Below are 57,671 nucleotides of genomic sequence, written 5' to 3'. Positions count from 1 at the left end.
AAGGCCCGTCTGATGGCTGTTCCTACTGCTACCAAGTGCGTAAACTGTAAGGAAGAGACCAAGAAGAAGGAAAAGGAAGATAGCCGTCTTGAAATGGCTCGCCTGTTGGCTGAAGAACAGCGCCGCGAGATGATGAAGCGCAATGCCAGCAAGTAATTGCCTTTAGTGCGGTCTTTCTCTAGAGATTGAAAAAAGCCCCGTAGGTCCGGTAGGACTTGCGGGGCTTTTGCTGTACCTATGGAGGTTGTCTGCGGCTTGTGGGGCGGCTAGCCGATGTCTTCGAAGAAGGCGTCGGCCAGGGCGGCACGGAAAGCGTGGATGCGGTCTGCGTTGGCTTCGCGATGGGGATAGGTGAAGTTGCTGAGGAGGACCACGGCAGCACCCTTGTGGGGGTCGGCGACGATGCTTGCTCCTGTAAAGCCCGTCTTTCCGAAGGTGCGTGGAGAGCATTTCGTTCCCATGAACTTGGGAGAGCACAGTTCCCAGCCTAGGGCGGTACAGGCGTTGACAGGACCTGCGCTTGTGTGGTGGCCTTCTGCGTCGAAGGCGTTGGTGCTGACCAGTTCCAGCAGGCCTGCCGGGGCGATCCGCTCGCCGCTGACGGGGTCGGTGCCGTCGTTAAGAACCATCTGGACGAACTTCAGCAGGTCCGGTACGCAGCTGAACATGCCGGCGCTCCCTACAGGGAAGAGCTGTCGCAATACCCAGGCGCTTTCATCGTGGATTTCTCCCTGGATTTCGCGGTTCCTGAATGCGCAGATTTCTGTAGGGGCGATTTCTTCCTTGGGAATTCTGTTGAAGTCCCTTGTAAGCGGATCCCAGCCACTGCGGTTCATTTTTAACGGATCAAAAAAGGTTAGACGTCCCTGTTGCTGTAAATCCATACCTGTAAGGCGGCTCAGGATAATGCCCAGAAGGACGCTTGCCGGATTGCCGTAGTTGAAGTCTGCGCCCGGTGGAGCCTGGAACTGGTAATTGTAGAGGGCTTCCAGGATTTTTTCGGCCGGAAGTTCCCGCAAGGTTTTCATGGGGACCCTGTAATCCAGGCTGTGGGTCAAGAGGTGGAATATCCGGATTTCTTCACGATAGTTTGTTCTTAATTCCGGAATATAGTCGATGACCTTGGTCTCGGGGGATAGCCGCCCTTCGAGAATGTGGCAAAGCGCTAGCGTTGAAGTGGGGCATACCTTGGTCAGGCTTGCAATGTCGAAAACGGTGTCTTCCGGAGTGCCCAAGTGAAGGATTTTTCTTGTCCCGTCTGGGAGGATGAACCCGGCGACGGCCTTGTTGAATATGCTCTGGGCCTTTGCTTCGTCTAAAAGGTTGCTCAACTTGTTTTCATTAAAATTCATAGCCCAAAAATATAATTCATAAATCTTATATTTTGCTTGTATGGATGTTTGAGGTTAAGGAAGACTGTAGAAGGAGCCGATATGGAAGGGCGAGGGAAAAAAATCCTGGTTGTAGACGACGATCATCTATCCATGAAGATGACTGAACAGATCCTGAAAGGATTTTCCTTTGAGGTCTTGACAGCCAATTCAGGGGAATCTTGCCTCGATGTATTGCGTCGGTCTCAGGTGGACCTTGTTCTCCTTGATGTTGAAATGCCGGGACTGAATGGCCTGGATACGTTGAGGCTTATTAGGGCCGAAGAAAAGATTAGAAGTACAAAGGTCGTTTTTCTTACGGGTACCATCGATGGTGAACGAAAGAGGATTGTACAGTCGTTGGGTGCCCTGGATTTTATACAGAAGCCCATTTTGCCTGTTAGCCTGGTAGAACAGATTTCCAAGGTTTTCCGCGAAACTTCTAGGCAGTGCATTCTTGTGGTTGATGATGACAACATGAACCTTCGTTTTGCTCAGCGTATGCTGGGGAGCTATTACGATGTGTCTTGCGTGTCTTCGGGTAAGGCTGCCCTTGAGTATCTGAAGACTTCTACTCCTGCCCTGGCCCTGCTGGATTTGCATATGCCGGAAATGAACGGTTTCCAGTTGCTGGAGCAGATCCGTTTGCTGCCGGACGGTGACAAACTTCCGGTTGTCTTTTTGACTGCGGACAACGATCGTGAAACCGAAATTCAGGTGTTCAAGGCTGGCGCCCTGGACTACATCCAGAAACCTTTCGTGGCGGACGTGCTGTTGCACCGACTGAACCGAATTCTCGATTTGAAGCGCTTGCAGGATTCCCTTCAGGAAGAAGTGGAAAAGCGTACTGCGGAATTGAGCGATAGTCGTCGCAAGGTGGCCAACTTGTCATTGCAGGTGGTTACGACTCTTGCCAGTACCATTGACGCCAAGGATAAGTATACCAATGGTCATTCAAGACGCGTGGCCAAGTATTCCCGTGAACTTGGGAGACGTATGGGCAAAACTCCTTCTGAACTGGAAGAGATTTACTTTATTGCCATGCTTCATGATATCGGCAAGATCGGCATCCCCGATGCCATTATCAACAAGACCAGTCGGTTGACTGATTCTGAGTATGGAGTCATCAAGGCCCATCCTTCCATTGGTGCGGAAATCCTGAAGAATATTTCTGAAATGCCCAATATGGAAATTGGCGCCCACTGGCATCATGAACGTTATGATGGCACGGGGTATCCCGACGGATTGAAGGATGATGCTATTCCTGAAATTGCAAGAATCATTGCTGTCGCAGATGCCTATGATGCCATGACTTCCCGTCGTAGCTATCGTAGTGCGCTTCCTCAGGCGGTGGTCCGTGCTGAAATCGAGAGGGGACGCGGCCTACAATTCGATCCGCAGATTGCAGACTTGATGCTGGAAATGATTTGGGAAGACGCTGATTACGAAATGCGCGATGAGGGTTTTTATGGAGAATTCTAAGTCTCGGTTGCAACAGTTCAGGCAGATTTTTTTCGATGAAAAAATCGAGATTCAGACTCGTCTTCTGAATCTGATCCTCTGGGCTGTTCTGGTGGGTGGCTTTGTCATTTCGATGTTCGTGCTTTTTTTCGAAAGGGATAAGTACGGGCTTATTATTCTTGCTCTTCTTGCGGTTGTTTGCGTTGGACTTGTGCTGTCGGTAAAGAAGCATCCTCAGCTTGCGGGTGTTGTGGTGACTGGTGGCGCAAACGTTATTTTCTTTCCGTTGATTTATCAGAATTTGGGTGGTCTTGAGAGCGGTACGATTCTGTGGTTCGTGCTGGGACTTATTTTTGCCTTCCTTACGTTGCGTGGTGCGCTCAGCTATATCGTGTATGTGGTGGGGCTGGTGTCGCTCAGTGCCTGTATCTTTTACTTTGACGTACATCCTGGTCTGCTTGCAGAAATGCCTGCCGATTTTAGAATCAGGAATATGGTCATCTCGCTGGCCATTGTGTCTGCAATTTTCGGAACCATCTTTAAGTACCAGGATTACGCCTACAGAAAGCAGAACCGTTTGCTACTAGACCAGGAAAAGAAACTTCGCGAAACCATGGAAGACTTGAAGGTGGCGAGCCGCGCCAAGTCTGAATTCCTGGCGAACATGAGTCACGAAATTCGCACTCCTATCAACGGTATTCTGGGCATGAACACCATGCTGTTGAAGGAATGTAATGATGATAATTTAAAGGAGTATGCGCTGAACATTCAGAGTGCAAGCCATACTCTGCTTTCGATTATCAACTCTATCCTTGATATTTCAAAGATTGAATCCGGAAAAATGGAAATTCTGCTGAACAACTATGAGTTGTTCTCGGTTTTGAATGACTGCTATAACATGGTTGTGACGAAGGCCGAAGACAAGAACTTGAACTTCCGTCTGGATGTGGATGAAAATCTCCCGGTCGGACTTTTGGGTGATGAAGTTAGAATTCGTCAGATTATAAACAACCTGCTTTCTAACGCAGTGAAATACACCGAACAGGGATTTGTAAAGCTTACGGTTGGTTTTGAACCGTTGGATTGTGATACCTTGGAAGTTGGTTCCAAGATCCTGTTGAAAATCGCGGTAAGCGATTCGGGTAAGGGAATCAAGTGTGAAGACCAGAGCAAACTCTTCCAGATGTTCCAGCGCATTGACGAAATGAAGAATCGCAATGTGGAAGGTACCGGGCTCGGTTTGAATCTTTCTCGCAAGCTTGTTGATATGATGGATGGCGAAATTCACGTCATCAGTGAGTATGGCTCGGGCTCCACGTTCTTTGTCAGCATTCCTCAGGTTGTAAAGAATCCTGATAAGATGGGTAACTTCTCCGAGAAGTATCGTTCTCTGGCATCAAAGCAGGAACTGCCCAAGGTTCATCTGGAAGCGGCCGGCAAGCGCATTCTTGTGGTTGATGATGTCAAGATGAACCTGAAGGTTGTGGAGGGCTTGCTTAAGGATACTGGCATGCAGGTGGATGCCGTCTTGAGTGGTCGTCAGGCCCTGGAGATGGTCCAAAAGAATAATTACGACATGATTTTCCTGGATCACATGATGCCGGAAATGGATGGCGTGGAAACCATGCGTCTGATGCGGAGTCTTCCGGGAAATAAGAATGAAAAAGTCCCGGTAGTGATGCTTACCGCCAATGCGATTATCGGTGCCAGGGAATATTACCTTAAGGAAGGGTTTAGCGACTATCTGTCAAAGCCCGTTCGTGAGCAGGAACTGCTATTCCTGATTAGGAAATACCTGAATCATTCTGATGGAAACGAAAAAAGAGTAGATGGTGATTCCTCTGCTGAAAGCTCCAGCGCTTCCGACTTAAAGGAAAAGAAGTCTACTTACGAAAAGATTTGTACTCTTCGCGAACTTGATGCCCAGTCCGGCCTTGAACTGTGTATGAACGACGAAAGTTTCTACATCGAAATGCTGCAGGAATATCTTGCCGGAAACAAGAGCGAAGAACTGGAAAAGTTTTTCGTTGCGGCAGACTGGAAGAATTACAGGATTGTTGTGCACGCCCTGAAGAGCACTTCTCTTACCATCGGTGCAAAGAAATTGTCGGAAGAGGCCAAGGCTCTGGAAATGGCTTGCTCTTCTGGAGATGTTGCCTTCGTGAAATGTAATCACGGCTCGATGATGAAGAACTATCAGGTGGTGATAAAGAAGATCAATGAGGCTCTTGGTTTATGACATCTAGAAACGGTGCAAGAGAAGGGCGTTATGTTGCATACTACATCATTGTGATGATGTTGTTTTTGGGCTGCGTCGCCCTATGTGCAATGTTCGTTTCGAAAAATTTTTTGAGACAGAATGAGCGGGATGCCGTTCTTCTTGCTGATTTCAAGCACCGTCAGAATGCCGAGGCCTTGAATGACTTTCTGTATAGGGCAAGTTTTGCGCTAGAGTCGGCCGCGATGATTGTTGATCATCTGATTGCCTCCGGCGAACCTGTCGAAAAAATCCAGGAATTTATGGCCCTGGAAATGAAAAGGGCTTCTAAGCAGACGGATTCCCTATCAGGCAATGTGTTTGGAGTTGTGAATGGAGAGTTTGTTCACGATGGAGACTGGCTTCCTGGCGATGAGTATATGCCGTTGCGTAGACCCTGGTATAAGGATGCTGTGCGTACTCATGGTCGTGTTGTCGTTGGAAAACCGTTTACCAGCACTAATTCCGCAAAGCCTGTAATCTCCTTTAGTAAGAGCTTGTTGGACGAAAAAAATGTGGTCGCATTTACTTTGCCCTTGGCGAGCTTGTCCCGTTTCATCGCCTCCAGAAAAGAAAAGGTTGGCGATATCTGGATGGTTATGGATAGGGATGGCCTTGTTATAGCCAGTTCCGGTGAAATTCGCCAGGGCTTTGATTGTCTTTCTTCTGAAGCATGGGGAATGGATGAAGAAAAGCTTGCTCGTGAAATTTTGCTGGCCGGTGAAAAGCCCTTTGAATTTGTGTACCATAAAGACAAATATATGGTTTTCTCCATGGCTGTCCAAAATGGCTGGAACATGGTCTCCCTTGTTAAAAAGAGCCAGGTCTTTGGCCATTCCCGTGTAATTCTGGTGCAGGTGCTGGTTGTCTTTGGTTCGATCTTTATTGTAATCGTAGTGCTTTGTACAATCACCTTGATCAATCGAATCCGTGTTGTCAGATCGGTACGTAGAAAGTCTGACTTCCTGGATTCCGTAGCCAAGGAACTTAGGACGCCTCTGAACGGAATTCTGGGGATGACTCGAATTCTCCTTCGTGATGCCCGTGATGAAAGTGTTCATGACTATGTTAAAAACGTGCAGGTCGCCTCTATAGGACTTTTGTCTGTCGTTCATGAAGTTCAGGAAATCGCGAAAATAGAAAGTGGCGAATTTGTATTGAATCCTGTGCAGTATGAATTGTATTCGGTGCTGAAGGATTGCTTTGATACGGTTTCGCCAAGGGCTACCGCCAAAAATTTGCACTTCTCCCTGGAATGTGATCCTGATATTCCGTCTAGCCTGTGGGGTGATGAAGACCGAATCCGTCAGATTATTGTGAACCTTCTGACCAATGCCATCTTGTATACGGAATTAGGTGAAGTTCGTCTGATTATCAGTTATGATGTGATTCCCAATCAGGGTGAACAACGTCTGGATGAATGCATCAATCTGAAAATTACGGTAAAGGATTCGGGCGTGGGAATCCGCGACGAAAATACGGATTCCATTCTCGGATTGTTCCAGATGACGAATGAACCGAAACCTGCCGGAACTCGATTTAGTCTTAGCCTGACAAAAAAACTGATTTCCATGTGTGGTGGCGAAATTATCGTGAAGAGCCGTTTTGGTGAGGGCGCTACATATATGGTTTCGATTCCGCAGCTCGTGTTGAATGTTGAACCTATGGGCGATTTTGCGACTCGCTATAAGAACGGTTCTGAAAAGGAATCGCTGGGCTCAGAAATGTTGTTTGCTCCTGCTGCCCGCATATTGGCGGTCGACGATGCAGAATTGAATCTGAAGGTGATTCGTGGTTTGCTGAAGGAAACCCGCGTTCAAATCGATACGGCATTAAATGGGTCTCAGTGTCTGGATATGGTCCAGGTAAGACATTATGATCTGATTTTGCTTGACAATATGATGCCTATGATGGACGGCCGAGAAACCTTTGAAAGGATGAAGCGCCTCTCTGTCAACTTGTGCAAGGACACTCCTGTGGTCATTATGATTGCAGGCCCTGTTCCTGTAGATAAGGAATCCTATTTGAGTGTGGGCATTGCCGATTATATTCCTAAGCCGCTTATGGAAGAAGATTTGCTTCGTGCCTTGAAGTGGTATTTGCCCAAGCATTTGGTTCTTACCCGAGAAGACTTGAATATGTCTCCCTATGAAGAGATGTCCGCTAAGAACCTGGAAGAAGAAACGTCGGCTCTACTGGCTACTTATGACAAAGTGAACGGATTCTATCAGGTGGCTTCTAGCGAATCTGAAAAGAAGAAAAAGCGTGAACTTGTTGGCGACCTGGAATTGGATATGGTTACTCCTCAAAGTCCCAATGAGCGCCTGTCTGTTTTTGAAGATGTCCTGGATGTTAAACTTGGACTGGAAAACTGCATTAATGACGAGGAATTCTTTAGGGAAATGCTTTCTGAATTCCTGCTGGATGACAAGCGGAAGGAATTGGAACGTGCATACGATTCTGGTGAATGGATGAATTATCAGATTCTGGTTCATGCCCTTAGAGGTACTGCCCGCACAATTGGTGCCGAGGAATTGTCACGAGATGCCAAGTCGATCGAGATGGCTTGCAAGGAAGGTAAGATTGACTATGTGCGTAAGAGGCATGTTGAACTGATTGCTTCATATGCCAATGTTCTTCGAAAGATTCGTGAAGGATTGAACGCAAAATGAGAATGGTAGGCTTTGTATTTGGAAGTATCCTGATGATCATTGCCATCGGCATTTTGATGATGCAGGATAAGAAAGTTGAGACCAATGTGACTCTCCATCGTACGAAGGTGGCCGTAATCATGAACGGCCCGCGAAATGATCACAGCTGGAGCGAATCTCATTATGAGGCCATGGAGAAAGTTGCTGACAGGCTTAATCTGGAAGTGCTCTATTATGAGAATGTGTCCGAGGATTCCCTGACGGAACGCATTATGGAATCTGCCATAAAAAAAGGAGCTCGTATTGTTGTGGCCAATTCCTTCGGGTTTGGAAAAACTGTAGTGCGGATGGCCGAGAAATATCCTGAAGTCAAATTTATACATGCGTCAGGTATCGATTATAAATCTAACGTATCTACTTTCTTTGGACGAATTTACCAGATGCGTTATTTGTCGGGAATCGTGGCAGGTCTTACTACGAAGACGAACGAAATTGGTTATGTGGCTGCATTTGATATTTCTGAAGTGAATCGTGGAATAAACGCCTTTGCGCTGGGAGTCGCCAAAGTGAACCCCGAAGCGAAGGTTTTTGTGGGTTGGAGCCATTCCTGGGAAGACTCTGCCTTGGCTGCGGATGCGACTAATGACTTGATTAATAAGCATAATATAGACGTGTTGACGGTCCATGTGGATGCCCTGAGCCCTTACGATATTGCAGAACATCGGAATATTCGGATGATTGGGTATAACCTGGATAATGGAAACCGTTTCCCGAGAACGTTTATGACAGCCCCGGTATGGCGCTGGGAGAATTATTACTCTCCCAAGATCATGGCTATCTTGCAGGACAAGTTTGTTGGCGATCATGCCTGGCTTGGTGTTGATAGCGATATTATTGGCCTGGCTCCAATGACGGCTCTTGTTCCGGATTCCGCAAGGAAAATCGTTGACGTAGAATTCGAACGTTTGAAATCTGGCGCCTACGATGTCTTTTATGGCCCCATTGAAGATAACCATGGAGATGTTCGCGTAAATGATGGTGAAAGCATGACCGATGTGGATATGCTTGAACATTTTGACTGGTATGTGAAAGGGGTGGTGAATGAATAAATTGTTATGGACAATTCCCCTTGTCTGCATCATCCTGACAACGGTCATTATTTCGTCGATTTTGTCTTTTGGTAGCGAAAAGGAGACTCCTGAATCAGTGATAGGAGTCATTATGCCCGGCCGCGTGAATGAATTGGGCTGGAACGGCATTCATTACAAGGGTATTGCGGAAGCCGCCGAAAATTTGGGCGTAAAAGTTTTGCTGGTTGAAAATGCTCGTGAGAACTCGGGACTTTGTGCAGCTGCAATTGATAGCCTTGTTGAGGCTGGCGCAAAGATGGTTATTCTTGGCAGCTACAATTATCCGCAGGAAGTCCTGTCAACTATACGTAAATATCCCAAGGTGATGTTCTTCTCTTACCTGTCCATGTCGGATGAAGAAAATTACAAGGTTTATTTTGCGAGAGTTTATCAGGCCAGGTTCCTTTCCGGAATTGTTGCCGGCCTGTCTACGAAGAACAACAAGATTGGCTATGTGGCAGCCATGAATAATAATGAAGTGAATCGTGGAATAAATGCCTTTGCGCTGGGCGTTGCCAAGGTAAATCCCGAAGCAAAGATTTTTGTTTCGTGGACAGGTGCCTGGGATGATGAGGATATTGAAAAGGATAATGTGAATCGTCTGGTGAATGGTGCAGGCGTTGACCTGGTGGCATATCATCAAAATCAGGATTGGGTTCTGAAGGAAGCCGAAGTGATGGGCGTGATGTCCATCGGTTATAATTTGGACTCTTCTTCCTATTCGCCTAATGTGCTGACATCTGTCTCGACGAATTGGGAAATTGTCTACAAGTCCATCATCCAGGATTACTTTCAGAAAAAGCAAAGTCTGTCTAATTATTGGATTGGCATAGAAACTGATGCAGTAGGGTTGTCTTTTTATTCTTCTCTCGTAAGTGATTCTGTCAAGAACGTCTTGAACGAGACTGTTCTCCAGATGAAAAGTGGGATGGATGTTTTTTCCGGTCCGATTTATGACAATAAGAAGAAAAGGCGTTGTGCCAAGGATGAAATTGTCAGCGATCAAATTTTACGTGATAGTATGGATTGGTTTGTGAAGGGGGTGGTCATTTATGAAGACTAGTATTCGATTGAGGATGATCCTTTGGATGGTGGCGTTTGCCTCTGTCCTGTGTCTTGTGGCCGGTTTGCTGCGTTTTAGACTGGATAGCCTTTTTTATGGATATGTTTCAAGCCAGGTATCAAAGCAGGCTGCCATCATGGCTGAACTCGTGGATGAACGGGTGAGCGTCCAGCTTGAATTCCTGTCGGGAATTTCTAGGGAAATGGAAAAGGATAGTTCAAGAATGTCCGTAATCCTGGAAAGCTACCGAAAGGAAAATGGGATTTCCTATGGAGTGTTGAATCTAAAGGGAAAGCTTATTGTGGGTGATACGTCAGTAACGGTTTCGCCTGCCGATTTTTCAAGCATCGCCCAGTCATTTCGAGGGAATGAGGCTGTCAGCTATAGCGAGGGCAAGGGCTTCCTTTTTAGCGTTCCCATATACCATGGTAGAAACGTTCGTTATGTCCTTTATAAAATCTATAGCGAGTCTGAAGTTCTTCGCTATTTCGACAATCGCTGTTATGATGGGGAATGCTATTCTTCGATTCGTAATGCCGATGATCAGGTGATTGTGGGTTCGGCCAATAACCCGCTTTCTGAAAATCCGATTTGGCAGAACGGAAACTTTGATCCCATTCGCGTTCAGCTGAAAAAACTTCTGAATGTTTCTATTGCCGCAGCCGTACGCGAAGATGTGGGCGGAAAGGGTTACTTCTTCTTTATGGCGGACTTGAAGCAACCTGGTCTTTCTCTTGTTGGCATGGTTCCCGAATCGGTTGCCGCAAAGGGTGTTGAAGATATTACCCTCCTGATTTTCTGGGTTTTCGGAATTTTGCTGCTCTTGTTCCTTATCGGCTTTGGCTTCATATTTGTGTCGGAACGTAAGGCGGAAGAAAATGTGACCTTGAGAGAAGCGAAGGTCCTGGCAGAAAAGGCAAGCCTGGCCAAGAGTCAGTTCCTGGCTAACATGAGCCATGAAATTCGTACTCCGATTAACGGAATTCTGGGTATGGATACAATGTTGCTGAAGGAATGCAAGGATCCGACCTTGAAGGAATATGCCCTAAATATTCAGAGTGCGGGCCATACGCTGCTTTCGATTATTAACGACATCCTGGATATTTCCAAAATTGAATCGGGCCGCATGGAAATCGTTCCTGTTGAATATGACTTGTTCTCTGTGCTCAATGAATGCCGTAACATGGTGTCTATGCGCGCCAACGAAAAGTCGTTGGATCTTCGTGTAGAAGTGGATAAGTCCATGCCATCGGGCTTGATGGGTGATGAAGTCCGTGTGCGTCAGATTATCAATAACCTGTTGTCGAATGCGGTCAAGTATACTCCCAGTGGAAGCGTAATCTTGAGAGTGTCTTACGAACGGAACAATATGGGTTCGCAGTTGGGTTCTCCGGATCTCCGTACCATCAATTTGGTGATTGCCGTTCAGGATACTGGTATTGGAATTCGCAATGAGGATGTCGACAAGTTGTTTGCGACGTTCCAGCGCCTAGAAGAAAAGCGTAACCGCAATATCGAAGGAACGGGCCTTGGCTTGAATCTGACTAAGCGTCTTGTTGACTTGATGGGTGGCGACATCCAGGTGGAAAGTGAATATGGAAAGGGTTCTACGTTTATCGTGGCGATTCCGCAGATTGTGAAGCGTAGCGAACCTATTGGTGATTTTAATGAACGTTGCAACAAGGCAGTGACGGTTGATATTTCCCGTAACCGCTTTAGGGCTCCTCACGCCAATATCCTGGTGGTTGATGACGTTCCCATGAATCTTCGTGTGATGAGTGGCCTCTTGAAGGATACGCAGGTGCAGATCGATACTGCACTCAACGGAATGGAAGCTCTGGAAAAAATCAAGCGTAAACATTACGATGTCATATTCCTTGACCATATGATGCCTGTAATGGATGGTATGGAAACGGTTTCGCTGATGCATACCCTTTCTGGACATCCGAACGAGAGTACGCCTGTAATCATGCTGACCGCCAATGCCGATAAGCATGCCCGCGATCTGTATTTGCAGGCGGGATTCTCTGATTATCTGTCAAAGCCGATTCGCGAAGCGGATTTGCTGGGTGTCTTGCTGGACTATCTGCCGTCTGACCTTCTCGTGATGGTTGACCAGCCTAAGCCTGTTGCGGAACCCAAGTCGTTGGATGACCTGTATCAGACTCCTGTAGTTTCTGTGCCTCTTGCAAATAAGGAAAAAACTCAGCCGGAAGAAAAGTCTCCAAGATATGGAAAGGCTTTGAATATTTCCAAGGATCTGGTGGATCTTTCTGCAACGGGTTTTGTGGATGTAGAAATCGGTCTAGGCTATTGCATGAATGATGAAACGTTCTATCGCGAAATGCTGACCGAATTTGTGAAGACCAATAAGGAATCTGAATTGAATGCGTCCTTGAAGGATGGCGATTTCGAATCCTATAGAATTTGCGTTCACTCCCTGAAGAGTACTTCCTTGACTATTGGCGCAGTGGAATTTTCGAGCCGTGCCAAGGCCATGGAATTTGCCTGCAAGGATGGGCATTTTGACTATGTGCAGATGCATCATGACGCGCTGATGGCCGAATATCGTAACTTCTTGAAAGTCCTTACGGATTTTGCCAAGGATCATCGGGCATGATGAGGTAATAAAATGACTGAAGAACAGATTGATGTGTTGAATCCGGATGGAACTTTCGCTGGCTATTCCCGTGGCCGTACTGAAGTACACGAGAAGGGCCTTTGGCACAGAACGGTGCATATCTGGGCTTTTGACAAGAGCGGCCGTATTCTGTTTCAGCTGCGCGCCGCTGTAAAGGAAAACAATCCGGGGCTTCTGGATACCAGTTGCGCAGGCCATATTTCTGCGGGCGATAGTAGCCGTAATGCCGCTGTCCGTGAATTGCGGGAAGAGTTGGGCGTTACGAAAACCGCCGAAGAACTGGAGTACCTTTTCGAGTCTGGACATGAGAGCGTGCTGAACGGTGGCTCCTATCTGGACAATGAATATTACGACACCTACAAGATTGTCCTGTCTGATGAAGAGGCCGCTAGCCTTGTTCCCCAGCCTGGCGAAGTGGACGATTTTGTATGGATGACCCGCGAAGAATTTTTTGCGAAGCATAAGCTGAATCCCGAAAAGTTCGTAGACCATCCCAAGGATTATGCCTGGCTGGAAAGCAACTTGGTGTTCTAACATACTGAAGGAACGATTATATGGCAATGTTTAAGGATGTAGCTCTGGTTCTTGAAGGTGGCGGCATGCGTGGCGCCTATTCTGGCGGCGTGTTGGATATTCTGTTGGATCACGGGATTAAGTTTGGCGGTTATGCAGGAACCTCTGCCGGCGCCACCCATATCTGCAGTTTTCTGTCGGAACAGCGCGAACGCAATATGCGCATCGATACGGTCCATTCCAAGGATCCGCGGTATAGCGGTTTCAAGTATCTGTTGAAGGGCGAAGACTTTTTCCCGAGAGAGTTCTGCTACGTTACCATTCCCCGCGAGATTGACATCTTTGACTATGCCAAGTTCGAAGAGAATGCCCATATTTCCGATTTTTATTCTGTCTGCACGAACCTGGAAACGGGCGAAGGCGAATACCTTCTGACCCAGGATGTGGACAAGGGCGACGGTCTTGAATGTGTTCGCGCTTCGGCATCCTTGCCGCTGGTCAGTAAGATTGTGGAACTCCGCGGTAAAAAACTTCTGGATGGCGGCATTGCCGACAGCATCCCCTTCCAGTTCATGGATAGCAAGGGTTTCAAGAAGCAGGTGGTCATCTTGACTCAACAGGAAGGTTATGTCAAGAAGCCCAATTCCATGATCCCGCTGTTCAAGCTGATGTACCGCAAGTATCCGAAGTTCGTTGCCGCGGCTGCTACTCGCCATATCCGCTACAACCAGGCGCTGGCCACCTTAAAGCAGTGGGAAGGTGAAGGCAAGTCCTTTGTGTTCCGCCCCAGCGAACCGTTCCAGATCAGCCGTATCGAAAAGGATACCGAAAAGCTGAAGGAACTTTACAAGATGGGCCTGCGGGATGGCGAGCGCTTGATTCCCGCTCTCAAGAAGTTCCTGGAAGGTTAGCGTTTATATTCCGCTAAAATCATCCCAGTTATAATGGCGACCGCCCCTGCGATTGCCACGGGAGAAATGTATTCCCCGATGGTAATGACCGCCGTGATCATGGTAATGAGGGGAATGGCGAAAATGTAGTTGCTGGCGAGAACCGTCCCCAGTTTCATCATCACCTTGTTCCATATCAGGTAGCCGAACAGGTTGCTGAAAATGCAGAGACATAAAAAGTTTCCGATGACCACGGGTTCCCGGAACGCCTCCCATGGGATGTTGTGAGTTTGCCCGAATAGGGTTGAACCCGGGATTCCTATGCAGTCAAGAATCATCAGCGGCAGGGACGTAAGTACCCCGTAAAAGAAAATCTTTCGAATGGCGAAACTGGTGCTGTACTTTTCGCGGGTCTTCTGGGTGCTGAAGGCGTAGAATACCCAGGACACGGCGGCACCGAATGCCAACAGGTCGCCGACAGGTGAAAGCTTCAGGATGAATTTCCCGTTTAGAACCACCAGCGCGGCACCCAGGAAGGTGACGATACTTCCAAAAATCTGGCGCCGGTTCAGACGCTCCGCCTTGTAGAGCAGGCCGCCAACAATCATGATCATCAGGGGGTTGGTACACACGATCAGCGACACGTTGCTGCTTGGTGAAAGCGACAGTGCGGTGTTTTCTGCCCAGAAGTAAGTGGTGCAGCCGGTAAAACCTCCCAATAAAAATTTGAGCTCATCTTTCCAGCAGTCAGAAAAGAACTTCTTGTGGTTGGCGATCAAAAGCATCAGGTAGGTTGTCGCAAATCGTATAAAGAAAATCTGGATGGGGGAAAAGCCGTGCTCGATCAGAACCTTGGTGCTGACGAAGCTGGTGCCCCAGAAAATCATGGTGACAATTGCGAGTAGGTGCCAAATCATGACTTCAAAGATAGAAATTCTGTTTTTGGTTTGATAAGCATACGGGAAACGCAAATTTTAAAGAGAATGTTAAATGTTATAGTTTTTATTTATTGCCGCTTATAATTAAAACCTTATAGCAGGGGGAAGATCTTGCAGGATTGTTTTATATGGCGGGTGTTTATATTGTGTTGGCTATAGGAACTAGCTATATTTGGAGCATCAATCTGCGGTTTAACCCCGCGTGCATCAGATTGCACGGCAGGTGGCCGAAGCGATTAGTGCATTTAACATAAAGAGGAAAATATGGCAAATCTCGAAACATTGTGTGTTCAGGCCGGTTGGACCCCCAAGAAGGGCGAACCCCGCGTGCTCCCCATCTACCAGAGCACCACTTTCAAGTACGACACTTCCGCCCAGATGGCTGACTTGTTCGACCTGAAGGAATCCGGCTACTTCTACACCCGTCTCCAGAACCCCACCAACGACGCTGTTGCCTCCAAGATCGCTCAGCTGGAAGGTGGCGTAGGTGCCATGCTCACCTCTTCCGGTCAGGCTGCAAACTTCTACGCCGTGTTCAACATCTGCGAAGCCGGTGACCACTTCATTTCTACTTCCGCAATCTACGGCGGTACCAGCAACCTCTTCAGCGTTACCATGAAGAAGCTGGGCATCGAATGCACCTTCATCGACCAGGACGCTTCCGACGAAGAAATCGAGAAGGCTTTCCGCCCCAACACCAAGTGCGTCTTCGGTGAAACTGTGGCTAACCCCGCCGGCAAGATTCTTGACCTGCAGCGCTTCGCCAACTTGGCTCACAAGCACGGCGTGCCTCTGATCATCGACAACACTTTCCCCACCCCGATTCTCTGCCGCCCCTTCGAATTCGGCGCAGACATCGTGACCCACTCTACCACCAAGTACATGGACGGTCATGCCATGGCTGTGGGTGGTGTTGTGGTTGACAGCGGTAACTTCGACTGGGAAGCCCAGCACGACAAGTTCAAGGGCCTCACCGAACCGGATCCGTCTTACCACGGCCTGACTTACACCAAGTCCTTCGGCAAGCTCTGCTACATCACCAAGGCTACCGTGCAGCTCATGCGCGACCTGGGTTCCATCCAGTCTCCCCAGAATGCTTTCCTCCTGAATGTGGGCCTGGAAACTCTGTTCCTCCGTATGCCCCGTCACTGCGAAAACGCTCTGGCCTGCGCCAAGTACCTGAAGAACCATCCGAAGGTCGCTTGGGTGGATTACGCCGGCCTCGAAGACAATGCTTCCTACGCCCTGGCCCAGAAGCAGTTCAAGGGCGGCCTGCCCTGCGGCGTGCTCACCTTCGGTATCAAGGGTGGCCGCGACAAGTCCATCCAGTTCATGGATGCCCTGAAGCTGATCTGCATCGTGACCCATGTGGCCGACGCCCGTAGCTGCGTGCTGCATCCCGCAAGCCATACCCACCGTCAGCTTTCCGACGAACAGCTCATCGAAGCAGGCGTTGCTCCTGACCTGATCCGTTTCAGCGTGGGTATCGAAAACGTGAACGATATCATCGCCGACTTGGAACAGGCTCTGGCACAGGTCTAGTTTAGATATCAGATACAAGATATGAGCGAATAGCGAAGTCTCATATCTGAAACCAGTATCTTGATTTTTGAAAAATCCGCGATGTCCTTCTGCGACAACGCGGGTTTTTCTTTTTCGTATCTCATCCCTCATATCTCATGCCTCACCGCTCATTCCCCTCTTGACTATCAATATCAAGGGATGTATATTATTCCTGTCGGTCTATATGACGTTGTATTTGTCTATGTATATGTCGGGGTAAATTATGTATCGTCCGTCCTTAAAGTTGAGCATGGAGATTGTGAATCTGGCTATCGAGATTTCCGTTTTGGCGACCCGATGCGAGGCCTGGCTGGAAGGCCGTCAGGGGCATCGCGGCTTTGGCTGCGGTGTCGGTAGAGACCTCTGCGATGAACCCTTTCAGGGGGATTACGACGTGTTTTCGCTGTCGGATTTTTTGCGGGCCCATGCCGACTTGGCGGGGGCGAACCAGCCTGACGGGGGATCTTTCAGGACGGGGAACGGCTGCGTTTTCAACGGCAAGATGTGTATCCACCTGGCGCCCCCTGCAAGCGAAGTGCCTTACATGATGCAGGAACTTTTCCAGTGGCTCCAGAAAAGCGAGGACCACCTGCTGATCAGGGCCTGCATTTTCCATTACGCCCTGGATTACATCCGCCCCTTCAAGGATGGCAATGGCCGCATGGGATTGCTCTGGCAATCGTTGCTCCTGAAGAAGCTGAGTCCCGTTCTTTCGAACCTATCCCGGGAACATTGGGACGAAGATCAGCAGCGTCGCTACTATTTTGCCTTTGTGAAGGCCATAAAGGCAGGCGAGGCGGGCCCCTTTGTGGAGTTCCTTTTGCAGGGAATCCTGGATTTGCTTAAAAACATTGCAGAATCCCTTAAAGAAAGGGGGGATGATGCCGCAAGTGTGGAACTTTCTATCCGACAGAACAAAATTTTGGATTATCTGCGAGAAAAAACGCTGACTGTTGAGCAGATTGCCAAGAAGTTGAAAGTTTCGTCGAGAACTGTAGAACGGGAAATGTCTAAATTACAGCAAATGGGTGCTGTTTACCGCGAGGGTTCCGACAAAACAGGCTCCTGGCGGGTACGTTAAAAAGGACCTCGGATGAATCCGAGGCCCTTTCTATTTCGTTAGATTGTTTTAGACAAATTAAGCGAAGTTGTACAGGTCTGTAATATCTTCGTTGTTCTTGTCGTACATCCAGAACTGGTTGATGTGGGCATGTTCGTCTTCCACCAGGTTGATCTTCATGCCGTGCTTGTACTCCAGATAGTTGTACATGCGGTTCAGGTCCTTGCACATCACGTCGATAACGAAGGGGCTGACCACCAGGGTCACTTCGCGGAGCTTGCCCTTGGCCTTGGCGCGAGCCATCCAACGGTCAATCATGCCGAGAGTGCTTTCCAGGGTAGCGATACGGCCACCACCGCAGCAGACCGGGCATACCTGAGTCTTTTCGGTCATCAGGTTCACGCGGACGCGCTTACGGGTCACTTCCATCAGGCCGAACTGGCTAATGGGGGCGGGGGTGATGGGAGCCTTGTCGCGACGGATTGCCTTGCGGAATTCCTGGTAGACGGTCTCGTTGTCGGCTTCGGTTTCCATATCGATGAAGTCGATAATGATCAGGCCGCCCACGTCGCGGAGACGGAGCTGCTTTGCAATTTCGTGGCAAGCATCGATGTTGGTTTCCAGAATAATCTTACCCTGGTCCTTGCCGTGGACCTTGGGACCGGTATTCACGTCGATGGACACCAGTGCTTCGGTCTGCTCGATGACCAGGTTGCCACCGCGGGGCAGCGGGACCTGGCGCTGGAGAGAGCGTGCATAGTCGTTTTCGATCTTGAAGTATTCGAACAGGCTTTCGTTGCTGCTCCACAGCTTCACCTTGTCCAGCTTGTCCGGAGACAGAACCTTCAGGTAGTCGCGGAGGGCGAAGTATTCGTCGCGGTTGTCGATATACACGTAGTCGGTGTTATCGCCAAAGTATTCGCGGACGGTCTGTTCGATGGAATCAGATTCTTCGTAGATGCAGGTTTCGGCAGGCTGGTTTTCGAAGTTGTACTTCGTCTGTTCCCACTTGCTTTCCAGTTCACGCATCTGCTTGTTGATTTCGAATTCGGATTCGTTCAAGCCGTTGGTACGTACGATATAGCCCACATCGCGACCCTTCAGGCGGCGGACCACCTTCTTGAATTCGCGGCGCTTGGCCGGATCACGTTCACGCTTGGACACACCGATAAAGTTGGTACCCGGCATGCAGACCAGGAAACGGCCGGCAAAGCTGAGATGGGTGGTCAGACGGGCACCCTTGGTGCTGATGGGTTCCTTAACCACCTGGACCATGATTTCCTGGCCTTCGTGGAGGATTTCATCAATAGGCACTTCCTTGGAGGAACCGCCTTCGTCATCATCGTCACCGTATTCGCGACGAAGCAGTTCGTTGCGATCGACGGCGTCTTCCTGATGGAGGAAGCCGGCCTTCTCCAGGCCGATGTCAATGAACGCAGCCTTCAGTGCCGGAAGCACCTTCTGGACCACGCCCTTATAAATATTGCCCAGAACTCGATTAGAAGAAACGCCTTCCACTACCAATTCGACGAGTTCACCGTCTTCCATGATAGCGATACGCTTTTCATAAGGCGTCTTGCTAATCAAAATCCCGCGCTTACACTTATTTGCCATTAAAACTCCTAAAAGTTCGACAAAACTTGATAGACACGATAATAGATTTTGGCCCCAAGACCGGTCCAAAAGTATGGGCCCTGTCCGAGCCCCGCGCGCTTCTTGACGGAAAGTACCGACTGCCTGCCAACGCGAGACCTGGGGACCATAAATATATAATATGATTTTTATGCGGGGGAAGCCTCCCCCTCGCACAAGCCCTTTTTAAGGTCTTTTGCTACCCCCTCTGCGGGGGCACGCCCCCGCAACGCCCCCAACCGTTGACAAATTGTACAACATATTTTTCAGCCAGCGCATCAAAAAAGTTTCGCCAAAGTCTATATTCTAACCGTAAGGAATTTGGGAAACCAGGAGGCTCTATGTCCATCAGGAAACATTGGGGAAAAATCACCTTGAGTATCGCCGCCAGCTTCTGGGCCGGCTGTAACGATAGCGGCACCGAGGCGGAATACATCCAAGGTGGCGAAAACGTCTGTACAAACGAGCAAAATGAAGAATGTGGCGGTGGTGCTGTCATCGCACTCTACGGCGTCGCCCCCACTTATGACATCAGCTCCAGCAGCATAACCGGTGACTGCACCGAAGGTAACTGCGCAGAGTCTTCCTCCGGCATGGGAGAATCCTCTTCCAGCGTCAATAGCGAATATCCCTACGTGCTCTATTCCGATCCCTCGGTACACTGCAAGGACAGCACCGTATACGTTCCGTCTCCATGCGAAAACGCCTCCAAAAGCTACGCATCCACTGATGAAAACGCCCCTCTGTACGGCATCGTTCCCATCGTCTGCAATACACCGAGCCGTTACGATCCCATTTTCAAGTGCGACAACGGCGATTCCCTCCCCGCATACCGTTACAAGGAAAAGGACGGCATCATCTACACCAACAAAGAGTACGATGAACTATTCGGCTCCAACTAAGCCAATAATTTAGTAGATTGCCCTGCATGGCCCTGCTCCTCACCATCATTTTCTTCGCCTGGTTTATCAGCAATATTGTCCGCGGCAACATTTCTCACCAGGGCAGTGATTACCATTTCAGGGAGCACCCCATACCGTTCATCATCATCCAGATTTTCCTTCTAGGCTTCGGTCTCTTCTGCTTGAACCGTTTTCTGAGTGAGATCGGGATTCACGTCTTCTAGATTTTAATATCTTTCGTCTCCAGGAAGAAGAAAAATCTATGTCTGACCAGATCAACTTAAAAGACGAACTTTACCTAAAAGATTATGCCGGCAAGATTCACAATTTGCCGTTGGGTGAACTGTACGAAGTTTTGGGTGTCGTCAAGAAGGATTCCTCTGACGAACGAGTCAAGATCGTAATGGAACGGATCCATGAGTTAGAGGCGGAAATTCAGACGAACAAGTCTAACAAAAAAAAGAAAGTAAAGGTAAAGCCCGTCAAGGCGGCAAGGGAAGATTCTGCAAATAGGGAATCGCCGGTAAAGCTTTTCATCCGCAAGCTTTTCTGGATTTCTCTCATGGCCGTATTCGTTGTTTCGAGAGTGCAGGACGTCGCCCATAAAATTCTTGATGGTTCGTTTGATGTTACCGAATGCGGAATCACCTTTACCATGGATATCCTTCCGTTTTTTTGCTTTGGTATCGGGTACAAGATCGCCCGGCGTTTTACCATGGCCAAGAAGAAGAAGTTCCATCTTGGAGTCGCCTTTTTCCTGATGGGGAAGGCTGTTCTGGGAATCTGTCTTGACGTCTATCTTGGTGTCGTCTGCCAGTTTTACGATGAGAAGGCGTCCTACGTATCTGTCATCGTTCTTGTGGCGGCCTTGCTTTTTACGGTCAACATGTTCCGCAGGAAGGTCAAGGACAAGTTTGCGACAAACGGCATGTTGCCTATGGCCATTGCCCTGTTGGCGGAACAGCAAATCTGGATGATGTAAGAAAGGCGGGACTGAGCCCGCTTTTTTTATTGAAGATGGGTGGGCGGGGCGCCGGCGCTATTCTTGATGGCAGCCTGCTTGGTAGCCACGATCTTGTCGGCAATGGCGCGGGCCTTTTCCGTAAGCCACAGCCATGAAGTCGTTGCTTCACTGTAGTCCGCTTCGCCGTACATCTGCACACGGCCATCGCGGCGGAGTGCGTCCACCTGGCGCATGCCCTTTACGTCGCCCTTGGGGTAAACGGCAAAGGTGCTTCCGCCATTGTTGTTCAGGATGCTGAAGGCGGGAACGTCACTGGGACCGTCGGCGATGTATACCATGTTCTGGAAGGGAACGCGGCGCACTTCTCGTGCGATAGAGGAGTTGACGTCGATGGTTTCGGGGTACTTGTTGCTGCCCTTGTTGATTTCGAAGATGTAGCGGGTCTTGGAAGTGTTGTCCAGGGCGCTGGCGATCTGGGAAATTTCGTTTGCGGATACTTCGTTTGCGTTAGGGACGTTCCCTGCTGCGTCCTTTGCATCCAGAAAACCGGGTTGCAGTACTTCTTCGATGAATTCACATCCAAAAATTCCATCTACAAAGGGGGCGATGGCGCTGCCACGGATCGTTTCGGCAAAACCGGTACTGACCACGTAATGTTCCAGACGGATGTCGAAGGCCTTGTATTTCGGATCTTCTTCAATCAGCTTCTTGATTTCGCCGAAAAAATCGGGAAGGCCCGGGTAAAAGGCAAGTTCCTTGCCGAAGCTACGGAGCATCTTGTTGGAAAGTCCCTTGAACAGCCCCGCCTTCACATAGGTCAAGATGTGGTTCAGGTAGCTGGTGTCGGAATTGACGGAAATTCCCTGGGCGGCGTAGTGGCTTTTTAGGGCGTTCACTTCTTGCCAGAACTTGGCGCCGTCAACGTTGAAATGACGGAATAGGGGTTCCTGCATGTAAGAGCTGATGAGCGTCTTGTCGCAGTCCCATACCATGGCGATGATGTTCTGTTCAAAAGCGGAATTTGCCATATTGACCTCGTTCCTGTCCACCTATTTGGTGATGAAGAAACTTTCGGGGTTGATGGAGTTGCCCGACAGTCGGATTTCGTAGTGCAGGCCGAGGCTCGTTTCGCGACCGCTTTCGCCGATGAGGGCGATGGGTTGACCGCGTTTTACAAAGCTTCCCTGGGGGACAAGGGATTTCCCTAGGTGGGCGTAGAAGGAACGGACGCCCTTCACATGCTCGATTTTCATGGACAGGCCAAAACCGCGATGGTTGCGGACTTCCATGACGGCACCTGCACCTGTCGCATAGACGGTGTCCCCTTCGACGGCCACGTAGTCGATGCCGCGATGGGGCAGTTGTCTGTCGGTAAAGGGATCGTAGGCCATTTCAAAGCGTTTCTTGACGGCGTGTTCACCCTTCATGGGGTGAAGTACGGGCAGCTTGGCGGCCAGGGCGGAATCGTTTTCCAGGGCGTTCAGCAATTTGCGGAAAGTGGTTTCCAGTTCCATCAGGCTCTTGCGCTTGCGGGCGGCGCGTTCTTCGTCGCTGGTGGTTTCCAGGGTGAATCCCAGACCTCCCATTTTCAGGGTGCTGTCGCGGAGAAGCCTTGTTTCTTCGGCCTTGAGGATGGAAGAGTCTACGGAGGCGCGGACGGCTACCAGTTCCTTTTCGATAGCTGCATTCTGGCGATAGACGTTCGTTACGTTTCCGCTTGTTATGTTATCCATAATGCGGACGGGAGAGAACATGATAAAGCCTGCCACGGCGGCACAAACGCTCAATACAGAGAGTATGGCCCCTAGGAGGGATACGCTGTAGCTCTTACCCGAGGTGGTCTTGCTGGGGAATACATGGATTTCAAGTTTTTTCACCGTCGATACGCTCCCGCAAGGAATTGATTTTGCGCTTATGTTCTTCGATGGCGCCGAGTATTTCTACCACGGACGGGTCGTCCTTGATGGCGGAAAGAAGGTCGTCACGGACGGCTCCGTGAAGTTTCTGACCCAGTGCCTGGAAGCGGTTTTTGAGCCTAGATTCCTCGGCTGCCAGTTCTACCCGCAAAAGTGCGGTAGAGGCGAAGTTCATAGCCGAATTTTTAAGCTTATTTAAAGGAATTTTACTCATAAGATGATTTCCAATGTCTGTAAAAAAATTAGTTTTTTATCCGTATAAAATTTGGAGAAATACCATGAGTCGTCGCGATCGTAGACACGCTAAACAAGAAGTCAAGAAGTTCACCCCGAACAAGAAGAACGCACTGGACCCCAAGATTATTGCTGTACTTGGAGCTCTCGCCGTAATCTTCTTTGTTGGCACCATGCTAATCCAGAGAGGCTAAGATGAAGTTCGATATTAAGAAGTCCGACCTGCAGGAAGCTCTGCAGACTGCCATTACCGCAATTCCCAACAAGTCTACTCTTCAGATTCTGAACAACTATTCTCTTCGTCTCGAAGGAAACATCCTGGAAATTTGCGCAACCGACTTGAACCTTGGTGTCAGGACCAAGCTGGAAGTGAACGGCGAACGTGATGGCGAAGTCGTGATCAACGCCCGCAAGTTCTCTGACTTGATCAAGGCTCTTAGCGATCCCGCTATCGAAACCATCAGCATCGATGTCCAGGATTATCTGGCTCGCATCAAGTGGAGCGAACGTGGTCAGGCTTCTATCATGGGTTTTGACGCTGGTGACTTCCCTCCGTTCCCGGAAGTGGAAGGCGACAGCCTGAACTTCGCTGCAAGCGAACTTGCATTCCTCGTCGAAAAGACCGCTTTTGCAACTTCCAACGATTCTGTCCGCATGAACCTGAATGGCGTGTTCTTCGAAGCTGACAATGGCAAGGTTTCCATGGTCGCTACCGACGGTCACCGCATGGGCCGTGCAAGCATCGACCAGGAAGGCGCTACTCTCGCTAGCGGCATTATTATCCAGCCCAAGGTTCTGCAGCAGATCCTGCGCATTGCCAAGAGCGAAGATATCATCGAAATTCGCACTACCGAAACCCATGTGCTGTTCAGCACCGGTTCTACCCAGATCATTTCCAAGCTGTACGAAGGACCGTATCCTAACTACCGCAATGTGATCCCCCAGAACTTTGAACGTACCGTGCAGGCCAACTGCGCCGAACTTCAGGGCAAGGTCAAGAGCATTCTCCCCATGGCTAATCCCCGCACTCACCAGATCCGTCTGCACATGAACGGCAACGTCATGGAACTTTCTGCAACTGACCCGGATGTTGGTGGCGAATGCCGCGAAGCACTGGCCATTACTCACAATGGCGAAGGCAACTTCAGCATGGGCTTTGACGGTCGTTACTTCTCCGAAATCCTCGGCATGTGCAAGAGCGAAGAAGTCATCCTCAAGATGAACAGCCCTCTTGGCGCCTGCATTATCGAACCGGTCGGTGAAGACCTGAACTATAGCTTCCTCCTGATGCCGTCTCGTCTGGTTGACTAAGGCTTAGACATTAGGAACTGCAATAAGAAAGGGCTCGCGAAAGCGAGTCCTTCTTTTTTTATAGGTATGCGGAAATTATTTACGTTTAATTTGTCTATATCAATAAGTATAAACTAAACGAGTTTTTCTGCCTCGCCTTCGGCGTACTTTCCGTAAAGCATGGCAATGACGTCCTTCTTGGGAACCTTCTGCTTGGTCTCCTTGAGGCTTACGTGGAGGCGGTCCAGCATGGCCTTGTCGATTTCCTTCCAGTACTGATTGTTTTCGGTCAGCGTCCAAAGCTTGTCGCCATCGTCGCTGGTGGAGACGGTTACCAGCTTTGCCTTGAAGAATGTTCCCAGGGCGCGGTTGATGTAACTGCTTGTGGTGCCGGGGATGTTCATGGCGACGATTTCTTCTACCAGCATTTGCTTGCTCATGGGAACGAAGGAACTCAGGTCGCAGGCGGCCACGTAGATTTTCTTAAGCATGTTCTTGGGGAAGATGTCCCAGCCCTTGCGCTTGAGTGCCTTGGCCAGAACCATCTGGGCGTCTTCTTCCACAGAGACTTTCTGCTCGGCGAGAGATACGGTGAAGGATCCGCCGCCGATGTCGTTGATTTGTACGAAGTCTGCCGACTTGACGAAGTCCATGAAGTTCTTGAATCCCAGACGCTTTTCGTTGAAGGCGTTGTCGATGCCCAGCATTTTCGGCTTGACGGCGGCAAGGGGCAGCGGGCCGTCTTCCTTCTGCAGGATGTCGCGGAGCATTTCCATGGAGTCGATCTTTTCGGACACGATAAGGCTGCTTCTGTCCTTGGCGTTTTCTTCTTCATCTTCGTCCACGGGGGCGGCCGTGGCGTCGTCGGTGTAAACGTAGCGGGAACAGGAATTCTTGACGCACTCGCTTAGAGGGGACTTGGGACCGACGCCGATGACTTCCTTGCCTTGTTCGCGGAGTTTGCGGAACAGGGGCGAAAAGTCGGAATCGCCGGTGGCCAGCACGATCCACTGCACCTGGGAATCCAGGGCCACTTCCATGGTGTCTACGGTCATCTTGATGTCGGTGGAATTCTTTCCGCTGACAGGATGGAAGGTGTGGACAAGTTCGAAACCGTTTTCGTTCAATGCGGATTGCAGAGGCATCAGCTGGGGGCTAGACCACTTGCCGTAAGCCTTACGCACAACGATTTGCCCCAGGGGCAGCAGTTCGTCCATTAAGGACTGCACGCCATTGTTTCTTACCCAGTTGGTCAGGTTCTCTGCATCAATAAAAATTGCAATATGGTTCATAACGGCACTAATATATATATTGTGAACCATGAGTCCGAAGGTGCCGCAAAAGAACTGCAAGCTACTGCGCAAGATTATGAGCGTTGCGGCCCTTGCGGTGTGCGGTATTGGTCCAGCCGCCTTCGCTTTAGAGAATGATGAGGATCATTTTCAGCGATTTTCTGCCCTTCCCATATTAGGTTATTCGGAAGAAACCAAACTGCAGTATGGTGCCATGGCGCTTCTGTTCTTTAAGCCCAACGAACCTGGTGGTAAGGTCCAGGAAATCGATATTACGGCATACGGTTCTACCCGAAAGCAGTTCCAGTTTCTGATGGTTCCCTATTTCTATCTGTACCACGACAGGATTAGCGGTATCGTAGACTTCAGGTATCAGAACTGGGTAGGCAGTTACTTCGGCATGGGGAACGATGTGGACTTCGACAAGTACATCGGCTTCGATCGAGAACGTCTGCATTTTTCTACGGAATTGAAGTCTTCCATAGGGTTGCCCCGGTCGTTCAATTATGGTGTGAAGGTTATTGCAGAAAGGTCGTCTACCGATTTTAATGACTGCACCAAGGATCGCTGTGCCGATATGGACTTACCGGATTTGCATAATGGTTGGCGGAATGGGGGCGGCTATATTCTTAGTTACGACACCCGCGACAATTTGAACTGGACCCGGAGCGGTTTCCTTGTTCGCTGGCAGCAGATGTTCTACAGCGACTGGCTAGGGGATTATGACTTCGGTGTTCAGGATCTGGACCTCCGTGGGTACACGCCCTTGTTCTGGAATATCTCCGTGGCGACGGCAGCCCTCTGGCAAAGGGCTAGCGGGGATGTTCCCTTTGACATGCTATCTGGCCCTGATGGAACGAAACGCTTTCGCGGTGTAGAGAGCTTGTTTTTTCGCGATAACCAGAGTCTGATTTTACAGGCGGAACTGCGTAAATATTTAGGTTGGCGCCTGGCCGGTGATATCTTTTTTGAAGGGGCCAAGGTGGGTGACCACTTTGGCGAACTTCTACGGAATCGGTGGCATCAGGCTGTTGGGTTTGGAGGGATGCTGGCCCTTAACTTGAAGGAACGGCTTTACGCCCGTGGTGAGATTTCCTGGGTGGACTACGAGAAGTTCGGCATGACTGTTTATATCCGGTCTGCGTTCTAGTTCCCGAGGTTTAAACAAAAAATAGGCCCCGCAGGGCGGAAGTAAAAATGCGGCTGCGCCCCGAAGGTCGGGTATGAAAAAGTGGTTGCGCCCCGAAGGTCGCAACCACCATTTTTGAGATAGAATATCTGTGGATTCAGGAATTAGTCCTGAATGCGAGTCCAGTTCAGCACGCCCTTCTTCATGAGGTAGCAGTAACCGGCTTCGAGAATCACCAGGAAGGCGAGAAGAACAAAGAGCAATTCCCAACCACCAGCCAGGAACTGGATGGTCCAGGGGTAGAGGAATGCAACTTCGAGGTCGAACACCAGGAACAGCATTGCCACCATGTAGTACTTGACCGGGTAGCGTTCGCTGGAGGTGCCGGATACATGGGCGATACCACATTCATAGGAGGTACCCTTGATGGCGGTTTCCTTGATTTTGCCCGGATGCAGAAGCCAGTTGGCGACCAAGAGGACAGTGGGGATGCAGAGGGCCAAAATGACCAGGATGGTCATGGCAAAAGTGGTGTCGAAAATTTCAACGTTCGTCATAGTGAGCACAAAGATAGTAAAAAACTTTTTGCTGTTTAGGTATGGTTTTGTAAACTATATTTGAGCCTATGAAAAAGATCACTGCATTATTGGGATTTGTGGGTGTAGTGAGCATGATTTCGGCTTGTTCCGATACCATCTCAGACGTTGATGTGATAATTGCTGAGCAGGATAGCTCTATTTCCAGCGATTCTAACGCCCCTCAGGGTGACGCTCCTGCATCATCGTCTTCTAAGAAGGATTCTGGGGTACAGGCTGAAGTCAAGTCTAGTGGTTCTGCCGTAACAGATACTGTCAACAAGACTGTGTATTTGTCTTCTGCCAGCAATTATGAGACCCCCTACATTAGTAGCGGTGTTTTCTGCTGGAGCGAAAAGTGCGAAGCGGCTGCGGTTACCTCCAGCGCTAGCATGGATACCATCGTTATTGGAGTCTCTTCCGAGGCGGAAGTGTGGCCCAACGTAACAGAAACTCAGATGGTTGACCTGCGAGACAACAAGACCTACGCCTTGAAGACTATCGCCGGTGTTCATTGGATGACCCAGAACCTGGACTTCGCTACGGAATCCGGTTCCTTCTGCTCTTTCGGAGAAAGCGGTGACGTGTGTGCCAAATATGGTCGATTCTATTCTCTGAATACCGCAAGGAGAGCTTGCCCGGCTGGTTGGCGTCTGCCTTCTGCAGATGAAGTCAAGGCTGCAGATGCTGTTGTCGCTGAATCCTGGTGGACCTTGGGCGGTCGTTTCAAGTTTGAAGGCGAAACCGCAACTGCCTATGGCCTCGATGATCAGCAGGGTTATTGGTGGCTGAACGATGGAACTTCCTGGCGTGTCCAGCCTGATACCGATGAGCATGTGACTCAGAGCTTGAGTGCTGCTGAAGGTCGTGCTTACAATGTCCGCTGTGTAGAGGCTAAATCCCTCTAACGGATTTGGAAAGTCTAACGCAAGTTTAGGGCCCAGGATTGTTTCCTGGGCCTTTGCTGTTTTAGGTCCTTCATTTTTTTTAAAGACCGCGCGAAATAAATCGCGCGGTCCTTTTGGTTTGGTTGGTTTGGAGGGATTTCTTTTTGTCTGGAGTTACGGCCTTGTTCGGCGGACTCCCCAGAGCTTGTCGCGGGTCTGGTTCAGTACGGTCTTGCCGTTGACTTCTATTCTTAATTCCAGTCGTCCGATGTAGACGCCGGTTCCGACCAGTCTGCCGGTTCTGTCGCGCATGTTCCATGCCAGGAAGAGGCGTTCCCCTTCGTGGTCTAGGCAGGAACCTTCACCGGACGCATCTTTATAGAGGTCGCTGTTGCAGTTGATTTCGCCTGCGGCTCCGCCTACGTATTCGCCATACTGGCTGTAGTAGCGGGTGCGGTATTTCAGGGTGACTGCATCTGCGGAAACGATCAGGTTTGAATGCTCTCGCAGGAAGATTTCTTTGTCTGTATTTCCTGCCAGATGGTATTCGTTGATGAGTGCCTCGTCGATGCTTCCGTCCTTGATGGCCTGCAAGGTGGCATCGCTAATGCCCGCCTCTTTCAGTTCCTTGTCGAAGCAGCCGCTTGCGATGGAATCCAGAATGTCCTGGATCGAAACTGTTGTGGTGGAGGTGACCTTTGTAACCTTCATGCCGTCTTCGTAGTTCTTCAGGGAAAGGCTCTCGATGGCTTCAATGACGCTGTCGGCCAGGCCGGCGCTTTTGTAATTTTTGGCGGTCACCTTTCCTTCAGAAATCAGCTGCGCGGCTTCATCGCTGATGCCGTAGGCTTCGCCAATGATACCTGCGCTAATGTCCACGAAGAGCTGTTCCAGGGCTTCGTCCTTGGTGAGGGTGTAGGTGGTGTCGTAGCGATCCGTGGCTTCGGTGCCTGTGCGGCTTTCGATGAATGCGTCCAGGATGTTGAACTGTTCTCCCGTTTCGTCCAGCATGATTTTTGCGATGTTGAAACTGAGGAGGTTGCCCTGCACGCCGTACTTTTCGCCGATCTCCTGCGCGGTCAAGTTGCTGTCGGCGTTGAGCATGGGCTGGGTGGCTGCAGGGTTGGCAATAATTTCGTTTTCGGTACTGACTGTAATGAGGGACGGACTTTCGTTGGAAACTTCCTGGTTGCCGGTGATGGTAGCCCAGGGATTGTCGCGATGGGGCGCGTTGCCCAGCAGGTCTTCTGCGGTGTTGCTTGCGGAGGTGGCGAAACGAATCAGGTCGCCGTTGGTGGGCAGGATGGCGTTATCCGTAGACTGTCTAAAGATGAGAGTCATGGTGTTGTCGCTGCCGCTTTGCTGGATGGCGGATTCCGGCTTTTCGTTGACTCCGGAACGCATGCAGGTGTATTCAAAAAGATTCTTGAAATATTCCCTTGATTTGTCTGTAATGGCTTCGCTGAAAGTGAGAGCGAGTTCGCGGTTTCCATCGGATTTTTTGGCGGCGACAGCCTTTACGATGATGGGGCCGATGCCGTCTTCGATGATGTTTTCGTAATAAGGGCTGAAGTGTTCCTCGATTCCATTTTCCTTGTAGGTAAAGTTGGCCTTGATGGAACCGAAATATTTTTCGGATTCTCCGCCGGTAAATTGCTTCTTGCCGAAACCGCAGATGTTGTCGTCGCAGTCCACCGTGACGATGATTTCGTCTCCGCTAGAAGAAATGTCGAAATCCTTTGTGGTGGGGAAGGATTCTCCAAACGTGAACTGGATGTCATTCAGTATGTTCTTGGAATCCAGCTTCTTGTCCAGTTCAATATAAAGGCTGTCTGCTCTGCCGTCGCCGTTCCTATCAAAGATGATGGCCTTGGTGATGTGGGGCTCCGGAGAGTTATCGAAGTTCAGGTTCTTCCAGTAGGATGCCGAGGCTGCGGATCCCTTGGCGACCAAGGTGACTCCCTCGACGGCACTGTTTGCGCGAATCCTGAAGTGGGCTCTGCCCTCCTTGTCCAGGTTGACGTAAGTGATGACGTCCCCATTTGTATCAAGGATGTCTACAGCCGGATGTGAAATGGACAAATTAATTTTCTTGTTGTAATTGTTGACCTGTGCCCAATCCTCGAAGAAGGAAATGTACACGTCGTATTCGGTGTTGGCCCAGTGTCCGATTTGCAGGGTGTCACCGGAGATTTCCTGTCCCAGGATTTTCCAGGTGCTGTCGGTGAACGCAACGCTGGGAATGCTGTAAGAGGGGATGGTTATCTCAATAGAGGTTGTCTGACTGGGATCGGACTTCAGGGAAATTTCAAGGAAGTAATGTCCCGGAGCCAGAGTGTAATTGTCGACGATGGCGGCCGAGTCGATGCTGAACGTAGAGTCGCTGGTGATATGAATGCCTTCGTACCAGTCGCCGATTCCCAGCTCCTGAGGGTCGTCCAGGTTTCCTCCGGACAGCTTGAAGGTGGAGGCGCCGCCGGTTGTATCCGTTGTAGTTTGGCTGTTGGAAAAGTCGCAGCTCAGGGCGTCGCGCTTGTTGACCTGCCAGATTTCGTAACTCTTTAGATTCTTTTCTGCGTAGCTGGAGATGAGTAGGCTGGCGTCGGCTTTCAGGTCCATGGATGTTCGCATCTTGAAGTTCCCTTCGACCTTGTAGCGTTCCGTGTAGAAGATGTTGAATACGTAGGTATTTCCTTCGATCAGGCCAAGGGTGTCCAGGTCTACGGCGCGGCTTCTTCTGTCGTGAACGCCGCCGATATCCACCACTAGCTTTCCGTCGATGTAAACCCATACATCATCGTCGCCCAAAAATTCAAAGTACTGGCCGCGGACATATTCGAAGTTGGCCTGCACCTTCATGGACATGCCGTAATTATGGTAGGCGTTGCTGGAACTTTTCCCGCTGCCGTCAATGCCGGCGAATCCGCTGGGGATGGAATCGTAATAAGGGTTGGGAATTGTCTTTGCTGAATCCAGCCATTGGAAATCGTCGATCAGGAACATGCCGCCACGGGCCTCGCCTACGGAAGATTTTGTATCGCTGTCCATCTGGGCGCGCCAAATGCCGTCTTCGTCCAGTTGCAGGGTCATGTTGCGGCAGGTGGCGTTTGTGTAGGCCTTGCCATTCTTGACCACCAACGTTTCGGGCAGGAACCATTGATTCAGATGTTCTGCGTTACGGCACTTTCCTTTCCAGTCAAAATTCTCATTTCGGACGGGGACACCGTTCTTTCCCAGTTTGCGTTCCACCATGCCTTCCAGCACCTGGTCGAGACTGGCGGTGTAGTCAATGAGATTGCGGTCTTCTTCGGTGTAGTCCCTCTTGGACATGGGGGAATTGGGCCAGCAGAGGTTTACGTTGTCGCCGCCGAAGTCTGCGCTGGTTCCCACGCCGCCGAATGTGTCGGTGCAGTGGTCCGCGCCGTCGCCCAGGTTGCAGAGGCTTTCGTCGCGGGTGGTGGGCCTGAATTTCTTGTGGTTGTCGCGGCTGCCGTCATACCAGTCGAACATCATGACGGGGAGTTTTCTGGTGGGGCAATCTCCCAGGATGCCTGGGTATTGGGTAAAGAGGGCGGGTGCGTCTGCCTTATAGGCGCGAATCCAGAGGGTGTCGCCTTCGGCCGCCAGACTGTCCAGGCTGATTTCGTTTTCGGTGCCGGGGGCTTTAGAAACGACGCCTTCTGCGCTGTAGAATTTGTTTCCTACGGTCTGCTTGAAATAGACGCTGAACTCACCATCGGGTTTGCTGATTTCCGTTTCGTACCAGCCGCAGTATTTGTCTACGGCAGTCATGACACCGATGGAATCTCCGTTGACGTAGGCGATGGCGTTGGTGTTGGTCCAGGGGGCAAGAAAACGGAGGACTTTGGCCGGGGTTTTTGTTGCGGGAGTTTCGTTGCCCGGGCGGTCTGTATTGTTGGCACCGGGTCTAGCGGCAACGAGACATGCGCTCAAGGCGAGTCCCATGAGGATTGTTTTGGAGAGATTCTTACACCACATATAGATTTCTCCTTCTAAACACCCATTTGCTCTAATCCCATTTTTAGACGAAGTGTTTAGAAATAATTTCGAATATTTGAAGAAGTTTTTCAAAAATATTTAAAATCTTGTAAAAATCAATGTTTTTTAAAAATAACTGTGTAAGAATTTGCTGATTTTGTTTAGTAAGTGTGTAAAAATGAAGGTCAGCGGGCAAAAAAAAAGAAAAGGCGCCGGCATTTGGCCGGACACCTTTAATGAGAGAGGTTTAATTTCTTTTCTAGGGCCCGAATTCTAGGCCAAGCTTGTTGACTTTTCCACGGCGCACGCCCCACAGCTTGTCGCGGGTCTGATGCATGGTGGTCTTGCCGTTTACGATAATCTTGATTTCCAGTCGGGCGATATACACACCGGTTCCCACGAGGCGGCCGTTGTTGGAGCGCATGTTCCAGGCCAGGAAAATCTTGCCCTTGTTCTTCATGCAGCCTTCTTCGCCATAGATTTCCTTGTCGGAGCACTTGATGGACTTGGAAGTTCCGCCCACATATTCGCCATACTGGCTGTAGTAACGTGTACGGTAGAAGAGTTCTATGGCGTCGTCTGCAATCAGGGACTTGGAACCGTTGCGGAATTCTTCGATGTTGTATTCGTTCAGGGTGCCGTCCTTGATGGCGTCAATGACGGTCTGGCTGACTCCGGCCTGCTTCAATTTTTCATCAAGTAGACCTGCCCTGATCGAGTTGAACAAATCCGTCTGGGTGGTGGTCGAAATGGAACTGATTTCGGTCAGGGTGTCCCTGCTGGCTTCAATATTGTCTTCGGTCAGTTTGGCTATGATGCCCTTTTCTTCTGCTGTTAGGGCGGACTGGTAATTGCTTTCGTTGATAGTACCTTCCATGATGGCGATGACGGTGGCTTCGCTAAAGCCGAAGTTTTCGCCAACCACTCCGGTTCTGATATCGGCAAAGACCTGCGTCAGGGCTTCTTCTTCGCTGATGCATATATATGTCGTATCGTAGGTCGTGGTGCTTCCCAGCTGAGATTCGATGAATGCGTCCAGCGAGTTGATGTCCTTCTGGGTTTCTTCCAACATGATCTTGGAAATGTCGTAGTCAATGAGGCTGCCCTGAACACCGAGGGAGTCGCCGATCTGCTGAGCGTCCTGGGTAGTGTTGGTGATCAGCAGGCTCTGTGTGACGGTATCCTTCTTGATGATGCCGTAGGGGTCATCGCCGATAGAAATGACTCCCGGACTTTCGTTGGTCAGTTCCTGGTCGCCAGTGATGGTTACCCAGGCGTTGTCCTTGTGGGGAGCGTTGCCAACAAGGTCGATGGTCTCGTTTGCGGAACCGTTTCCGGGGACAAAGCGGATCAGGTCTCCATTGTTGGGCAATACGGCGTCCTGTGTGGTCGAACTATAAACCAGGGTCATGGTATTGCCGCTACCGGATTGCAGTACCGGGGTTTCGGGATTCTCGTTGATGCCACCGCGCATGCAGATAAATTCAAACATGGTGGCGAACTGAATACGGGAATCGTCTGAGATGGCTTCGCTGAAAGTCAGTGCCAGGTGGCGGTTACCATCGTTGCTCTTGGACTTCACGGCACTTACGATAATGGGGCCCATGCCGTCGCTGATGGGTTCGTTTTCCTTGTAGAACTGACTTGTCTTTCCATTGTCCTTGTAGGTGAACCAGTTGTTCAGGGAACCTGTGTAGATATTGGTTGCACCTCCGGTGAACTGGCGGCTACCGAAACCACACTTGGCGTCGGTGCATTTTTCAACATCGATATCTTCGGCGGTCAGGACGATGGTATTGTTGTTGATGAGTCTGAACTTGTCGGTTGCCATAAAGGCTTCGCCAAATTCAAACTGAATGGAATCCAGACGGCTCTTGTCAGAAAGGCTTCTGTCGAACTGTGCATATAGGCTGTCGGCTCGACCGTCACCGTTTCTGTCAAAAATGGTTGCTGTAACGATCTGCGGAATTGGCGGATCGGCAAAATTCAATTTTGTCCAGGCAGAAGAACCTGCTGCTGCGCCCTTGATGGTAAGTGTTGCTCCGGTAACAGGGGCGTTGGCGTGTACGTAGAAGGTGGCTCTGCCGTTGGAATCCAGGTTGACGGAAGTAATCTTCTTTCCGCCGATGGTATCAAGAATGTCGATGTTTACGTCAGAGAAGGACAGGTTGATCTTTCTGTTATAATTATTGACTGTAGCCCATTCTTCAAAGAAGGTGATGTTGACCTGGTAGGTGGCGTAAGCCCATTCGCCGATCTGAGTGGTGTCGCCAGAAACGGCCGTGCCGAGGACTGTCCAGTCTTCCTTTGCGAATGCTACGCTGGGGAGGTCGTAGGCAGGGACGGTAATTTCGACCTTTGTAGTCTGGCTGGGATCGGACTTCAGGGTGATTTCCAGGAAGTAGTGGCCCGGAGCCAGGGCGCCGTTAGCCTTGATGGCTTCTACGTTGACGCTGAATGTAGAGTCGCTGGTAATGTTGAGGCCTTCGTAATGCAAGCCCACATCAAGAATCTGGGGTTCAGAAAGATTGCCGCCGGTAAGCTTGAATGTGGAAGCGCCGCCTGTAGTATCCGTTTCTGTAGAGTTGGCGTCATAACCGCAGGAAAGCTTGTTCTTCTTATTGACCTGCCAGACTTTGTAATTGGTTTCATCACCCAGGGGGATGGACGTTACGAAAATGGAGGCGTCCACCTGCAGGTCGATGGATGTACGCATACGGAAATTAGAAGAACTGGTATGGCGTTCCACATAGAAAATATGGAAGTCATAGGTAGTTCCTTCGACAAGTCCCATGGTGTCCAGGTCTACGGCACCTGCAACCTGTCGGTGCTGGCCACCGATATCTACTGCCAGGCGGTTGTCGATAAAGACCCACACGTCGTCATCGCCGTAGAAGTCGAAGTACTGACCGGGAACGTATTCAAAGGTGGCTTGGATCTTGACGGCGAAACCGAAGTTATGCTTCTGGCCGTTGCCTAGCTGGTCAAAGTAGGGATTCTTGACGGTCTTGGCGTCATCCAGGAATTCAAAGTCGTCTACAAGGAACATGCCGCCCTTGGTGGCGTCATTTCCTTCGGAAACATTGTCAGAGGAAACTTCGGCCAGCCAGAAACCTTCCTTGTCCATAGAGATGTAAATGTCGCGGCAGGTCATGTTGGTGTACTGGGTGCCGGCGGCATCGGTAGCCACCACTTCGGGCAGGAACCAGTTTGCCAGGTGGGTGGTAATCTTACAGTCTCCGGGGAACGGATCTGCGGGAACGGGAACGCCGTTGGGACCCAGATTCTTCTGGACCATGCCTCCCATATATCCCTTGTTGTTGTTGGATCCGCCACAACCGCCAGAACCGAAGTCGGCGCTGACACCGTTGGCGGGGTCGCCGTTCTTGCCGGGATCGTCACCATCGCCCTTGTCGCCATGAAGCCAGTCAAATACGGTAACGGGGAATTTCTTGAGGGGGCAGTCTCCTAGGACGCCGGGGTACTTGGAGAATAAGGCGGGAACGTCTGCCTTGTAACCCTGCACCCAGATGGTGTCGGAAATGCTGGCGATGGAATCCAGGGAGATTTCGCTGGCGATGGTCGGTTCGGTGATGGTGACGCCTTCTGCGCCTACATAGTTACGACCGACAGTCTGTTTAAAGTAAACCTTGAGTCCATTTTCGGGAGTTTTGACCGATGCGGCGAACCAGCCACAATAATTCTTGATGGGCTGCATGATGCCCACGGAGTCGCCGTTCATGAAGAGGATGGCGTTGGTGTTGCTCCAGGGGGTAAAGAAGGCGATCGTCTTTCGGCTGCCGGATTCTTCGAGAGTCAGCTTGCCGTCTTTGCCGAGTGAGGCTGTTGCTGAAGTGGCTCCGTCCTTGAAGAGGTCCGCGCCCTTGATGGTGACGTTTCTGCGCTGGACTGTCAGGGGAGTATTGCAGTTCCTGTTGGTGTATAAATTGATGGTGACGTTCTTGGCATCCACTGTAGAGAAAGAAATGCCATTGGCGAGGCTTGTACATCTCGTGAGATTGTTTCTGCCTGAAGTAACGGTGTAATAGAGATTTCCGTCGGCGTATTCCACGTCAGCGGTGTAATCTGCGGCGAACGCTGCGGCCGAAAGGCCCAAGACTAACCCTGCCAGCGCGATCGCACGAAGGGGTTTAAATTTGTTAAACGAAACAAGGGAAGGCAACTTCCTTGCCTTCTCAAGAAGTACTCTACACACCATCCAATCTCTCCTTAGTGAGGCTCGCTACACCAAACGAGTCTCTAGGTCTCCGTAGAAATAAATTATTCCTGATTGGAATGCAACAAGTAAAGAGTGCGTTTTTGTAAAAATACCGGAGAAAACTTTTTTTGAGGCCTTTTTGGGGGAGTTCGTTCCAAAAAAAATCCCCCTTTGGCAGGGGGATTCCGTGTAAGAATTTTTTAGAACAGTCTAATTAGAGACCAAGGTCAATGGCGTTAACCTGACCGCGACGGACGCCCCAGAGGAAGTCCTGGGTCTTGTCGGTAATGGTCTTGGTGTTTACCTTGATCTTGATTTCCAGACGGGCGATGTAGACACCAGTTGCGGCGAGTCTTCCGTTGTCTGCGCGCATGTTCCAGGCCAGGAACAGCTTGCCGTCGGAATCCAGGCAGTTCTTGCGTCCGCCATCCTTGAAGATGTCGTCGTTACAGGTCAGTCTGCCGGTCTGACCGCTAACATAGTGGCCAAGGCTGGTGTAGTAGAAGGTCTTGTAAGTCAGCACGGTGCTTTCTGCAACGGTAGAGACGATGTTCTTGATGTCGGCTTCGGTACCGCTGGAGTAGTAGTGCAGATTTTCGACATTCAGAAGACCGTTTTCGTAAGCGTCTACGATGACTTCGCTGAGGTCAAATCTGTCCTTGGCTTCACCGATGCTCATGGTACCGTTTGCGACGGCGGTGATGATTTCATCGATGGTGTAGGTCTTGTCGGCGTTAGCGGGATCGTTTGCTGCCTTCTTGTCTACGTAGCTGGGAGTGCTCTGAACGGCCTTCACAATTTCGGCAATCTCATTTTCTACCAACTGTGCCATGTCCAGGTCTCCCAGGTAATGACCCTGTGTGCCGTAAACTGCGGCGACCTGTTCTGCGCTCATGGCCTGTTCGCTAACGACCAGCTTCGGAACCGTGGCGTTGGGGTTGGTAATGATTTCCTTTGCTCTCTCGAAATTCTCTGCGGCAGGATCCAGGGCCACAACCTTCGGGCTGGTAACGGTAACCTTCTGCTCGCCGGTGATTCGTACCCAGGGGTTTCCTTCGTGGGGGAGAATTCCGATTAGGTCGTGAGCCTGTCCGCCCATAGAGGGAACCGTGAACCTGATGGAGTCGCCTACGGCAGGGACGATATCCTGTGTGCTACCCTTGGAGAAGACAAGACTCCACTGGTTGGGCTGTCCTGCGCCGATTCTTCCGGGGGTCTTTACTACAGTATGAAGGACCTTGTCCTTCCAGCAGTGGAAACTGAACAAATCAATGTTTGCGTTTTCCTCGTTGACGCCTTCACTGAAGGACAGTCTCAGGAACGTATTACCGTCGCTCATGTATTCAATTTCAGCGGCGACGATAACAGGACCGACTCTGTCGTACAGGATGCCTTCCACAGGGAAGTAGGACTGCTTGCCGGATTCGTCAGTGTAGGTGTAGTAAACGGTAATCTTTCCGTTGTAGGGAGCCATTGCACCGCCGGTATAGATCGAGGTGCTGAATCCCGAACCACTTGCAACGACATAGGCGAAATCTTCACCGTCGTTGTAGACTGCCTTGTAGGGGGTATCGAAATTGCTACCGAATACGAACTTCAGGGAATCCAGAACACTCTGGCCGCCGAGGGCCTTGTTGAAGTGAAGCCAGATGCTGTCAGCGCGTCCATCGCCATTTCTGTCGTAGATGAATGCGGAATCAATCTGCGGAACAGGCGGGACTGCAATGTTGATGTTTGTCCAGTCTACAGAAGCGTTCTTGGCGCCTGCACTCTTGATTGTCAAGGTGGCGTTAATCACTTCGTCCTGGGCCTTGATATAGAAGCTGGCATGGCCTGCTACCAGGACCACTTCGTCAATGATGTTGCCCAGGGAGTCGCATGCGATCAGGTTCGGGTTAGTAGAAATGATGGATACTGCGATACCGCTATAGATAGTAGCCCATTCTTCTGCATACATGATGTTGACGGGGTAGGAGCGTCCTGCCCACATACGTTCAGTACGGTCGAGGTTAACAGGGAGAGTATCGCTGGAAACGTCGCGGGAGATCTCGTTACCGAATGCGTGCCAGTACTGGGTGTAGCAAGTGGAGTCCATTGTGGAATCTGCCGTTTCGCTGATGTTGGCGACACAGTAGCTAGAATCCTTGACGCTTGCGTATGCCAGGTTGGGCAGTTCGTAGGGATCCACGGTAAAGTAGACGTCCTTGTACTGGTCGGGACTGTCGCGGAGGGCTACGCGTACGTAGTAGGTTCCCGGCGGCAGACTCTGCGCAAAGCCGATCGCCTGCAGGTCAATGGTAAGCATGGTATAGTCATTGGTGACCTTGATACCGCTATAGTAGGCGGAATCAAGCTTGGAGAGGGCGATGCCTCCCTTGGCCAGACTCTTACCGAACAAGGTGAATGTTGAGGGGCCGAGAGTGGTGTCGCGAAGTTCGGGGCTTGTAGAGAAGTCGCAGGCCAGGGCGGTCTTACGGACAATCTGCCAAACTTCCTTCTGGATAACCTTTTCGCCACCGGGAATGTCCTTCAGGAACATGCTGGCGTCAGTCTTCAGGTCGATAGACGTACGCATCTTGAAGTTGGATTCATCCTTGTGACGTTCTGCGTAGAAAATGTGGAACGGGTAGGTTTCGCCAGGAATCAGGGGGTCGCCTGTATCCTGTCCGATGGTATCCAGCTTTACAGAACCGCTAACCTGGTGATGTTGGCCGCCGATATCCACCACAAGCTTGTTGTTGATGAAAACCCACACATCGTCATCGCCGTAGAATTCAAAGTACTGGCCCCTTACATATTCAAACTGGGCCTGGATCTTCATGGTAAAGCCATAGTTGTGGGTACCGATATTTTCGCCACCGTTGATCCAGTCGAAGTTGGGGTTGGGAACAGTTCCTGCCTCATCCAGGAATTTGAAGTCATCCAGGAAGAAGAGACCCTTTTCGGGGCTTTCCAGGTTCTTCTGACCCAGCCAGAAACCCTTGTTGTCCAGAGTCAGTTCCAGATCACGGCAAGTGGCGTTGGTGTACTGGTTGCCGGCGGCATCGGTTGCCAAGACTTCGGGCAGGAACCAGTAATCAAGGTGATCCGTAATTTCGCATTCCTTGGGGAAGTTCTTTGCCCTGACAGGAACTCCGTTGGGGCCAAGTTCCCTTTCGACCATGCCCAGGCGGGCCTTGTAGGCGTTGTCTTCGCCCTTACATCCGCCGGTACCGAAGTCCTGGCTTGTAGTGCCTGCCTGTGCGATTGCGTTCTTTTCATCACCCTGGTCGCCGTGGAGCCAGTCGAACATCATGACGGGCAGTTTCTTTACAGGGCAGTCGCCGAGAATTTCGGGGAATGCGGTAGAAATCTCGGGTTCGCCATACTGGTTGGCCACGATCCAGAGTTCCTTGCCGATGGCCAGTGCGGAGTCCAGCTTGATTTCGTCTTCGATGTCGATGGGTTCCTTGATGGGACCGTTCTTGCCGATGTACATGTCGCCGATAGTCTGCTTGAAGGAGACGTAGACATTCTTGGGAACAATTCTAAGGGTATCTTCGAACCATCCGCAGTAGGTTTCGCGGATGGGAGTCATGGAGTAGTCCTTGCCGTTGAGGGTCATGAGAGCCGTGGTGTTGTTCCAGGAGGGGAGCAGCCTAATAATGACCGTGGCGGAATCGGGTACCACGTATTCGTCGGGAATGCCCGGCAGAATTTCAAGAGAACCCTGACTCAGCTTGAGCCAGACTTCGTAAACGGGCTGATTCTTGATGGTCTGGTCATACTCCGGGAAAAGCGTAGCCAGGTAAGGCATATCCTTTTCTTCGGAAGTGAGGTACGTGCCGCACTTGTCCGTATTCTTTTCGCAGTTTAGACCGAAGCGAAGCCTGCGGAGTTCAGCCTTCCCGTCGTCAAGGCGTTCTTCGTTGAACTTGATTGTATAGGTACCGTCGCGTTCCTGGCTGACCAAGCTGTACTTCAGCTTTTCTTCGTTATCAGCATAGTAAAGACTGTCACCCTCGTAAATGATATGGGCGATAGCGACAGTTGCCGCATTTGCAGAAATAGTAAACAGAGCCAGGCCAACCGCCAAGCTCCGGAATAGGTTCGTCAACCGCATCCGTTCTCTCCTTAGAATTTCCCAAACAACAAAACCGCCACAAAAATAATTTTTTTTTAACATTACTCAAGTGCTTTTGTATCAATAACTTGTAAAGTTTTTTTTGTAATTGGGATACGTCGGGAAGGGAGCCGCGAACTGGAATAAGACAGGCCTATAAACGCCGATTTTGAACGTTTTTTTTTCGCAAAAAAGGCATTTTTGAAAAAAACAGGTGCTTTCGGGGAGTCAAAATCCTAATTTTTATGCCGTAAAAAGAAAAGCTAACTGGAAAAAGAACTTTAATCGAAAAATGGAGATTTCAGAATGAATCGCGTATATCTCGTAGCCTCCGAAAACATGGAAGCTAAAATCAAGGAAGCAAGTGAAGCCGTAGCCGCCGCAGGCCTCAAGGTCGCCACCTACAAGCCCGCTGTAAACGGTGCCGCTGCCGCCGCCCAGATCAAGGCCGACAAGACCGCCGTCCTCATGGAAACCATCGCCGCCGACTTCCTCAAGCAGGATTTCGAAAACGTGGACCTGGTAGTGGTAGAAGGTGCCGTAGGCATGAGCCCCGTCTGCGCCCAGGCATACAACGAAGCCCTTGCAACCGCTCTCGATTCCAAGATCTATTCCGACAACGAAGATGCCGACCTGTTCTGCCCCAAGCGCCTCCTCCATTGCCCCAAGTGCATTGCCCGCGACCTGGCTGAACCCGCCGCCGAACGCAAGACCTCCCAGGCCATGTTCCGCGCAGGCCTCCTGATCAAGGCTTCCAAGGCTGCAAAGCGCATTGTCCTGCCCGAAGGTTCCGAACCCCGTACCGTCCAGGCCGCCGTTCTCGCTGTAGAACGTAACATCGCCGTGCCTGTTCTCGTAGGTGCCAAGTCTGAAATCGAGGCCACCGCCAAGTCCGTTGGTGTAACCCTTCCCGCCAGCATCGAAATTATCGAACCTTCCGAAGCTCTCGCCGAAAAGTATGTTCCCACCCTGGTTGAACTCCGCAAGTCCAAGGGCATGACCGAAGAACAGGCCCGCGCCGCCCTCAAGGATAACGTGACCCTCGCTACCATGATGCTGAAGATGGGCGAAGTGGACGGCCTCGTTTCTGGCGCCATCCACTCTACTGCCGACACTCTCCGTCCGGCTCTCCAGATCATCAAGTGCGCTCCCGGCGTCAAGTCCGTCAGCTCCGTGTTCTTCATGTGCCTGCCCGGTCAGACTTACGTTTACGGCGACTGCGCCATCAACCTGAACCCCACCGCCGAAGAACTGGCCGGCATCGCCCTCCAGTGCGACGATACCGCAAAGGCTTTCGGCCTTCCCAGCCGTGTGGCCATGCTCTCCTACAGCACCATCAATTCCGGTAAGGGTCCCGACGCTGACCTGGTGAAGGAAGCTACTGCAATTGCCAAGGCTGCCCGCCCCGACATGGCCCTGGATGGCCCGCTGCAGTATGACGCCGCCACCACTCCCAGCGTTGGCTCCCTGAAGGCTCCGGGTTCCGCTGTGGCCGGCAAGGCAACCGTGTTCGTGTTCCCCGACCTGTCTGCCGGTAACATCGGCTACAAGGCCGTGCAGCGTTCCGCCCGTGGCACCATCGCCATCGGTCCCATGCTCCAGGGCCTCGCCAAGCCGGTGAACGACCTGTCCCGTGGCGCCTTGGTAGAAGATATCGTCTACACCATCGCTCTCACTGCTGTTCAGGCACAGGCTTAAAAGCTAGTTTGGCTAATGCAAAAAAGACTCGCTTGTCAGTAGGCGAGTCTTTTTTTAAGGAAAAATTTATGCAGGTTTACGCTTGTACGATTTTTCCGATTTTTTGATCCGAAGAGATAAAAAAATCGTATCTTCATTAAGGAAGAGAACAAGTTAACTAGAAGGACGAAAAATAAAAAAGGAGAACAAATGTCCACTGAAACAATCATCGCCATCGTTGGTGTGCTTGTCTTACTTTTCATCATCCTGTTCTTTGCCGCCTATATCAAGGCTGCACCGGATGAAGCCGTGATTGTATCTGGTATCCAGAAACAGCCTCGTGTTATCATTGGTCGCGCAGGTTTTTGCATTCCGTTCTTTGAACGTGCGGATCACCTGAGTTTGCAGCTTATTCCTATTGACGTGAAGACTCGTAATGCAGTCCCTACTTCTGATTACATCAATGTGGTTGTTGATGCTGTCGTGAACGTGAAGATTTCTGACGATCCTTCGAGGCTTAGGGCCTCTGCCCAGAACTTCTTGAACAAGAAGCCCGAACAGATCAAGGAAATGGTGGTCGACGTTCTTGAAGGTAACATGCGTGAAATCGTGGGCCAGATGAAGCTGGTTGATATGGTGAGCGACCGTAAGCAGGTTTCTGAACGCGTCCTTGAAAATGCTATTCCGGATTTGGAAAAGCTGGGTATTATTGTGCAGACTTTCAATATCCAGAATTTTGCAGACAGCAATGGTGTTATCGAAAACTTGGGCGTAGACAAGACTGTGGCTATCCGCAAGGCAGCCGCCATTTCTAAGGCTAATGCTGAACGTGATATTAGTGTTGCCCAGTCTCAGGCTAAGAAGGAAGCTAACGATGCTGCTGTTGCCGCTGACCTGGAAATTGCTCAGAAGCAAAATGATCTGGCAGTGAAGAAGGCTAACCTGCAAAAGATTTCTGATACGGAACAGGCTATTGCTGATGCTGCCTATAAAATCCAGGAACAGAAGCAGCGTCGCGAAATTGAAATTGCCAATGCCGAAGCAAACATCGCTAAGCAGGAAAAGGAAATTGAAGTTCGCGAAAAGATGGTGGCTGTCCGCCAGAAGGAACTGGAAGCTGAAATTCAGAAGAAGGCCGAAGCTGAACGTCAGGCCATGATTCAGAAGTCTGAAGCCGACTTGTTCCAGCAACAGAAGGATGCTGAAGCAACCCGTTACACCGAGGAACAGCGCGCCGTGGCAATCACCAAGGTGGCAGAAGCAGAAAAGCAAAAGGCATTCGCTGAAGCAGCTGCTATCAAGGCCAAAGGTGAAGCTGAAGCAGACGCCGTGAAGGCCAAGGGTATTGCAGAAGCTGAAGCTCTGGACAAGAAGGCTGAAGCCATGAAGAAGTATGGTGAGGCCGCTCGTCAGGAAATGCAGCTGAAGACCTTGGAAAAATTCTTTGAACAGCTCCCTGCTGTGGCAAGCAACATCGCAAAGCCCATGGAAAAGATTGGAAGCATCACTATGTACGGCGAAGGCAATACCGCCAAGCTTACAGAAGATATTACCAAGACTCTTTCTCAGATCACCAACGGTCTTACCGATTCCGTAGGTATCGACTTGAAGACCATTGTGGGCAGCATGTTCGGTGCAAAGCTTGCAGGTGTGGGTGGTGTCAAGCAGATTGCTGAAGAAAAGAAAGATTCCGACAAGTAATCAAAAACGTTAAACACAAAACGCGACCTCATTGAGGTCGCGTTTCTTGTAGTTCATATTTTTTTTACTTCTTGTCCAATCTTTCGTTGATCTTCTTCTGGAGTTCCTTCAGGTGCCAACGTCCACGCTTGTCTTCCAGGAAGTAGCTGGTACGAACGCCTCTTGCAAGGCCGCGGTCGATCAGGTCCAGGGCGTCGGCGTAACGCTTCTGGTCAAATCTCAAATCCGCCAGGAAGTAATAGTTGTACAGGTCCTTGGGGTTCTGCTGCAGGGCCATGGTCAGGTACTTGTCCGCCAGCTTCTTGTCGGGCCATGAAAGCACCAGGGGAACATAGGGCAGCATAAAGTGGGCCCTGCCTAGAATCTGCCAGTCTTCGGCTGCGGTAGAAACGTCGCGGACAATGTTGGCTACGCCGTCCTTCACAGAGGCGAGAGCTCCGCGTTCATTACCCCACATAGAAATGGCCGACGCGTACACATGGGCGATTTCCTTGTTCTTGGGGAATTGCCTGTAGGCGTTTTCGCTGATGGTCTTCAGGCTGTCCAGTTTCTGCTTACGCTTGCTCTTGTCGAAGTGAACGAATCGGAAACTGAAGAAAAGACTCTTGGTCAAACCTTCGGTCGCAGCCTCGAGAACGGAGGAGTCTGCCATGGCGGCACGATACTTCTCGATCATCAGGTTTGCATTCTTCTTGTCTGCTTTATCCCCATTGGCGCGTTCGGCGCGAGCGGTGAAACAGGAATCCGCGATACGCAAATCCTCTTTACCGTTGTAGCCGGCGTTGGCCACACCTGTAGAATCCGCGAAACCAAAGGTCGCAGAAATCGCAATCATCAGTAATGTGGCGAAGAACTTATTCATACCTTCCAGTTCTGCAGCAGCTTGTTCAGCTGGGCAATGCGGGATTTTTCTTCATCGGTGCCGTGGTAGGTCTTGAACAAGAGATACCGATACTCCATTAGAGCGGTGCGAATCAGAACTTTTTCTTCTTTCTTTAACATATACAGTTTGCGATATTGGGTAAGCGGGATTTGGGAACTTGCGTTCCCGTACCGCTAACTTTAAAAAGAATGGAATTACTTGTGGCCCTTGCCCTTGCCGGAGAAGTAGTCCTGCTGACGGGTCATACCGAGAACAGCGTGCCACAGGGTTCCGTTGGGGTTGATCTTCTTACGTTCGTTGACAGCATATTCGATAGGAACATGAGAGAACACATTGTTCATGCTGCCGACGACCATGTCGGTCTTACCGGCCATACCAGCGTGTACGGCGGCTTCAGCCAGCTGGAAGCAGAAGATGGCGTCGGTGCCCTTTGCCGGGGTGCTGCGGACCATGTAGCTGGGGTCGAAGTACTTGATGTTGATTTCCTTGCCCACGTTCTTGAAGTGTTCCTTGATCTTTCGGGTAAGGAATTCACCAATGTCGTTCTTCAGGATGTTGCCGCTGGCGTCCTTGCGTTCGGGCTGGTCGTTGAACAGTTCCTGGCCGGCGCCTTCGGCCACAGCGATCACGGCGTGAGTCTTGCCGTTGTCGTAGCGGCTTTCAAGAGCCTTGCAGAGACCTTCCAGAGTAAAGGGAACTTCGGGAACCAGGCAGATGTTCACCACGGTGGTGGCGAGTGCTGCGTATGCTGCGATGAAGCCGGAGTCGCGACCCATGAGTTTTACCAGGCCAAGACCGTTGAATGCACCGTTTGCTTCGTTATGGGCGCAGGTGATAACGTCGGTAGCACTGAGAACTGCTGTTTCGAAACCGAAGGTTCTGTCAATTAGGTTCAAGTCGTTATCAATAGTCTTGGGAATGCCGATAACGGAAATCGGCTGCTTACGCTTTTTAACTTCTTCGGCAATATCGTGGGCGCCGCGGAGGGTGCCGTCACCGCCGATACAGAAAAGCACGTTGATGTTGAGGCGCATCAAGGTGTCCACCATGACGGCTGCGTCCTGGTTACCGCGGGAGCTACCGAGAATGGTGCCGCCGTCTTCCTGGATGGCGTCAACCACATCCGGGTTCAGAACCTTGGGAGAATAACCGTACTGCGGGTTGAGACCGCGGTAACCGTAAGGGATACCGAAAATGTTGCGGACACCGTAATCAAACCACAGAGTCTGTACGAGGCCCTTGATCACGCTGTTGAGGCCGGGGCAGAGGCCGCCGCAGGTCACGATGCCTGCACGGGTCCAGGCCGGGTCGTGGAAAATGGTTTCGCGGGGGCCGGCAGCTTCCAGGCTGGGGACCGGGGTGTTGGTTTCGTAGAAGTGCTTCAGACGGTTTACGTCGGTAGTAAGGCTAACCTGTTCGCTATCAGAAGTGAACTGGATACCCTTCATGGGGGACTTCAGAGTTCCCACGCCAACGGTTTCAATAGAAAGATCATATTCAGACGGATTCTGCAGAATATCTTCTTGAGTCATACTAGCATCCCTTTATGGTTGCTGGGTTATACAGCTTGCCCTTGTACTTAAAAAATACATAAAAGCGGAAGCCGCGACAAAAGGCTTGCTTTCTAGCACGGCTGAGCAGCAGTATTTTCTGCAAAAAATACATTATTAAGTTCGCAAAAAATGTTGCAAACTTAAGTTTTATCGGTAACAAATTATTTAACTAAAGGTCCAGCGGCGGGAAGTGAATCTTGGTGCGCAAACCGGGATTTGCGTTTTCCAGTTCGATCTTCAGGTTGGTCAGGGTGCAGAGCTTCTTGACCATGGAAAGACCGATACCTGTTCCACTTGTCTGGCGGGTCATTTCGTTTTCGACGCGGTAGAATTCCTGGAACACCTTCTTCATTTCGGAGGCAGGAATACCGGGGCCGAAGTCACGGACCGCAAGGTACATGTCAGTACCCTTGATGGCCAATTCGATATTGATCATCTTGTAGTCCGACTTCTTGCTGAACTTCAGGGAATTGTCCACCAGGTTCATCAGAATCTGCATAATGGCATCGCGGTCAATTAGCAATGCGATGTTGCTTGCATCCGTATCCGAAGAAACGGTCAGCTCGAAACCCTGCTTTTCTACGTTCTTGCTGTAGGTGGCGATAAAGTCGTCTAGCACAGCCTTGGGGCGTTCCCTGCGTAGCTGCACGTTCCAGCGGTTGCCATCCAGTTTTGAAAGGTTCAGCACATTCTGGATCAGTCGGGAAAGTCTGTCGGCTTCGCTGGCGATCTGGTTATAATACTTCTGTCGTTTCTCGTCGCTGACCACCCAGGAATTCTGCAGAAGTTCCGCATACATCTTGATGGCGGTAAGAGGCGTTTTCAGCTCGTGGGTAATTGCAGAAACGAAGTCCTGACGCTTGGTGGCCAGAGCCATCTTACTTTGGATGAAACGGTAGATGGTCCAGAGGGCGATTGCGATAAAGATCAGCAGGATGATTCCCGAAATCAGGGTGACCATGCTTCCGATGTTCGTCGCTTCGCTGGCGAACATAGAGAATCGAATGCTATCGTAGGGCTTGGCTAAGAAGAAGAACTTCTTCAGGTAATGGGAAGATGTTCTACGACCGATGGTAGAAATCGTCTGACCGTTCAGGGAAATTTCGATGGCGTAAGGGGAATAGACGTAGTCTTTTAGTTTGTCCTGAGCGATAAAGTTCAGGTAACGGAACATGTCTACGGCAAAACCCTGAATAACGGGCATCTTACCGATAAGGATTCGTCTGTAGAAGACGATCGTATCGTTAATGGCCCTTGCCTGGAAGTTGGAAATGTCGACGTTGGTATTTGCCCCGGAGAATGCCAGCAGGTCCGTCTGCAGAGTGGAGTCATCCTTCTGGGTTTCGGCGATATAGGTGATAGCTTCGTCTTCCGATGTGGTTTCCGTTCTCACGGGGAGGGCGAAGTCGGGCATTTCATCGTACAGCTGGTCGATGGTTTCCGTGGAGTCCATCATCTGGGTGGCTCGCTTGGGAAGACCGTTCTTGATGTCCAGGGTGTCCAGGAGGTGCTGAATCTGGTCGCGGGTCTTTTTACGTTCTTCGCGGTGGTCGAACAGCGCGTTGTCCCAGATGGACTTGCCGATAAGGGTTGTTGTATCCGGGTAGAACGGTGTAAGCAGATCTCCGTTATGGGAAATCTGGAAGTGACCAATCAAGCCCTTGGTACATTGATAGTTGGGGTCGTATTCGCAGAACGGACCGATGCGGTCGGGGAATACGAAAAAGTCAGAGAGCAGGCTTCCGCTTCCGCCAATGACGGCAATGGAGTTCAAGATGCCGTAGGCTTTATAGGAACGGCGGTTTTCCTGGTTCAGGTCCTGCAACAAGGCAAGTTCAAACGTGGAAAAGGCCTTCTGGATATCTTCCTGGACGTTGCGTTCGTTAAGGTCTCGAGCCTGACGGTAAGACTGCACGAATATGATCGTCAGCGGAACTGCGATAATCAGGAAAATGGAAATAAACACCAGGCGTTCCTTGATGACCGCCTGGTGCTTTTTAACGTATGAGAGAGCTTCTTTGAGACTTATCTTTCGCATTCGGGTGCAGAGCGCATCTGATAGCCTTCACCGCGGAAGGTCACCAGCAGTTTCGGGTGAGAAGGATCGTCTTCAATCTTCTTGCGGAGCTTGGTAATGTGGATGTCCACGGTACGGGTGTCCACGGATTCAGCATTTTCGTAACCCCAGACCTTGCGGAGCAGTTCGGAACGGGGAACGGCGTGGTCGCGGTTAGTCCACAAGTATTCGAGGATTTCGATTTCCTTGCGGGTAAATGCCAGTTCTTCATCACCGCGAGTACCGGTGTATTCACGGAAGTTCACTTTCAGGTTTCCGGCAACGAGCTTGCCTTCGTTTTCCATGCTCTGACGGCTGCGGCGGAGCACTGCTTCGATACGGGCCAGGAGCATGGGAACAGAGAACGGCTTCGGAATATAGTCGTCAGCACCGAACTTGAGACCGTTGATGATGTCTTCGTCGGCATTCTTTGCTGAAAGGATGATGATGGGCAGGCTCTTGTCCTGTTCGCGGATCTTGTCGCAAACGGTAAAGCCGTCCATGCCCGGGAGCATCAGGTCCAGAAGTACAAGACCGTACTGGCCGGTCAGGGCTTCTGCGAGGCCGTCTTCGCCATTGATTACATGCTTGACGCGGTAGCCATTCAGCTCGCAGAGGTCGATGAGGCCTTCTGCGATGGCGATTTCGTCTTCGATAATGAGAATGTTTGTGCTGCTAGTATTCTGAGTCATCTATGTACCTAAAAAATTTGCCGAATTAGATTGCGAGGCCCACACCCACTTCAACGGTCATGTTACCCGGATCGACTTCGCTGGGATAGTCGCCGCCGAAGTAGTACTTGAAGTTGGCGTATGCGGCAATGGGGATGATGGGGAGCTTGGCGCGCATACCCACCAGCACGTGGCCGCCGATAGAGGTGTTGAGACCTTCGTCAAGAGCCTTGGTCTGAATATCCTTCTTCATGTTCTCGCCAATGGCGCTAGCCTGGGTATTGGCTGCCTGCAACTTTTGGTTGACAACTTCTTCAGATTCGCCGTTCAACTTTGCATCTGCGACTTCGCCATATGCCTTGGCCAGATCATCAACGCCCTGCTTGACTCCTTCAACGATGCTAGAGGTGAACTTCTGGTTCAGCACGAAGGAGTTCAGGTAGTAGGTCACGCCACCGCCGATGTAGGGGCGGATAATGGGCAGGGAAGTAATGGGGTAAGTGATGGAGAGGTCGCCGTTCATGGCTACGAACTTGGGGTTGGCCTTGCCGAAGGGGGTGCCGCCCAGTTCGACTTCCAGGGGAATTTCCTGAACGGATTTTTCCGAATTGACAAAGAGGCTTGCGTCGTAAGAACCGAACTGGAAGTTGACGGTAGCTTCAACGTCGATAATGGGGAGAATGTCTACCCACAGCTTGAAACCGAAACCCTGCATGGTGCCGTCAAAGCCGCCGTGCTGCAGGCTGATACCGGTGTTGTCGTCAATTTTGGCGATGTCGGCAGGCTTGTCCATGCCCTTCATCTTGGTGCCAAAACCAGGTGCATAGTGACCACCGATACCGATAATTGCAAAAGACTGGGAGGCGAGCAAGGCGCCTGCTGCAATAAGAGCCTTAAAATTCATATCTACTCCTTAGAAAAGATTTTGGAATCAAACTAAATAATATTTTCCAAAAAGCAAACCGCAAATTGGCCGAAATGCCCTTTTTAGAGGCTTTTTTAGCGAATAGCGGGGATAATCAGGAATACTTTCTGTCCGCGGGCAACCTTCAGGTCCTTAAAGGTGTACTCTCCAGCGTATCCGCCGTTCATGCCGGTTGCCTTGACGGTCACGTTGTGGACGCCGGTTTCTACCGGGGTTCGGGACATATAAATGGAATTGGGCATAAAGAGACCGATGCGCAGGTCGGCCTGTTCCAGCTGGCTCTGGGCCACATCGGTGCCAAGACTTGTCACTAAATTCAGGAGGACGTTGTCCGTCTTCATGGCCTTCTTGGCCTGCTGTGCGGCAATGGTTCGAAGGGTCACGCGAACGGCGGTACGGGTAATGGTGGTAGGCGTTTCTTCCTTGATGTTCTTATCCAGTTCGGCGTTCACATCCATAATTTTTTCCGGAGAAAATCTCTGGCCGTCCACACTTACGTCAAAGCCCTTGACTCGCTGGGGCAGGGTCTTCTTTTCGGGGAGGGAGAATCCGATATGGAACGTCTCACCGTTTCCGCCGGAAACGGGCGGGGCTACCAGCGTGAAGGAACTGATTTTCCCGGTCTGCGAATCCTTGTAGTTTAGATGCATGACTCCGCCACTGACAAAAGTTCCGGACATGTACAGTTCACCGAGAATGGGGCTATGTCCGGCATAACCGATAACGATAATTTCCTGACCCAGTTCGTGAGCCTTGGAGGCTGTGGGAGTGGCTGCCAGGGGTTCGTGCTTCAGGTCTTTCAGGTTGTCGGCGCGGTCTGTGCGGCGCAGGTTCTCGTTGACGAATTCCCAAACTTCCTTGGGCATCTTGATATTGCCTTCGTCGAAGGCCTTCACGGCCTGAACGTAAGAAATGGCGGCATCGTCACTTTCACCTGCCAGGTCGTAAACCAGGCCGCAGAGGTAACGCAAAAAGCCGTTGTCGTTGACCTTTTCGTTATCCTTCTGGTAAAGTCTTTCCAAGGCTAGCTGGGCTCGCTTGACTTCAACCATGGCTCCGTCCACATCGCCCATGGCCAGGTAGTTCAAAATTTGCAGTTCGTGGAGCACCACAATTTCAAAGGGGCGGGCTCTGTAGGGGCGCACGTTGTCGTTGGTAACTACGGCTGCCGCTTCGTTGGTGACGGATCTTGTATAGAGGTCGTCGTAAATTTCTTCGGCCTTGTCCAGGTTCAGGGCGCTTTCCTTGAAGTCCCTGTTGTAATGGTGGAGGGTTCCCAGGTCGAAATAATAGAGGAACTGGCTGTTGGAACCGTACAGGTCCTTTTCTTCTTTCTTGACCTTGTGGATGGCTCCGTCGAAGCCGTCCTTTTCCAGGGCAGGGGCCAAGGCTTCGTAGCGGGTCATGGACTTGTTGGCGCAGGAGCAAAGCAAAAGGGCTGCGGCCAAGAGTAGTAAGAGACGTTTCATTGTCGGTTCCTTCTTTGTTACTGCTGCAAATTTAATTTTTTTTAAAACAAAAGAAGCCTGGCGGTTAAGCCAGGCCTCCGTCAAACTTGGTGTCTGAAGTCGAAAATTACTTCTTCTTCTTCTTGCCGGTAGCGTCGAGAGTGACTTCGACAGTTTCTTCACCCTTAACGGTTACGAGTGCTTCAGCAGACTTGCGGTTGGAGCATTCTGCGCGAACCACGTGGTCACCTGCATCCAGGTTGTGGACGGTAAGGGGAGCGCCATCGGTCTTGTCAGCCTGGTCGCCATCAACGAAGATGATGCACTTGCCAGGATTGGTGGTCACCTTGATGTGGCCCTTGGGAATCTTGGTACCGAAGTTGAAGTCATTGCACTTGTTCTTGCCCGGCCAGATGTTCACGCGCTTGTTCACCAGTTCGAAACCCTGGTCGATCACCACGAGGGTCTGACGGCCAGACTTGACGGTCACGTTTTCGATGGGGCTCTTGCCGAGAGGTTCGCCACCCAGGAACACGTCGCTGTTAGGAGGTTCAGTGATAATGTTGACCACTGCGTTCTGGTTGCGAGGAGGAGGTTCGTCGCCATCGCAATCGGCAGCGAAGACGTTGATGGAGAGGAATGCCACCATCAGGGCGAAAATATACAGTTTCTTCATGGATTACTCCTATTAAGTTTGCGTTAAAAAATACAAAGTTTTACTGGAATTTAATTTTTTTTTGTGAAAAAGTTTGTTTAAAGTGAAGAGTGTACAGTGAATAGTGAATAAAAAATTGGGAAAAAGGGGTGTAGGATTGTTATTTTTGTTTTTATGAAAGCTCTTTATCAACGAATTCGAATGCTGAATGGCAAAAACTATGGCCTCTACAAGTCTCTCGGCGACAAACCTTGGGATTTTGGGGACTTCGAACTGGAATTTCTCCATGTGCAGGGGGATCCCTACGCTCCGGCATCCAGAATCATGATAAAGGCGGACCTCCAGATGCTGGGCTACGGTTCGGAATGGGGTGTAGAGTTTGAACGTCGTCTGGCCCTCAGCGATTTTCTGTATCGCAGGCTTAGCAAGCTGGTGCTGGAACGCTACCCGGATAAGGATGCCGCGGTAATCTTCGATGTGCCCGGCCCCGAAATGCTGGTGCGCAATTCCCTGTGGATCGATAACGGCGTGTTGCGTGCGGTCCTTCAGGTGCGTCTTCCTGGCGATGGCCGCAAGATCCAGGCGGAAGCGGCTGCCGAAATTTTGACCATGGTCCTTCCGGACTTGGTTTCAGCCGGTCTCTATTATAGCAAGAGCGATGAGGCCGCCCTGGATGCCCACTATCAAGTGCTGGCAGACCGTCGCGCCATCCTTGGCGAACTGGATTCCCGCGGCCTGGCCGCCTTTGTTCCCGACGGAGCCGTGTTGCCCCGCGTTTCGGGGATTTCCGAAGATCCTATGGAAGGGGCGATCCCCTTCAAGTCTCCCGACGAAATGGCTATCGTGCTGAATGTGAACGGTCGTGAAATCCGCGGCATGGGAATTCCCAAGGGCATTACCGTTATTACCGGTGGCGCCTTCCATGGAAAGTCCACCTTGCTTCAGGCGTTGACTCGTTCTGTTTATCCCCATGTTCCCGGCGATGGCCGCGAAGGCATTGTCATCGATGAAACTGCCGTTCGCGTGGGTGTGGAGGATGGCCGCAGTGTCCGCGGAACGGACTTGTCGCAGTTTGTCCGTAATCTGCCCGGCGGCGTAAGCACCAAGGAATTTACGACGGCGGGTGCGTCGGGCTCTACAAGCGAAGCGGCCAACCTGCTGGAAGCTATGGAAGCTGGCGCCTCTACATATCTTATTGACGAAGACTCCTCGGCGGTGAACTTCCTTATCCGCGATGTCCGCGTCCGCAAACTGTTGGGCGATGACCGCGAACCTCTGATTCCCCTGACCGACCGCATCCGCGATATTTGCTATCCGCAGAGCGGTTCTGATTGTGGTGGCGCAGAGTCCTCTGTTGCGGCCCGCAGTTTCATTCTCGTGGCAGGTGCCTGTGGCGACTACCTGGAACTTGCAGACAACATTATCGTCATGGCCAACTACAATGCGGAATGTGCAAAGACTGCGGGCAAGGCCTGCGAAGTCCTGGGGGCCGCACCCGCTGTGACGACGGACCTTCCCGCCTTTGTTCCCCCGGTTAGCAGAACTTTCTCTGACTATGTCAAACCCTTACAGCCTTCCATCAAGCCCCTGTCCGCCGTGGAACGTCAGGTTAAAGTCAAGCTGAACGGAGACTACATTGTTCAAATCGGCTTCCTGGTTTCTGACACCAGCCGCCTGGTGACCCTCGCCGGAAAGCAGCAGCGTTTTGGCGCCGGTTTTATGCTGCTGAATCTTTGCCAGAGTGCGGCCAGTGCCGACGAATCGTCTAAATCTGCCGTGCTGCCGGGGGATTCCATTACCGACGCTATCGCCAAACTTTGCGACAAAATAAAGAACGTAGGTTTCCGCAACCTGCCCCAGGGCATGAGCCGCGAAATGAGTCTGCCTCGTCCCGTAGATATCGCCTGCGTGCTGTTCCGCCTAAGGGATATGGGTCGAAAGTAACGGAAAGGAATTGGAGAATGGTGGCGAAGTTGTATCATATTCTGCTATGTGCAGTGGCGCTAGCCTTGGCGGCTTGCAATGGATACTACTATGAATACTATACCCAAACCTTGAATCGTTATGAATTGAAGGTGGCGAATTTTGTGGAACTGGATTCCATCATTCTTCGCCAGGATTCTCTGGATGTAGACTTGCTTCATCCGGATACGATTGTAAAAGTGTCGTTGAAACATGACCACCGCTTTAGAAATTACCAGCCGATGGATTCGACTCTTTTGACCAATTCGGATTCTGCGTCTGCCACGATGGTCACATTGTCCGTAAATAGGGCGAATTCTTCTGCAAATCCCTTGTCGTTTGAATTCAAGATGGATATTGAGTATGCTGCGACGGATTACGCAGGTGATGATCATATACCCTATTGGAGTGGTGTTTCCACTACGCGGTTCTATTTGGATATTTTCGGCTGCAACGATATTAACTGCGAAACCGCAGAGAAAATTGTATGGCACAATGGCAATTACTCCAATGTACTGGTTCTTGGCCCCGATGATTTCAAGTTTTCCAAAAAAAACTTTGAGCAGTTTTATGATGGAGACTGTTCCGACTACACCAAGGAATATTCCTTCAACCTAAAAATTGACCATCCCCGTATCAAGCTGGATGCCGATATTCAGCAGGGGTATATAGAATGTCGTGAAATAATGTCAAGTGGAAACTGGGGGTAGTATATGTTAAGATTTTTATTGCATATCGCCCTGTTGTTCCTTCTGGTATCTTGCGGAGACTCAATTGGTCCGGAAGCCCACACAAAACCTGTAGAACTTTATGAGCTGGGGCTAGATAATCGGGCGCCTGTCGGATATGTATTGGCCGAGAATGATTTTACGGTTCGCAGGTTCTACTACTACGCCGTCAATGAAAAACTGAAAGCTGTTGGCGACACCGTATTTGCAAAGCCGGCTAAGGATCTAGTAAGTTTTGAATTTCCCGCAAGGAACATTGAATCCGAGACGGTGATGTTTGTTGCCGAATTGCAGGCCGATGATTCCGTGACAGTAAAGCTTCAATCCTTGACGGAGGTGGGGCGTAAAGACGAATTTATACTCAGCACGGCAAGTACTTTGCTAACCCCGCGAGTCATGGAATTGATGCGGCAGGGTTACCCGGTCTATACTGCAAAAAATATGGCGTTACAGGAGCTACAGAGACAACTCAATGTTCGTGAGGAACTTTTTGATATCGAAGATGTGGATGTTCCCTATGAAAATTATGACACACGTTGTGTAAATTGTGATGTTCGGACAATCTGCACCCGCTCCAATTTCGTCGTTTATGCCTGGTCCTTCGTAAGGCAGAATAACAGTGCTTCCGGGTATAGGGATTTTCTTGATAGTGTCAAGGCAGACTTTGCAGAAGATGGAATCCTGAATGAAGAACATGTCGTCGTGCCGATTGTGGATTATGGACTTATGAACTTGACGCTCATTTCCCGCGATATGGATTCTCTAGTTTCTTCAATGAAGCTAATCTGGGATGCGAAGTATTCTAGGAATGGTAGCGGTCACTCAGATAGTTGGTATCATAGGGATTACTGCGGCAGTATGAGGCAATTTGCCGGGGACTGGCAAAGCAAAATGCTAAACCATTTTTTAGGCTTTGGAAAATGCAATCGCGATAACCTATTTGAAGTTCTGGATAATCCTTTTGAAAGTGGCGCTTCCCAGGATGAGAAGTTTATTTGTGATATTCGCAGTGCCAATGGGCATTACGGGTCGAATGTTTGTGATACGAGCTTCGCTTGGCGCCCCCTTACACAGAATGAAAAAGACCTTGGACTCTGCATTAGTGACACTGCCCTTGTGCGTGAAATTTATGCATTTAAGGATTCTGTCAAGTACAAGTGTGCTCCAGATGGAAACTGGTACAAGGTGATTTCTTACGATGAACTCAGAAAGTCAAGGGAGTGTCGTTCGACGGTAATCTACTACATCGAGGACATTGAAGAATATCACTCCCGCGCTTACCACAATGGTGAAGGGAAATATCAGCCCTTTGACCTTATTGATGGGGCCTGTAAAGTTAGGCTAGAGCCTCGTTGGAAAGAAGATGACAAGTATTTTGGTCGTTGCTATTAATGGCACTTTACTTTGTCAACTCGTCTGCAGTAGAATCTTTGTCTACGGTAGAATCTTCATCTGCAACGGGATCGTCCGCACTTAAATCATCTTCTGTAATCTTGATGCATCGGATGGAGTAGCCTTCTTTTCGAAGGCGAAATTCGCTCGAGGCGTTTGCGCGGTTTGCCGCCAGCACTTTGATGACGGAATGTAAGTTGTTGTATTGGGTTGTGTGAAAGTTTGCGTTTTCCCCAACGTATTTCATGGATCCGTCATGGAACAAATAACCCGTGGGAATGGCAGAAAAACCTGCACGATCGGATCCAGAATCGGTGTTCCACAAAGTTGTCTTTGCCTTTAGCGCCTTCCCTGCGGTGGAGAATCCTCCGAACTTTTGGAACAGGTCGTCAAACTCGTCGCTGCTAGGCAAGCGCCATCCTTCTGGGCAAATTCCCGTTATGATTTTGGGCGAGGGTGTCGTGTCGTGCAAGTAATCACCATAGTTAGTGGAAATGTTGTACCCTTCCTTTACAAACTCTATGGAGTCAACGGCGGCGCCCCACGTGTAGAGTCTTCCGAAGATATCGCAATAGTCTTGGATGGTAGAATCGCCTCCGCACCACATCTTTCCCTTAAGGGAGGGAGTGTTTACGGAGTCCGCGTAGTTGAGGTTTTGAGCCATCCAGGTCTGGTCTTCAATTTGTACGGTCCTGTATTTTTTCCCGTCGCGTTTGTCTGTAATTTCACCGTAGGAAATGTCGGGGTTGAATACGTCGTCTAGTTTGTATGCAGAGGAACTGGATTGTGCGCTACTGGAGGAACTTCTTTTGACGGGGATGTTTTCTATTCTGTTATGCCAGTCGTCGTTGGATCCACCTGTTGGACTTGAATCTTCGGCGCATGCGACGAAAAAGAGGGCGGCAAACGTTAAGAAAATGGTTGTGACGATGTTTTTCTGGCTTGTCATGGGAATAAAAATACAATAAAAGGGACTTTTTTCTACTTCGTTGATGATCAATGAGTTAGAAAATCGAAGAAAATAGGGCTTGTTTTGCTGGGTGTCAAAAGAAAGCTGTGGATAAAAAGTTGATAAGTTGTAGTTTTTGTGGATTAAAAACAGTTATCTTTGAAAAATCGCAAAAAAAGTGAATTTTTTTGCAGAAACGCCCTTGACATTCATCCAGAAAATTCTATAATTGGCCTCACCTCCGAACGAGACAGCCGAAACGCTGAAACGGACGGAAGCGAGAACCCGAGAGGCTCTCGAGAAGATTGAAGGAATCGGAGATGTGCTTAGTGACGGCCCAAGAAATTTCTTGGAATTAGTCGAATACGAACGTGATTACGGGACCAAGACTTT

43 protein-coding genes (1 of these 43 running past the window's edge) are annotated in these 57,671 nt (G+C 50.4%); 23 read left to right on the top strand and 20 right to left on the bottom strand.

Annotated features, from left to right (window positions below; all coding sequences use genetic code 11):
• Positions 1 to 156 carry the 3' portion of a TraR/DksA family transcriptional regulator gene (locus BUB94_RS12245; RefSeq protein ID WP_073161186.1) on the top strand. The gene continues 315 nt to the left of window position 1, outside the view, so only the last 156 of its 471 coding nucleotides appear in the window; its start codon lies beyond the left edge, outside the window; the stop codon is at positions 154 to 156.
• Between the two features lie 110 nt (positions 157 to 266).
• Here the strand turns inward: BUB94_RS12245 and BUB94_RS12240 are convergent, their stop codons facing one another.
• Complete coding sequence (locus tag BUB94_RS12240) at positions 267 to 1,352, bottom strand: serine hydrolase domain-containing protein (protein WP_073237475.1); 1,086 nt, start codon at positions 1,350 to 1,352, stop codon at positions 267 to 269.
• A 48-nt stretch (positions 1,353 to 1,400) separates the two neighbouring features.
• On the opposite strand from BUB94_RS12240, the gene BUB94_RS12230 reads away from it, so the two are divergent.
• The 8 genes from BUB94_RS12230 to BUB94_RS12195 are packed head-to-tail and all read left to right on the top strand — an operon-like array spanning position 1,401 to position 13,997.
• Entirely contained in the window at positions 1,401 to 2,852 is a 1,452-nt protein-coding gene (locus BUB94_RS12230) for a response regulator (protein WP_139260218.1), read from the top strand.
• Positions 2,839 to 5,070, top strand: a complete 2,232-nt coding sequence (locus tag BUB94_RS12225) for a response regulator (RefSeq protein WP_073237473.1) — start codon at positions 2,839 to 2,841, stop codon at positions 5,068 to 5,070. Before BUB94_RS12230 ends, BUB94_RS12225 begins: the two co-directional genes overlap by 14 nt.
• The gene (locus tag BUB94_RS12220) at positions 5,067 to 7,760 is read left to right on the top strand and encodes a response regulator (protein WP_073237471.1); all 2,694 of its coding nucleotides are present in this window, start codon (positions 5,067 to 5,069) and stop codon (positions 7,758 to 7,760) included. Before BUB94_RS12225 ends, BUB94_RS12220 begins: the two co-directional genes overlap by 4 nt.
• Complete coding sequence (locus tag BUB94_RS12215) at positions 7,757 to 8,848, top strand: BMP family ABC transporter substrate-binding protein (RefSeq protein ID WP_083538268.1); 1,092 nt, start codon at positions 7,757 to 7,759, stop codon at positions 8,846 to 8,848. Before BUB94_RS12220 ends, BUB94_RS12215 begins: the two co-directional genes overlap by 4 nt.
• The gene (locus tag BUB94_RS12210; RefSeq protein WP_073286990.1) at positions 8,841 to 9,932 is read left to right on the top strand and encodes a BMP family ABC transporter substrate-binding protein; all 1,092 of its coding nucleotides are present in this window, start codon (positions 8,841 to 8,843) and stop codon (positions 9,930 to 9,932) included. Before BUB94_RS12215 ends, BUB94_RS12210 begins: the two co-directional genes overlap by 8 nt.
• A complete protein-coding gene (locus BUB94_RS12205; protein WP_083538267.1) occupies positions 9,922 to 12,552 on the top strand; it encodes an ATP-binding protein in 2,631 nt (876 codons plus the stop codon). Before BUB94_RS12210 ends, BUB94_RS12205 begins: the two co-directional genes overlap by 11 nt.
• 12 nt (positions 12,553 to 12,564) lie before the next feature.
• A complete protein-coding gene (locus BUB94_RS12200) occupies positions 12,565 to 13,107 on the top strand; it encodes an NUDIX hydrolase (protein ID WP_073237463.1) in 543 nt (180 codons plus the stop codon).
• A 20-nt stretch (positions 13,108 to 13,127) separates the two neighbouring features.
• The gene (locus BUB94_RS12195) at positions 13,128 to 13,997 is read left to right on the top strand and encodes a patatin-like phospholipase family protein (RefSeq protein WP_249269400.1); all 870 of its coding nucleotides are present in this window, start codon (positions 13,128 to 13,130) and stop codon (positions 13,995 to 13,997) included.
• Here BUB94_RS12195 and BUB94_RS12190 read toward each other — a convergent pair.
• Positions 13,994 to 14,893, bottom strand: a complete 900-nt coding sequence (locus BUB94_RS12190; RefSeq protein WP_083538273.1) for a DMT family transporter — start codon at positions 14,891 to 14,893, stop codon at positions 13,994 to 13,996. The genes BUB94_RS12195 and BUB94_RS12190 overlap by 4 nt on opposite strands.
• A gap of 285 nt (positions 14,894 to 15,178) precedes the next feature.
• Here BUB94_RS12190 and BUB94_RS12185 point away from each other — a divergent pair, with 285 nt between their 5' ends.
• Both BUB94_RS12185 and BUB94_RS12180 read left to right on the top strand, forming a co-directional pair.
• Positions 15,179 to 16,456 carry an O-acetylhomoserine aminocarboxypropyltransferase/cysteine synthase family protein gene (locus BUB94_RS12185; protein WP_073161178.1) on the top strand — a complete coding sequence of 426 codons (1,278 nt, stop codon included), beginning with the start codon at positions 15,179 to 15,181 and terminating at the stop codon, positions 16,454 to 16,456.
• Between the two features lie 244 nt (positions 16,457 to 16,700).
• Positions 16,701 to 17,558 carry a Fic family protein gene (locus BUB94_RS12180; RefSeq protein WP_083538266.1) on the top strand — a complete coding sequence of 286 codons (858 nt, stop codon included), beginning with the start codon at positions 16,701 to 16,703 and terminating at the stop codon, positions 17,556 to 17,558.
• A 57-nt stretch (positions 17,559 to 17,615) separates the two neighbouring features.
• Here BUB94_RS12180 and BUB94_RS12175 read toward each other — a convergent pair whose 3' ends face one another.
• Positions 17,616 to 19,151 carry an Rne/Rng family ribonuclease gene (locus tag BUB94_RS12175; RefSeq protein ID WP_073161176.1) on the bottom strand — a complete coding sequence of 512 codons (1,536 nt, stop codon included), beginning with the start codon at positions 19,149 to 19,151 and terminating at the stop codon, positions 17,616 to 17,618.
• Between the two features lie 359 nt (positions 19,152 to 19,510).
• On the opposite strand from BUB94_RS12175, the gene BUB94_RS12170 reads away from it, so the two are divergent.
• The 3 genes from BUB94_RS12170 to BUB94_RS12160 are packed head-to-tail and all read left to right on the top strand — an operon-like array spanning position 19,511 to position 21,053.
• Positions 19,511 to 20,071 carry a hypothetical protein gene (locus BUB94_RS12170; protein WP_139260217.1) on the top strand — a complete coding sequence of 187 codons (561 nt, stop codon included), beginning with the start codon at positions 19,511 to 19,513 and terminating at the stop codon, positions 20,069 to 20,071.
• A gap of 26 nt (positions 20,072 to 20,097) precedes the next feature.
• Positions 20,098 to 20,295 (top strand): hypothetical protein, encoded by a 198-nt coding sequence (locus tag BUB94_RS12165; protein WP_073161174.1) that lies wholly within the window; start codon positions 20,098 to 20,100, stop codon positions 20,293 to 20,295.
• Between the two features lie 38 nt (positions 20,296 to 20,333).
• Entirely contained in the window at positions 20,334 to 21,053 is a 720-nt protein-coding gene (locus BUB94_RS12160) for a hypothetical protein (RefSeq protein ID WP_073237453.1), read from the top strand.
• 26 nt (positions 21,054 to 21,079) lie between these two features.
• Here BUB94_RS12160 and BUB94_RS12155 read toward each other — a convergent pair whose 3' ends face one another.
• Genes BUB94_RS12155 through BUB94_RS12145 form a run of 3 tightly spaced genes read right to left on the bottom strand, consistent with a single transcriptional unit; the run spans position 21,080 to position 23,126 of the window.
• Entirely contained in the window at positions 21,080 to 22,063 is a 984-nt protein-coding gene (locus BUB94_RS12155; RefSeq protein ID WP_073161172.1) for an HAD family hydrolase, read from the bottom strand.
• Positions 22,064 to 22,084: 21 nt separating this feature from the next.
• Positions 22,085 to 22,912: a M23 family metallopeptidase gene (locus tag BUB94_RS12150; RefSeq protein ID WP_073161171.1), complete on the bottom strand. Its 828-nt coding sequence runs from the start codon at positions 22,910 to 22,912 to the stop codon at positions 22,085 to 22,087.
• Positions 22,899 to 23,126 carry a hypothetical protein gene (locus BUB94_RS12145; protein ID WP_073161170.1) on the bottom strand — a complete coding sequence of 76 codons (228 nt, stop codon included), beginning with the start codon at positions 23,124 to 23,126 and terminating at the stop codon, positions 22,899 to 22,901. The genes BUB94_RS12150 and BUB94_RS12145 overlap by 14 nt, the downstream gene beginning before the upstream one ends.
• Positions 23,127 to 23,229: 103 nt before the next feature.
• Between BUB94_RS12145 and BUB94_RS16890 the strand changes: the two genes are divergently transcribed.
• Together BUB94_RS16890 and dnaN are read left to right on the top strand one after the other, a co-directional pair.
• Positions 23,230 to 23,379: a hypothetical protein gene (locus tag BUB94_RS16890; RefSeq protein WP_158236529.1), complete on the top strand. Its 150-nt coding sequence runs from the start codon at positions 23,230 to 23,232 to the stop codon at positions 23,377 to 23,379.
• A 1-nt stretch (position 23,380) separates the two neighbouring features.
• Positions 23,381 to 24,496: a DNA polymerase III subunit beta gene (gene dnaN, locus BUB94_RS12140; protein WP_073161168.1), complete on the top strand. Its 1,116-nt coding sequence runs from the start codon at positions 23,381 to 23,383 to the stop codon at positions 24,494 to 24,496.
• Positions 24,497 to 24,609: 113 nt separating this feature from the next.
• On the opposite strand, the gene BUB94_RS12135 is transcribed toward dnaN, so the two are convergent.
• Entirely contained in the window at positions 24,610 to 25,767 is a 1,158-nt protein-coding gene (locus BUB94_RS12135; protein WP_073161167.1) for an NYN domain-containing protein, read from the bottom strand.
• Positions 25,768 to 25,795: 28 nt separating this feature from the next.
• Here BUB94_RS12135 and BUB94_RS12130 point away from each other — a divergent pair, with 28 nt between their 5' ends.
• Positions 25,796 to 26,917 (top strand): BamA/TamA family outer membrane protein, encoded by a 1,122-nt coding sequence (locus tag BUB94_RS12130; protein WP_073237450.1) that lies wholly within the window; start codon positions 25,796 to 25,798, stop codon positions 26,915 to 26,917.
• A 143-nt stretch (positions 26,918 to 27,060) separates the two neighbouring features.
• Here BUB94_RS12130 and BUB94_RS12125 read toward each other — a convergent pair whose 3' ends face one another.
• Entirely contained in the window at positions 27,061 to 27,453 is a 393-nt protein-coding gene (locus tag BUB94_RS12125; RefSeq protein WP_073237446.1) for an NADH-quinone oxidoreductase subunit A, read from the bottom strand.
• A 68-nt stretch (positions 27,454 to 27,521) separates the two neighbouring features.
• Here BUB94_RS12125 and BUB94_RS12120 point away from each other — a divergent pair, with 68 nt between their 5' ends.
• Positions 27,522 to 28,379 (top strand): FISUMP domain-containing protein, encoded by an 858-nt coding sequence (locus tag BUB94_RS12120; RefSeq protein WP_083538265.1) that lies wholly within the window; start codon positions 27,522 to 27,524, stop codon positions 28,377 to 28,379.
• Positions 28,380 to 28,532: 153 nt separating this feature from the next.
• On the opposite strand, the gene BUB94_RS12115 is transcribed toward BUB94_RS12120, so the two are convergent.
• From BUB94_RS12115 to BUB94_RS12105, 3 genes are all read right to left on the bottom strand, one after another.
• Entirely contained in the window at positions 28,533 to 32,357 is a 3,825-nt protein-coding gene (locus tag BUB94_RS12115; RefSeq protein ID WP_083538264.1) for a fibro-slime domain-containing protein, read from the bottom strand.
• A 259-nt stretch (positions 32,358 to 32,616) separates the two neighbouring features.
• Positions 32,617 to 36,474 carry a fibro-slime domain-containing protein gene (locus tag BUB94_RS12110; protein WP_254793731.1) on the bottom strand — a complete coding sequence of 1,286 codons (3,858 nt, stop codon included), beginning with the start codon at positions 36,472 to 36,474 and terminating at the stop codon, positions 32,617 to 32,619.
• A 316-nt stretch (positions 36,475 to 36,790) separates the two neighbouring features.
• The gene (locus tag BUB94_RS12105) at positions 36,791 to 40,678 is read right to left on the bottom strand and encodes a fibro-slime domain-containing protein (RefSeq protein WP_073237436.1); all 3,888 of its coding nucleotides are present in this window, start codon (positions 40,676 to 40,678) and stop codon (positions 36,791 to 36,793) included.
• Positions 40,679 to 40,984: 306 nt separating this feature from the next.
• Here BUB94_RS12105 and pta point away from each other — a divergent pair, with 306 nt between their 5' ends.
• On the top strand, positions 40,985 to 42,376 hold the full coding sequence (gene pta, locus BUB94_RS12100) for a phosphate acetyltransferase (RefSeq protein ID WP_073237433.1): 1,392 nt from the start codon (positions 40,985 to 40,987) through the stop codon (positions 42,374 to 42,376).
• Positions 42,377 to 42,565: 189 nt separating this feature from the next.
• Complete coding sequence (locus BUB94_RS12095) at positions 42,566 to 44,056, top strand: flotillin family protein (RefSeq protein WP_073161160.1); 1,491 nt, start codon at positions 42,566 to 42,568, stop codon at positions 44,054 to 44,056.
• 64 nt (positions 44,057 to 44,120) lie between these two features.
• Here BUB94_RS12095 and BUB94_RS12090 read toward each other — a convergent pair whose 3' ends face one another.
• The 8 genes from BUB94_RS12090 to BUB94_RS12060 all read right to left on the bottom strand — a co-directional run bounded on the left by BUB94_RS12090 (position 44,121) and on the right by BUB94_RS12060 (position 52,268).
• Entirely contained in the window at positions 44,121 to 44,918 is a 798-nt protein-coding gene (locus tag BUB94_RS12090) for a hypothetical protein (protein WP_073161159.1), read from the bottom strand.
• On the bottom strand, positions 44,915 to 45,058 hold the full coding sequence (locus BUB94_RS16885) for a hypothetical protein (protein WP_158236530.1): 144 nt from the start codon (positions 45,056 to 45,058) through the stop codon (positions 44,915 to 44,917). Before BUB94_RS16885 ends, BUB94_RS12090 begins: the two co-directional genes overlap by 4 nt.
• A 75-nt stretch (positions 45,059 to 45,133) precedes the next feature.
• Positions 45,134 to 46,471, bottom strand: coding sequence for an ATP-dependent 6-phosphofructokinase (locus BUB94_RS12085; protein WP_073237430.1), 1,338 nt, complete (start codon positions 46,469 to 46,471; stop codon positions 45,134 to 45,136).
• Between the two features lie 190 nt (positions 46,472 to 46,661).
• Positions 46,662 to 48,530 (bottom strand): sensor histidine kinase, encoded by a 1,869-nt coding sequence (locus BUB94_RS12080; RefSeq protein WP_073161157.1) that lies wholly within the window; start codon positions 48,528 to 48,530, stop codon positions 46,662 to 46,664.
• Positions 48,518 to 49,240, bottom strand: a complete 723-nt coding sequence (locus BUB94_RS12075; RefSeq protein WP_073161156.1) for a response regulator transcription factor — start codon at positions 49,238 to 49,240, stop codon at positions 48,518 to 48,520. Before BUB94_RS12075 ends, BUB94_RS12080 begins: the two co-directional genes overlap by 13 nt.
• A 25-nt stretch (positions 49,241 to 49,265) precedes the next feature.
• A complete protein-coding gene (locus tag BUB94_RS12070; RefSeq protein ID WP_073237428.1) occupies positions 49,266 to 50,123 on the bottom strand; it encodes a hypothetical protein in 858 nt (285 codons plus the stop codon).
• A 95-nt stretch (positions 50,124 to 50,218) separates the two neighbouring features.
• Positions 50,219 to 51,613 carry a COG3014 family protein gene (locus BUB94_RS12065; RefSeq protein WP_139258451.1) on the bottom strand — a complete coding sequence of 465 codons (1,395 nt, stop codon included), beginning with the start codon at positions 51,611 to 51,613 and terminating at the stop codon, positions 50,219 to 50,221.
• Positions 51,614 to 51,719: 106 nt separating this feature from the next.
• Positions 51,720 to 52,268, bottom strand: coding sequence for a PEGA domain-containing protein (locus BUB94_RS12060; RefSeq protein ID WP_073161153.1), 549 nt, complete (start codon positions 52,266 to 52,268; stop codon positions 51,720 to 51,722).
• 153 nt (positions 52,269 to 52,421) lie between these two features.
• On the opposite strand from BUB94_RS12060, the gene BUB94_RS12055 reads away from it, so the two are divergent.
• The 3 genes from BUB94_RS12055 to BUB94_RS12045 are packed head-to-tail and all read left to right on the top strand — an operon-like array spanning position 52,422 to position 56,329.
• Positions 52,422 to 54,191, top strand: coding sequence for an ABC-ATPase domain-containing protein (locus BUB94_RS12055; protein WP_073237408.1), 1,770 nt, complete (start codon positions 52,422 to 52,424; stop codon positions 54,189 to 54,191).
• Positions 54,192 to 54,208: 17 nt separating this feature from the next.
• Positions 54,209 to 54,919: a hypothetical protein gene (locus BUB94_RS12050; protein WP_073237406.1), complete on the top strand. Its 711-nt coding sequence runs from the start codon at positions 54,209 to 54,211 to the stop codon at positions 54,917 to 54,919.
• A 3-nt stretch (positions 54,920 to 54,922) separates the two neighbouring features.
• The gene (locus BUB94_RS12045; protein ID WP_073237405.1) at positions 54,923 to 56,329 is read left to right on the top strand and encodes a hypothetical protein; all 1,407 of its coding nucleotides are present in this window, start codon (positions 54,923 to 54,925) and stop codon (positions 56,327 to 56,329) included.
• 7 nt (positions 56,330 to 56,336) lie between these two features.
• On the opposite strand, the gene BUB94_RS12040 is transcribed toward BUB94_RS12045, so the two are convergent.
• The gene (locus BUB94_RS12040; RefSeq protein WP_139260216.1) at positions 56,337 to 57,278 is read right to left on the bottom strand and encodes an FISUMP domain-containing protein; all 942 of its coding nucleotides are present in this window, start codon (positions 57,276 to 57,278) and stop codon (positions 56,337 to 56,339) included.
• Between the last annotated feature and the right edge of the window lie 393 nt (positions 57,279 to 57,671).

It is taken from the genome of Fibrobacter sp. UWH9, assembly GCF_900129715.1.
In the GTDB taxonomy this organism is placed as follows: Bacteria; Fibrobacterota; Fibrobacteria; order Fibrobacterales; family Fibrobacteraceae; genus Fibrobacter.
This window is presented reverse-complemented; position numbering and strand designations above follow the sequence as displayed.

Coding starts and splice junctions, on each gene's coding strand:
- BUB94_RS12220 (WP_073237471.1), top strand. CDS start 5,067: ATGACATCTAGAAACGGTGCAAGAGAAGGGCGTTATGTTGCATACTAC.
- BUB94_RS12155 (WP_073161172.1), bottom strand. CDS start 22,063: ATGGCAAATTCCGCTTTTGAACAGAACATCATCGCCATGGTATGGGAC.
- BUB94_RS12195 (WP_249269400.1), top strand. CDS start 13,128: ATGGCAATGTTTAAGGATGTAGCTCTGGTTCTTGAAGGTGGCGGCATG.
- BUB94_RS12050 (WP_073237406.1), top strand. CDS start 54,209: ATGGTGGCGAAGTTGTATCATATTCTGCTATGTGCAGTGGCGCTAGCC.
- BUB94_RS12145 (WP_073161170.1), bottom strand. CDS start 23,126: ATGAACTTCGCCTCTACCGCACTTTTGCGGGTAGAACTGGCAGCCGAG.
- BUB94_RS12055 (WP_073237408.1), top strand. CDS start 52,422: ATGAAAGCTCTTTATCAACGAATTCGAATGCTGAATGGCAAAAACTAT.
- BUB94_RS12090 (WP_073161159.1), bottom strand. CDS start 44,918: ATGAATAAGTTCTTCGCCACATTACTGATGATTGCGATTTCTGCGACC.
- BUB94_RS12120 (WP_083538265.1), top strand. CDS start 27,522: ATGAAAAAGATCACTGCATTATTGGGATTTGTGGGTGTAGTGAGCATG.
- BUB94_RS12105 (WP_073237436.1), bottom strand. CDS start 40,678: ATGCGGTTGACGAACCTATTCCGGAGCTTGGCGGTTGGCCTGGCTCTG.
- BUB94_RS12075 (WP_073161156.1), bottom strand. CDS start 49,240: ATGACTCAGAATACTAGCAGCACAAACATTCTCATTATCGAAGACGAA.
- BUB94_RS12045 (WP_073237405.1), top strand. CDS start 54,923: ATGTTAAGATTTTTATTGCATATCGCCCTGTTGTTCCTTCTGGTATCT.
- BUB94_RS12170 (WP_139260217.1), top strand. CDS start 19,511: ATGTCCATCAGGAAACATTGGGGAAAAATCACCTTGAGTATCGCCGCC.
- BUB94_RS16885 (WP_158236530.1), bottom strand. CDS start 45,058: ATGTTAAAGAAAGAAGAAAAAGTTCTGATTCGCACCGCTCTAATGGAG.
- BUB94_RS12040 (WP_139260216.1), bottom strand. CDS start 57,278: ATGACAAGCCAGAAAAACATCGTCACAACCATTTTCTTAACGTTTGCC.
- BUB94_RS12175 (WP_073161176.1), bottom strand. CDS start 19,151: ATGGCAAATAAGTGTAAGCGCGGGATTTTGATTAGCAAGACGCCTTAT.
- BUB94_RS12080 (WP_073161157.1), bottom strand. CDS start 48,530: ATGCGAAAGATAAGTCTCAAAGAAGCTCTCTCATACGTTAAAAAGCAC.
- BUB94_RS12205 (WP_083538267.1), top strand. CDS start 9,922: ATGAAGACTAGTATTCGATTGAGGATGATCCTTTGGATGGTGGCGTTT.
- BUB94_RS12215 (WP_083538268.1), top strand. CDS start 7,757: ATGAGAATGGTAGGCTTTGTATTTGGAAGTATCCTGATGATCATTGCC.
- BUB94_RS12190 (WP_083538273.1), bottom strand. CDS start 14,893: ATGATTTGGCACCTACTCGCAATTGTCACCATGATTTTCTGGGGCACC.
- dnaN (WP_073161168.1), top strand. CDS start 23,381: ATGAAGTTCGATATTAAGAAGTCCGACCTGCAGGAAGCTCTGCAGACT.
- BUB94_RS12060 (WP_073161153.1), bottom strand. CDS start 52,268: ATGAAGAAACTGTATATTTTCGCCCTGATGGTGGCATTCCTCTCCATC.
- BUB94_RS12125 (WP_073237446.1), bottom strand. CDS start 27,453: ATGACGAACGTTGAAATTTTCGACACCACTTTTGCCATGACCATCCTG.
- BUB94_RS16890 (WP_158236529.1), top strand. CDS start 23,230: ATGAGTCGTCGCGATCGTAGACACGCTAAACAAGAAGTCAAGAAGTTC.
- BUB94_RS12225 (WP_073237473.1), top strand. CDS start 2,839: ATGGAGAATTCTAAGTCTCGGTTGCAACAGTTCAGGCAGATTTTTTTC.
- BUB94_RS12210 (WP_073286990.1), top strand. CDS start 8,841: ATGAATAAATTGTTATGGACAATTCCCCTTGTCTGCATCATCCTGACA.
- BUB94_RS12065 (WP_139258451.1), bottom strand. CDS start 51,613: ATGAAACGTCTCTTACTACTCTTGGCCGCAGCCCTTTTGCTTTGCTCC.
- BUB94_RS12180 (WP_083538266.1), top strand. CDS start 16,701: ATGTATCGTCCGTCCTTAAAGTTGAGCATGGAGATTGTGAATCTGGCT.
- BUB94_RS12085 (WP_073237430.1), bottom strand. CDS start 46,471: ATGACTCAAGAAGATATTCTGCAGAATCCGTCTGAATATGATCTTTCT.
- BUB94_RS12115 (WP_083538264.1), bottom strand. CDS start 32,357: ATGTGGTGTAAGAATCTCTCCAAAACAATCCTCATGGGACTCGCCTTG.
- BUB94_RS12160 (WP_073237453.1), top strand. CDS start 20,334: ATGTCTGACCAGATCAACTTAAAAGACGAACTTTACCTAAAAGATTAT.
- BUB94_RS12070 (WP_073237428.1), bottom strand. CDS start 50,123: ATGAATTTTAAGGCTCTTATTGCAGCAGGCGCCTTGCTCGCCTCCCAG.
- pta (WP_073237433.1), top strand. CDS start 40,985: ATGAATCGCGTATATCTCGTAGCCTCCGAAAACATGGAAGCTAAAATC.
- BUB94_RS12135 (WP_073161167.1), bottom strand. CDS start 25,767: ATGAACCATATTGCAATTTTTATTGATGCAGAGAACCTGACCAACTGG.
- BUB94_RS12185 (WP_073161178.1), top strand. CDS start 15,179: ATGGCAAATCTCGAAACATTGTGTGTTCAGGCCGGTTGGACCCCCAAG.
- BUB94_RS12165 (WP_073161174.1), top strand. CDS start 20,098: ATGGCCCTGCTCCTCACCATCATTTTCTTCGCCTGGTTTATCAGCAAT.
- BUB94_RS12240 (WP_073237475.1), bottom strand. CDS start 1,352: ATGAATTTTAATGAAAACAAGTTGAGCAACCTTTTAGACGAAGCAAAG.
- BUB94_RS12130 (WP_073237450.1), top strand. CDS start 25,796: ATGAGTCCGAAGGTGCCGCAAAAGAACTGCAAGCTACTGCGCAAGATT.
- BUB94_RS12200 (WP_073237463.1), top strand. CDS start 12,565: ATGACTGAAGAACAGATTGATGTGTTGAATCCGGATGGAACTTTCGCT.
- BUB94_RS12095 (WP_073161160.1), top strand. CDS start 42,566: ATGTCCACTGAAACAATCATCGCCATCGTTGGTGTGCTTGTCTTACTT.